Raw genomic sequence first — 55269 nt, 5'->3', positions numbered from 1 at the left:
CGGATAAACCTTTTAAAAATGAAAGTATATTTAATAGTTTTATAACTGTGGAAAAAGTGAAGAAGGAGGAACTAGGATACATTTTCCGTTTTGAAAGTAGAGGATTTATTACAGGAATGCAGACGTTTCTATTAGACCCTACGGATCCATTTCCGGCAGGTTTCTTATTAAAATAAAATGTGATAAGGAGAGATAAATATGCAAAAAATTAAAGGGGCATTTCCAGTATTAATAACACCGATGGATGAATTTCAGGAAATTAATTGGGATGGGGTAAAACAAAATGTAAATTACTTTATCGAACAAAAGGTTGCAGGTGTCATCATTAATGGAAGTACAGGAGAGTTTGTAAGTTTATCAAAAGAAGAACGATTTAAAATGGTAGAAACCGTGTTGAAAGAAATTGATGGCCGTATTCCAGTCATTGTTGGAACTGCAGCAGAGACGACGAAAGAAACAATTGAATATACGAAACATGCAGAAGCGCACGGAGCGGATTGTGCATTAATTATAAACTCTTACTATTGTAAACCGAAGGAAGAGGAGATTTATTTTCATTTTAAAGAAATCTCAAATTCTGTAAATATACCAATTATGCTATACAATAACCCATTTACTTCTGGTGTTGATATGAGTACAAAGCTAATGCTCCGTATTGGAAAAGAGTGTGAAAATGTTACACATATTAAAGAATCTAGCGGAGATATTCGAAAAGCGAGAGATTTAGTAAGACAAAGTGAAGGGGCTTTCCAAGTCTTCTGTGGTTCTGAAGATTTAGTTATGGAATCATATTTAGTTGGTGCTTCGGGATGGGTTTCAGTAGCAGGAAATATCGTTCCCGGTCTCGTTACAAAAATGTATGAGCATTTTCAAAATGGTGAATTAGAAAAGGCGTGGGAAATAAACGATGCTATTTTACCACTTTGCGAGTTTCTTGAAGGATCAGGGAAATATGTTCAAATCGTTAAACGTTCCATGGAATTACATGGGCAAGCGGGAGGACCTTCTCGCTATCCAAGACTAGGATTAACTGTTGACGAGGATCAAAAGCTTCAAACGATTTTATCAAATATTGCAGCTCATGTAGCTGTTTAAATAAGGAGGAGAACATAATGTTAAAGACAAATATTGAGCTGAAACCAAAAGTGGAAGCGTTTTTAAATGAAGAAATTAAAATGTTTATTAATGGCGAATTTGTTGCTGCTATTGGGGGAAAGACGTTTGAAACGTATAATCCAGCTACAGAAGATGTTCTAGCTGTCGTATGTGAAGCGCAAGAAGAGGATATTGATGCTGCAGTAAAAGCGGCAAGATCTGCATTTGAATCCGGTCCGTGGGCAGAAATGACTACTGCTGAAAGAGCGCATCTTATTTATAAATTAGCAGATTTAATTGAAGAACATAGAGAAGAATTAGCGCAACTAGAAGCTTTAGATAATGGAAAGCCATATCAAGTAGCACTTGATGATGATATTTCAGCAACTGTAGAAAATTATCGTTATTACGCAGGATGGGCTACAAAAATTATTGGGCAAACAATCCCAATTTCAAAAGATTACTTAAATTACACGAGACATGAACCTGTAGGTGTTGTAGGTCAGATTATTCCGTGGAATTTTCCGCTCGTTATGTCTTCTTGGAAAATGGGAGCTGCACTGGCGACAGGTTGTACGATCGTATTAAAGCCAGCAGAGCAAACGCCTTTATCTTTACTATATACAGCAAAACTTTTTAAAGAGGCTGGATTTCCAAACGGTGTTGTAAACTTTGTACCAGGCTTTGGTCCTGAAGCAGGAGCAGCAATTGTAAATCATCATGACATTGATAAAGTTGCTTTTACAGGATCTACTGTTACAGGAAAGTATATTATGCGTCAGTCTGCAGAAATGATTAAGCATGTAACGTTAGAGCTTGGCGGCAAATCACCAAATATCATTTTAGAAGATGCGGACTTGGAAGAAGCAATTAATGGTGCATTCCAAGGTATTATGTATAATCACGGTCAAAATTGTAGCGCAGGATCACGTGTATTTGTTCATCGTAAACATTATGAAACTGTAGTAGATGCACTTGTGAAAATGGCGAACAACGTAAAGCTTGGAGCAGGTATGGAGAAAGGAACGGAAATGGGTCCACTCGTATCTAAGAAACAACAAGAGCGTGTGTTACATTACATTGAGCAAGGGAAGAAAGAAGGTGCTACAGTTGCGGCTGGTGGCGAACGTGCGCTTGAAAAAGGTTATTTCGTTAAACCAACTGTATTCAAAGATGTTACAGACGATATGACAATCGTTAAGGAAGAAATATTTGGACCAGTTGTTGTTGTACTTCCATTTGATTCGACAGAAGAAGTAATTGAACGAGCGAACAACTCATCCTATGGCCTTGCTGCGGGTGTATGGACGCAAAATATCAAAACGGGTCATCAAGTGGCAAATAAATTAAAAGCAGGAACAGTGTGGATTAATGATTATAACTTAGAAAATGCAGCTGCACCATTTGGTGGATACAAACAATCTGGTATTGGCCGCGAATTAGGTTCATATGCGCTTGATAATTATACAGAAGTGAAAAGTGTTTGGGTAAATATAAAGTAATAGGGTGTTTTACTGACAAAAATTGAGGGATGAAATAATGAAAGATGCGGACAACTAGAAAGTTTGATAATAGTTGTCCGTTTTCTTATATACAAAATTGCTTTTCCAAAGAATGATAAGGGGGATTTGGATGGAGAATTTAGTAGAATGGTTAGTAGGGCAAGTGTGGAGTATCGGTTTAGTTGTTTTTGCATTAGGGGCAGGCGTATATTTCACGATTGCAACACGCTTTTTGCAAATTCGTTATTTTAAAGAGATGATTAAACTATTATTTGAAGGAAAGAGTTCAGAGACGGGAATATCATCTTTTCAGGCATTTTGTTTAGCCTTATCGGGAAGAGTGGGAATTGGTAATATTGCAGGGGTAGCGACAGCAATTGCTTTCGGCGGGCCTGGAGCTGTATTTTGGATGTGGGTAATGGCTTTGTTAGGGGCAGCGAGCGCGTTTGTAGAATCAACATTATCTCAAGTATACAAAAGTAAAGTAGGGAATGAATATCGCGGCGGTACTCCATATTTCATTGAGAGAGGTTTAAAAATGAAATGGTTTGCAGTCATTGTAGCGGTAGTTGTAACACTTTCATATGGCGTGTTATTACCAGGTATTCAATCTAGTAGTATCGCAGTTGGATTCGAAAACTCTAATGGTATTAGCAAATATATAACTGGTATATTTTTAGTCGTGTTACTAGCAGCAATTATTTTTGGTGGTGTAAAGAGAATTGCCGGTGTTTCTCAAATGCTTGTGCCATTTATGGCAATTGGTTATGTAATTGTTACATGTATCATATTAATTGCGAATGTAACGGAGATTCCAAGTATGTTTGCTTTAATTTTCTCTAGTGCATTTGGTGTAAATGAAATGTTTGGTGGAATTGTTGGTGCAGCTATTGCATGGGGCGTAAAACGCGCTGTATTTTCAAACGTTGCTGGTGTCGGAGAAGCGACGTATAGTTCGGCGGCTGCTGAAGTATCGCATCCTGCAAAACAAGGATTAGTTCAAGCGTTTTCCGTATATATCGATACAATTGTCGTATGTACAGCGACAGCTCTTATGATTTTAATAACAGGTATGTATAATGTTATACCTGAAGGGAAAACCGCTATTGTACAAAATATAGGAAATGTGGAAGCTGGTCCAATTTATACACAACAAGCAGTTGAAACTGTGATAACAGGGTTTGGTCCAATATTTATTTCAATTGCGATTTTCTTTTTTGCATTTACAACGTTACTCGCTTATTACTATATCGCTGAAACGACACTTACTTATTTAGATCGTCAATTGAAGTATGGCTGGTTAAAACCAGTTTTAAAATTTGGATTTTTAATTATGGTTTACATCGGTAGTGTTGAATCAGCGTCGCTTTTATGGAATCTCGGAGATTTAGGAATCGGTAGTATGGCATGGTTAAACTTAATCGCGATTCTATTATTAAGTAAAATCGCATTAAAAGTGTTAAAAGACTATGAAAGGCAGAAAAAAGAAGGGAAAGATCCAGTATTTAATCCTAAAAATGCGGGGATTGAAGGATTAACATTTTGGGAAGAAAGAAGTAAAGAGGTTGAAAGAAAAAGTTCTAGAGAAAAAGTTATTGTAGATGATAATTTAAAATTATAACGTAAATTAACTGAAAATTCTTAATTTAAAAGAAGGTATATTGCCTCCATTTCATCACATACTACAATAGGTATGGATAATATGACTGGAGGGAATAAGATGGAACATGAGCAACATAGTTCGATAAATGATATTCTACATCATTATAAAGAAGGTATAGGTAGTTTTACAAATCAAATTCCTGAAATCGCTGAGACATATAATGCGTTCACGCAAGCTTGTTTTCAAGAGGGTGCTTTAACAAAAAGAGAAAAGCAACTTATTGCATTAGGAATTAGTTTAGCAACGCAAGATGAGTATTGTACAATTTATCATACAAAAGGTTGTCTTGATCAAGGATGTTCAGATAAAGAGATTCTGGAAGCATGTGGTGTTTCAGCAGCATTTGCTGGCGGAGCTGCGATGAGTCAAGCGGTAACTTTAGTGCAAGAGTGTTTAACAGAACTGAAAAATCAAAAGCATTGAATAAAAAAACGTTTTAAACTTTATGTTTAAAACGTTTTTTATTTGAAATTAAATTTGTATTCAATTTAATATGCTATATCTTCATAAATAGATTTTTCTACATCAGGAAGAACTGTGTATATACTCTTACCCATTAAAGCTTCTAATTCTTTCTTAATCGCATAAAACCCTTTCCAATGTAAAGATGTATGAGATGTTGTACCATGACGCAAACCAACAGAAATTAATCTTCTTTCCAGCGTAGTAAAGCCACCCGCATCAGCAAGAGCGTCACAAAGAGTAATTACTTTATTGTATAAGTCGTAGTTACAATGTTCATTTAATATTTCAACTAACCGGCTTCTCATATGGTCAGGAACGAGACTCCATTCCGCTGCGATATCTATATGTTCATTTTTGCATGGGAATGAGTGTGTCACACAAATAACAGCGTTTCCTGTATACCCTAAATCATTCATATACATATAACCATCATAGGAATGAATGACCGATTTGGTAAAACCTTTGTATCTTCCGATATCATGCAAAAGGGCAGCGTTATATGCTATGTCAGCATCTAGGTTATACCCATTTTTAATAAGTTCTATAATTATGTTTTCAGTTGCATGAGCAACATGTAGTGAATGTTCAAACCAAGGGCCCGGGTTTTGTTCATATGCCCATTCGAGTAATTCTTTTGCGTACGTTCTATCTAATATATATTTCATATCGTTATCCTTTCACAAAAAATCATATCTTTCTATAAATTCATCTTATTATTTCATTATTCCTTCTTTAAAAATTGTTACAATGAAACAAAAGGGGGAAAAGTAATGCGAAATTTAGTAATTGAAGAAATAAAGCAACTAGAAAATGATATGGAAGAACTTTCGAAACTTTTGAAAATGGTTGTAAATGATGGGGCATCAATTGGTTTTTTGCCTCCACTGGAACAAAAAGACGCAACAAAGTATTGGCAAACAGTATTAGCGCCAGAAGTGATATTGTATGTGGCTAAAATAAACAACGAAGTAGCAGGGAGTATTCAATTACAATTAGTTACTAAGCCTAACGGAATTCATAGAGCCGAGATTTGCAAATTAATGACTCATCCAAACTTTAGACGTAACGGTATTGGACGATCGCTTATGCAAAAAGCAGAGGAACGAGCAAAGCAAGAAAACAGGTCTCTTTTAGTATTAGATACTAGAGAAGGAGATCCTTCCAATAAACTGTACAAATCACTAGACTACCAAGAAGTTGGAACAATACCAGGGTATGCAATTTCTCCGAATGGTAAGTTAGATGCTACGGTTATTTATTATAAAAACATTTAAGGTATAATCAAACGGGGAGAGTGCTTAATTATTAGTAAGTGAATAATAAACGACTATTTTTAACACCGTCTATATTTTTCTGGCGGTGTTAAAATAGTTAATTATAATCTAATTAACGCACTAAATGAATTTGAGAAAGTTTTTAGAGGGTTCTTTTAGTAATGATTCTCGTCTTATAATAAATGTAGAGAAGATGACTAGCCAACTATAGTTATTTTCGCTTTATTATCGGAAGGGGATGAAAGTATGAAAAAGAATAGTTTACAAAAGATGAAGAAAGTTATTTTAAGTGGTGGAGTATTACTTACGGGATTATTAACATTTGGATTTTCAGAAAAGGCTTCAGCTCATGGATATGTAGAATCACCAGCGAGCCGATCTTATTTATGTAAGCAAGGGGTAAATGTAAATTGTGGACCGATTCAATATGAACCACAAAGCGTAGAAGGGATAGGTGGATTTCCGCAACTAGGACCTTCTGATGGACAAATTGCAGGGGCTGGTCATTTTCCCGCTTTAGATGTTCAAACTGTAGATAGGTGGAAGAAAGTTACGTTAAATGGCGGGACGAATACATTCAAGTGGAAACTAACGGCTCCTCATAGTACAAAAGAGTGGAAATATTATATTACGAAAAAAGGTTGGAATCCAAATAAACCTTTAACGCGATCAGATTTAGATTTAGTGCCATTCTATGTGAAAAATGACGGTGGAGCTAGACCAGGGACAACAGTAACGCACGAAGCAAATGTACCAACTGACCGTAGTGGATACCATCTTATTTTAGCTGTTTGGGAAATTGCAGACACTGGAAATGCGTTTTATCAAGTTATAGATGTAAACCTTTTGAATAATGGCTTATCCTCAAATTTCGCTTTTAACAATGTAGTGCAAGCTCCTACACTATTTTAATTGAAACATACATTTCGATCATCTAATTCATTTTAGATGATTTTTTTTATGAAAATGATGAAAAATATAGAAGAAAGTGCAATTATTTATAAAAAAATATGCTTTAAATATTGTCATATTTGCTTCTTTAAGATATCCTTTTCATGAAGAGGTGGAAAACATGGAAAAAGTACTAGTTTTCGGGCATAAAAACCCAGATACAGATGCAATTTGTTCTGCAATTGCTTATGCAGAATTGAAAAAAGAATTAGGAATGAATGCTGAGCCTGTACGTTTAGGCGAAATCAGCGGTGAAACTCAATTTGCGTTAGACTATTTTAAAGTAGAAGGACCGCGTTTTGTTGAGACAGTAGCAAGCGAAGTGGACAACGTTATTTTAGTTGACCATAACGAGCGTCAACAAAGTGCTAACGATATCGAATCAGTTCGTGTGTTAGAAGTTATTGACCATCACCGTATTGCTAACTTTGAAACAAGCGATCCTATATACTATCGTTGTGAGCCAGTTGGCTGTACAGCTACAATCTTAAACAAAATGTACAAAGAAAATGGCGTAACAATTCGTAAAGAAGTTGCAGGTTTAATGTTATCTGCAATCATTTCAGATTCTTTACTATTCAAATCTCCAACTTGCACAGAACAAGACGTAGCAGCTGCTCGTGAATTAGCGCAAATCGCTGGTGTAGATGCAGATAACTACGGCTTAGAAATGTTAAAAGCTGGTGCTGACTTAAGCGGAAAAACAATGGAGCAATTAATCTCTCTTGACGCTAAAGAATTCCAAATGGGTAATGCGAAAGTTGAAATCGCACAAGTAAACGCTGTTGATACAAACGACGTTCTTGTACACCAAGCGGAACTTGAAAAAGTAATCTCTGCAGTAGTAGAAGAAAAAGGTTTAGACCTATTCTTATTCGTTGTAACTGATATCTTAACTAATGATTCTGTCGGTCTTGCGATCGGTAAAGCAGCAAACGTTGTTGAGAAAGCATACAACGTATCACTAGAAAACAACACAGCTACTTTAAAAGGTGTTGTATCTCGTAAAAAACAAATCGTACCAGTATTAACAGAAGCATTCCAAGCTTAATCGTATTGCGTACAGATGAACAGTAAGGACAAGTAGTCAGATTGGCTACTTGTCCTTTTTTATCTCTAAAAAACAGAAAATTAAAAACGGGAGGATTGTGTATGTTTAATGATTTGGAGAGTAAATTACAGTCATTTTTAGAACGAAATATTACGTCGGTTTCAGAATTAGAGAGCTGGCTCTCGGAGGAGCTACGTTTAAACGCTGAAATACAGAAGTTGCGTTTGACTTTTTAGAAGAAAGGATATAAAGTACTGCAAGGGTCATTCTAAATTTGATTAACGAATTAAAATAAGGATAGCGTTAGCTATCCTTATAATCGTTTATTCGTAAGATTTTTTCTTGTTTATATAAAATGTAATTATAGCAGTAATGAAGAAAATAGGTATCGCATACACTTGCCCAACAAATAACTTCCAGCCGACATAATTATAGCCTTCAGATGCTGGGATGATAACGGAAATAACGCAAACAATAAAATAGACTAATAGTGCAGGGATAATATTTTTCATTTTTATGGACCTCCTTCCTAATTTAATTTATAAATCATAATATTTAAATTTAATTATAAAAAATTTGAAGAAAAAAATGCAAAAATTTTTATGGTATTATAATATTTGCAATGAGAGTGATCCATAGTACATATATGGTAAAATGTGTAATTTAAACTTTTCAGAATTATTATATAGTATTTTGAGAGAAAAATGTACAAAATAATGAATTTTATTTACCAAAGTAAAGGGAGTAGAAATATATATGAAAAGGATATGTATAATTCCATGTGGAAAAAAGAAAATTTGGGATAAACATTCAGACTACGGACCGATGGAAGCAAAAGATGTGTATATTAGTCCGTTCGGAAAAGCATGTCAGGCGTACGCAACTATGTTTTTCGAAAACTGGGTTATATTATCGGCGAAACATGGATTTTTAAGACCAAATGATATTGTATTAGAAAACTATGATCTTGCATTTGATTCAAAAAGCGATGAGGTAATAAATATAGAGCAATTACAAAAACAGATGGTAGATAAAAGTTTATTACAGTTTGACGAAATCGTCTTACTAGCAGGGAAGAAGCATAAAAAAGTAGTGACAAAGTTATATCCAGAAGAAATGATTACATATCCGCTAGAGGGGTGTAAAGGGATTGGATATATGTTGCAGAGGTTGAAAGAAGCTGTGAAGGAAGGGGAGGAAATATAGGTGTAGTTTCAGTGATTTTAAACTCTATTTATTTAGAGAGCTGAAAAGTAAAATAGAGTTTTTAGGCATCGCCGAAAGGGTGATGCTTTTTTTTGTTCGTGTCGTCATTCATGTAAAAGTAATTTAGAGAATAAATCATTCGATTTATGAAGCGATAGCTTTTTTATATCGATAACAAATTGCTTCACTTCTAGGAAATGTAGGACATATGGGTACAGTTAAGATTGTAAGTGGGAATAGCAATAAGACAAGTTTTGAATAGGATATTAAGAAAGGAGATGTTGATAAATAATGGCCAGATATAGTTTGCACGGAGGACACAATAGTATTGTTCAAGGTGCTAATTTTGGGAATCGGAAAGAACACGTTTTAGATAGGCAAGTTAAAGATGCTGTGGCGGCTAAGTTAAGATCCCTAGGACACACGGTTTATGACGATACGGACGAGGTAGGGGCAACTCAATCACAAAATTTAAATAATATCATTCGGAATAGCAATTCCCATGCTGTGGATTTAGTTATTTCTTTTCATCTTAATGCAAGTGATGGAAATGGACAGGGTGTTGAGGTTTTGTATTATGATCAGAAAGATTTGGCGGCTAAAATCTCAGCTCAACTAGCAAAAGATATTGGATGGCGTGATCGAGGTGCGAAACAGCGTACAGATTTAGCGGTATTAAATGGGACGAAAGCACCTGCTATTCTTATAGAATTAGGATTTATTGACAATGAATCTGATATGGCAAAATGGAATGTTGATAAAATCGCTAATTCTGTTGTATTTGCTCTTACAGGACAAACTGGAGGAGGTGCAGCGGATTTGCTCAAAGTAAAAACTGGTGGTGTAGCATTTAGTAATTTACAAGCTTTGGCTCAAGCTATGGTAGATGCGGGTATTGATGGACAAATTGTCGTTCAGAAAGATGGCATTGGTTATGCTATAACGAATGGCTATCCGTCTGGAAATATCGATAAATTTACAGCTTGGTTAGATGCACGAAAATGGTACTATGAGTACGTGAGATAAAATGAAAATTAGTTTGATTAAAAACTAAAAATTGTCTTATATTTAGTTAACAAGTATATTAAGTAACTAATAATTATGTAACTATAAAAATATGGACAATGTATATGTAAATTAGTAAACAAAACCACCTGTCAGAAAGGTGGTTTTGTTTATCTAGCTATTTGTGGGCAGTAAAATTCTTATCTCAAAATTCGGATGAAGCTAAGAAATTAAGTGGGAATTTCACTGCTCGTAGCCTCCTACTAATTATAGTTTCACTTTATATAGTTTAGAGCTTTGTAAATCTTTACTTGTTAAACCTGTAATAATATTTTGTTTTCTCAATACATAAGCCGAATTTTAAATTATTACCCAATAATATACTACCTCTCATACTATTTATTAGTTGATAATAGCAAAAAAACAAGCTTTGAATATAATAATGAAAAAGGAGATGTTAAATAATGGGTTATATTGTAGATATTTCGAAATGGAATGGCGACATTAACTGGGATATCGCAGCACCACAATTAGATTTTGTAATTGCACGTGTGCAAGATGGTTCAAATTATGTAGATCCTTTATATAAAAATTATGTACAAGCAATGAAAGCAAGAAATATTCCGTTTGGTAATTATGCGTTCTGTCGTTTCGTTTCAGTAGAGGATGCACAGGTAGAAGCAAGAGACTTTTGGAACCGTGGTGATAAAAATGCAACAGTTTGGGTAGCTGACGTAGAAGTAAGAACAATGAACGATATGAGAGCAGGTACACAAGCTTTTATTGATGAATTACGCAGATTAGGAGCTAAGAAGGCTGGTTTATATATTGCTCATCATATGTATGCTCCATTTGGAATGGCAAATGTCAATTCTGATTTTGTATGGATTCCTCGTTATGGTGGTAACAAACCGGCATATCCATGTGATATTTGGCAATACACAGAAACAGGCAATGTGGCTGGTATCGGCAAATGTGATTTAAATAAGCTGATTGGAAATAAGCCGTTAGCTTGGTTTACAAATCAAATTGTTGAGCCGATAAAAAAACAAGAAGGGGTTGGAATTATAGTGAATAAATATAACAAAGTAGTTACTTATGAATTTGGTGTAAATTTAATTCCTGACATGATTCAAATGATGGATAAGCTTAGATATACTTCTAAAATAATATCTCGTGGAGATAATCAAGGGCTTGTGTATTTCGAAACAGATTATCGTCAAGGGAACGAACTGGACAAAGCAACTGCTTGGTTAGATACGAAAGGAATTAAATATTTTTATACAAAAGAGTAGTTTGCTAAATAAAAAGCCGTCATGTGACGGTTTTTTATTTTTATGTAATCTTTTAACTCTACTTATAATATGGAGAAAATAGACTAATAAACAAGCCTTTGTATACTTTCAAACATAGAATATGATGAATTCTATTAAGGAGGAAGCAGATTCATGGGGAATACTTGTCATTGTGGGCATTCCCAAAATTGTAATACATTTTGGGATAATTTAATGTTTGGGAGATGTAGATGTAAACGCAATGATTTTCACGAATGTTGTTGCAAAGAGAAACCGAAATGTGAATGTGAAAAATGTCATTGTAAAACAAAACCGAAATGCCATTGTATTCATGAAGAGGAAGGGTATTAATAATAAAAAAGAGTACGATACGTACTCTTTTTTTGGGTGATTATATTCCATCTTGAACAGATTTCTTTACAATTACCCATGTGTCTTTCTTTTTAACCGTTATAGCTACATTAGTTCCATTAGATTCCTTATAAAAGATATATCCATTGTTTGAGTTTACATATGTTACTGGTTCGCCTATGCAATCTCGCGAGCAGGATTTGTTGACCAGTTCAATTAGGGATAGTTCACTTGGATCGGTTTTGCTTGCTTCTATAACAGCATCAAGGCTTGTTTTTCGATAACCTTGCAAGTTTATATGAAAAAGCTGCTCTATTTCTCCTGTAATGCTAGTGTTCATTACTTCTACTGAATTCTTTTTTTCTTGAAGAAAGCCGTTTTCATAAAGTAATTTTGTATAGCCAATCCATGCTATTAACACTAGCATGAAAAACATACCCGTCATTTTAAGTATTCGAAGTCGTTTGCTTATAATTGTTTCTGAGTATTTCATTCACTCTAATCCTCCAATGTTTTTAATTTAAAATATGCTTGGATACATACTTTTAGAAGAGGATGAAAGTTAATGAGTTTTCAATAAAAAAGAAAACATCCAGAGTTAGATGCTTTCTTTTTTTGTATTTTTGGCTATCTGTTCGTTACTTGTTTCATAAGTGGTCTTATTTCTTTAACTGGTGGTTTCTTATCATAGGCATCAACGTAAGAAAAGTAGTAGTTTAAGTTTCTTAGAAGACCTTTTCCTATTTTTGCACTTAAGAAAGGAAATACTTGTCCGGTATAATCATCGAGAGATTTACAGTAATATTTTTCATCTAAATATATACTGTATTTACATGTTAGTTCTACTAAAGGATTCCCTTCATCATCAAATACTTCTTTAGAATCAATAATATCTATTAGTGCAAATTTTTCATTTAAGTAAACTTTCTTTTTTTTCTCGTGTTTATTTGTAAGTATAAAAACGAGACCAATTGCGTTAATCAAACTATTTCCTCCTATAAAAAACGGATATTAATAAAATATATCGATATAAGCTAAATGTAAAGAGGAGAGGTGAAATATCATGGAGAGAAAACTAAATAAGCCGATTTATGTTTGGAAACCGACTTATTTTTATCAAGTATTACTTAGTAGTAATACCTACTCTGATTAAAGTTTCACTTTATTGAAATACTTGCGGGAATTGTTTTACGATTGCGTTTGTTATCATGTCGGCCATTTCCAATGCTTCTTTTTCAATTTTATCGTAAAGTTTTACTCCTGCTTCATAATCTTTATTTAGGAAGGCAAGTGCTTCTGCTTTCGTTAGTGCTAAATGTTCATAAAACATTTTTCTAAATTCTTCTTTATCTATATATGGGTTGATACTGTTAAGAAATTCAATAATTTCATCACCATTAGCGTACCATTTTTTCTCTATAGCGGCCGCTGCATTTTGATTACCAGCTTTTGCGGCTTTAACAAGATCCGCTGCAATTACTAAGTGATCTTTAATTAATGCACTATATTTTTTCACTGCATCCTCACCGTAAAATGGTTCAAGTGATAGTCCCATATGTGTTGCGTTTTGTAGAAGTCGTCCAACAGTAACGTTAACATCTGGTAAATTAAAGACTATACTTATAATAGCCAATCTCGTCCAAGCGACGTGTTGTTCCCATAAAGAACGCATATACCCTTTTAAAAAATTCTCATTTTTACTAATTCGGTAGTTCCGTACGGATAAATCATAGTTTACATAAGGGTTATGGTAGGGGGAGTAATACGATTGCCAATAAGAATACATAAATAGTAACACTCCTTTGAACATGTATAACTCAAAGTATGATGAAGATTTATTTTTAGTTACGTGTCCTAGATTATTTTTAGGGAATTTGAAATGGAGAAATTCAATGAATGATGTTGTGGTATATATGAATAAATTGAATATAAAGTAAAAGAGGGTCTGCAAGGGAAGTTGCAGACCCTCAAAAGGGTATTGCCGAGATGTCGGACTCGACTACGTAATGTTATCATAAAATTCTTTTGAAAAAACCTGGTAAATGTGTCCAAATGAAATTAGGACCTTCATACAGTCAAAGGGACCTGCTTCCCGCGGCAGGCCCCAATAACTAGATAATGTCGATGAGCAAAAAACTCATCTGGAGTACTTTTATAGTAACAAGTAAAATGTCTTTTGTGTATTGAGAAAGAAGAATTGCATAATTATATGTGAACAATTTAACTCCCAACAATTCATGATTATCATGAATTGTTGGGAGTTAAATATGGTTATAAAATGGAGAAAAGACTTGGAAGTGAGATCGAGGTACACAGAAGTATGTAATCATGAAAAAGACCTGCTAATATAAGCAGGTCAACTTAAGGGGTTTATCCAACAGATTATTATATATGGTAACAACTGAATTGTAGTAAGTCTATACATTTAATATTGAGAAAAATTCTGTGAATGATATGTTTTTTGCGCATATATTAACGTCTAAAAAGTTGAGAAAGAAAATTAAAAAGCTTTTTATAAGAGAATAATGGCTGATACTTATAGTATGATTCATATTTCCACGCATCATTATTAGAGAATTGGAGTTTTTGTGTTTTCGTTTTCGCTGTGATGGAACTCATATTACGATGCTTCATATAGTAACCTCCTGAATTTATATGTATACGATTAGTAGTATTCAAGAAAGGGAAATAAAATGAACATTTAAATTGAAACTCTTTCTTCTTGTGTACTGGATTTACGTTATAAATGTTGTAAACATATAAAACACGGATGCTAATTCATATTAAATATAGAATAATGAAAAAACAATAAGCGTTTATCCATCCCTTTCAAGTCGCATAAGTGATTGATATAATAGAAGTAGATGAAAGATAAAGAAAAGCAGGTGACTCTTTTTTGTTTACTAAAGCACAAGAACTTTTAGCGTCCTACTTTGGTTATTCTTCGTTTCGAAGAGGACAAGATGAAACAATTAAAAATGTACTAGATGGGAAAGATACAGTTTGTATTATGCCAACGGGTGGCGGTAAGTCAATTTGTTATCAAATTCCGGCATTAGTATTTGAAGGCACGACGTTGGTTATATCTCCTTTAATATCACTTATGAAGGATCAAGTAGATACATTGGTACAGAATGGCATTTCAGCTACATATATTAATAGTTCTATTTCTATTGCTGAAGCAAATCAGCGAATTCAATTAGCGAAACAAGGACATTACAAATTACTTTATGTCGCGCCTGAGCGTCTTGATTCGATGGAGTTTGTTGACCAACTTATCGATATGAAAATCCCTATGATTGCGATTGATGAAGCACACTGTATTTCACAGTGGGGACATGATTTTCGTCCAAGTTATTTACATATACATCGCATATTAGATTATCTTCCAGAAAAGCCGCTCGTATTAGCATTAACAGCAACAGCAACACCGCAAGTACGTGATGATATTTGTAATACACTTGAAATTAATAAAGAAAATACAATTATGACAACGTTTGAGCGTGAGAACTTATCGTTTTCTGTTATTAAAGGGCAAGATCGAAATGCATATTTGGCGGATTATATTCGTCAAAATCAAAAGGAATCTGGGATTATATATGCAGCTACTAGAAAAGTAGTCGATCAGTTATATGAAGATTTAATGAAGGCAGGAGTTTCTGTATCAAAATATCACGCTGGTATGAGTGATATTGATCGAAATGAGCAACAAGAACTCTTTTTACGAGATGAAGTAAGTGTAATGGTAGCAACATCTGCATTCGGGATGGGTATTGATAAATCGAATATTCGTTACGTAATTCATTATCAGCTTCCAAAAAATATGGAAAGTTACTATCAAGAAGCAGGACGTGCTGGTCGTGACGGATTAGATAGTACATGTATATTGTTATATTCTTCTCAAGATGTACAAGTACAGCGTTTTTTAATTGATCAATCAACTGGAGAATCACGTTTTTCAAATGAACTTGAAAAATTGCAAAATATGACCGATTACTGTCATACAGAACAATGTTTACAATCATTCATTTTGCAATACTTTGGAGAAGAACCGAAAGAAGATTGTGGACGCTGTGGTAATTGTACAGACAATCGCGAGAGCATCGATGTGACAAGGGAATCACAAATGGTTTTATCATGCATGATTAGAACGAACCAACGCTTTGGAAAGCAAATGATAGCGCAAGTATTAACTGGGTCGAAGAATAAGAAAGTTATTGAATTTAATTTTCATACTTTACCAACGTATGGGCTTTTATCGAACCGTAGTGTAAAAGAGGTCAGTGAGTTTATTGAGTTTTTAATTTCAGACGAGTTAATTGCAGTTGAGCATGGCACTTATCCGACGTTAAAAGTAACTGAAAAAGGGAAAGAAGTATTACTTGGTAAAGAGAATGTTTTACGAAAAGAAAGAGTAGAGACAAGACAAATTGTTCAAGACCATCCTTTATTTGAAGTGCTTCGTGAAGTACGTAAAGAAATTGCACAAGGAGAAGGTGTACCTCCGTTCGTTATTTTCTCTGACCAAACATTAAAAGATATGTGTGTGAAAATGCCGCAAAGTGATTCCGAATTGTTGACGGTAAAAGGTATCGGAGAACACAAACTTGTGAAATATGGCTCGCACTTCTTACAAGCAGTTCAGCATTTTATTGAGGAAAATCCAAATTATGCTGAAACGATTAAGACAGAAGTAGTTTCAGAGCGTAAAAAGTCAGGAAAAGCGTCCGCAAATTCTCATTTAGAAACGTATGAAATGTATAAACAAGGTATTGATTTGAATGAGATTGCAAAAGAACGTAACTTATCAAGACAAACAATCGAAAACCATTTAATTCGCTGCTATGAGGATGGAATGGAAGTAGATTGGAAAAGCTTTGTTCCAGCAGAGTATGAATCTCTTATTGAAACTGCCGTTCAAAATGCAGATGGTGGTCTGAAATCTATTAAAGAACAGCTTCCGAATGAAGTGAGTTACTTTATGATTCGTGCTTATTTACAAATAAGAAAGTAGAGGCATATAAAGGGGATAAGAATTTATGTATCATGTTTTCGTTTATGGCACGTTAAGAAGAGGACAAACGAATGCTCATTATATGCTAGGTGCAACATGCATCGCAGACAGAGCTTGGACATATGGCAAATTATTTGATACGAACGAAGGATATCCGGCCATGACTTATTCGATTGAAGAACAGGTGTATGGAGAAATTTATGTAGTAAATGATGAGATATTGTGTAAGTTAGATGAACTAGAAGAATATACAGGTAATGCGGAGACTGATTTATATGATCGAATCACGCAAACAGTATATGTTGCTGATAGGGAAATTGAGGCATATGTGTATATCGCTCAAGATAAAAAGATGTTAAAGAAAGTGATAGACTCTGGTGACTGGCTTATGTATCAAAAAATATAATAAGGTAGTTTTAAAAATTGGAAAGCAGATAATGACGAATTCATTATCTGCTTTTTATTGTGTGAATAATTGTCGTTCTCTTTTTATTCTTATAGTTCTTAGTACGATTCCAATTCCGAGAAATAAAACAGTAGCAGCGACCCCGCTAATAGGATTTAACCAAAAATCACTACTGTTTGTAAGGGTAATAATCCCTGTTAGGGTAACTAAAACAGCAGGAACAGCATCCTCAATCGCATGCATGATAACGCATGGCCAGACGGATTTTGTAAGTCTATATATTTCAACATACATAATTGACCAACAAACCATAAGGATACAGCCAGATAGAAGCATATTTAATCTTGAGATAGATTCAAAATATTCATTTGAAGAGCCTCCTTTACTTTTATTTATCCTACTATTTATGGGCAGTAAAACGCCCATTGATTAAAGTCTTTAATTTTTACAATGTTTTTTAATAGATAAATTAAATAGGAGACAAATAGAAAGTAGTATCTTTTGCATGCATCATTATACTATATGTGTATTTGTGTGATTTAGATGTTGCATATTCTTTTTAAATTAGAAAGATGAAAAGTAAGTTTTTTCGGAAAATTTAAATGGAAACTATTGACTTTATGATTGAATTTTTAATACAATGATACTTCGACTGAAAAATTAGAACGGACAGGAGGGAATCGTCGAAATGAGCAACATATTTGAAGATGAGTTACAAAAAATGAAGGATACTTTACATACAATGGATGAGCAATTGGATAAGCTTGAAAAAATCCCAGTTTATTATGGAGAAGATTTTAAAGAGCAAATTCTTGAAAGTATGAGGGAGTCTAATAGACAAAACTTACGTATTGGTGTGCAAGAGCCGTACTTTGGAAGATTAGATTTTCAGGAAGATGGAAAAGAAGAAGTTATGCCGATTTATATCGGAAAAGTAGGGGTTTCGGATATGGACACGATGAAGCCAATCATTATCGATTGGCGGGCACCTGTCGCAAGTATGTTTTATTCATTTACCGGTGGAGACGAATTAGCATTTTATCAATCACCAGATGGATTAGTAGAAGGTGATGTGTATTTAAAACGAAACATTTCCATTCGAAAAAGAGAACTTGAACGTGTTGTTGATACATATGTAAAAGGAAATGAAGATGTATCGCATGCCGATGATTTTCTTCTATATCGATTAGGTGAGAATAAAGATAATAAGCTAAAGGATATTGTTTCAACGATTCAATCGGAACAAAATGATATTATTCGAGCGGAAAGAAATTTACCATTACTTATTCAAGGGGTTGCAGGGAGCGGAAAGACAACAATTGCTTTACATCGCCTTGCTTTTTTAATTTATGAATATCGTGAACAACTAGAAGCAGAAAGAATGATCGTATTTGCGCCGAATAGTCTGTTTTTAGACTATATTTCGAGTGTACTTCCTGAATTAGGTGTAGGGAATATTAATCAAACAACGTTTCCGGATTGGGCATTACGTACGTTAGATGATTCAGTGAAACTAAAGCAGACAGAAGAAAAATTGAAAGAAGCATTTTCAATTAATCGTGATGAAAAGAAGGTAATGCTAGGTAAATTAAAGGGTACGTTGGAATTTAAGACGTTTATTGAAGAGAGAATGATCCAATTTGAAAATGAGTTAGTTCCGACAAAAGATTTTGAGGCGTGGGATAGAGCGATTATTCCAGTAGAAGATATTAAAAAATGGATGCAAGTTGAATATAAACATTATCCTTTACAGAAAAGAAGAGAACGATTAGTAGGACGAATGAAGCGCTGGATTGAAATTGAGCTTAAAAAATTCGGGGAAACAAACGAGAAAAAATTACTAAAAAAAGAAGCGACTAAGAGACTGAACGCATATATGAAGTTTTGGCCGAAAATGAGTGCTCTTTCACTGTATAGTTCAATAGTAAAAAGTAAAGAAATACTTGAGGCATTACCTGAAGAACTTGTTAAAGAAACAGAAAAGAGTTGTCGTAAAAAAGAAGTGTATGTAGAAGATTTACCAGCTTTAATATACATACATCATCGTATAACAGGGATTGAAATCGGGCAGAAGTTTCATCACGTTGTTATTGATGAAGCGCAAGATTTTTCGCCTTTCCAAGTTTATGTATTAAAAGAAATTACATTAGGTAATTCTTTCACTATATTAGGTGATTTATCGCAAGCGATTTATGATTACCAAGGAATTGAAGATTGGAATGCTTTTAAGGAAGTATTCCAAGAAACCGGTTATTATGAATTGACAAGAAGTTATCGTTCTACAAAAGAAATTATTGAATTTGCAAATGAAATAATTAAAAATGCAGAAATCCCAGTAGGACTCGCAACACCAGTCTTCCGCAGTGGAGAAGATGTGAAAGTAATTCATGCAGAAAATCAATTTACTGAAATTGTGAAGACGGTAAAACATTTGCAAAATGCAGATGTGAAAACAATTGCGGTAATCGGAAGAACAGAAGATGAATGCCGTGATATATATGTGAAATTAACAAATGCAGGATTAACGGTCAACGTAATTGAAGCAAACCAAAGTAAATATGAAGGTGGTATATCAGTAGTACCTGTCTATTTAGCGAAAGGTTTAGAATTTGATGCGGTGCTTTTAATTGATGTGGATGAAGAACATTACAAAAACACAAAACATGATGCAAAGTTACTATATGTCGGATGTACGAGATCACTTCATGACTTATGGATTTTCCATAGTGGGGAAGCGTCACCTTTAATTAAAGGATTAAAATAAAGTAAAACTATAATCAGTGGGGAGTTTTACTGCAAGCTAATGTGGGATAAATATAAAAAGAGGATTTCTATTACTGTCTACTTAACAGGGAGATGACCATGAAGATCCTCTTTTTATATTGAAATTAATGTTCAATTTTAAACGAATAAAGCCATTAATATTAAATTTTGGTAGCTATCATCCAATTTTACACCCTTTGCTTTTCTACCCTCTTCAAAGAAGCCTAGATTCTTATATAACTGGATTGCACCTAGATTATCTTCCATTACCTCAAGACAAACTTTTTCAATCTTACTGTTATTTTTAGCCCAATTGATTAACGTTTCTAGAAGAGCTCTTCCGATACCATAATTTCGATATTCAGGTAGTATGGTCATCGCAAAAGCCCCTTGATGACTAATTTTTTCTTTGTTTCCGTTCTTAAAATCTATTGAGCCGACTAACTTACCATCAACTTCAGCAATAAACTGTACATAATTTGGATTTTCATGATAAGCTTTTAACGTTTTTTGAATAGCATCGATACGCACCTTTTTTACATCCTCAACCGTACTTAGCATGTATGGAGCGTTTATTAAAGCTTTTGAAGCAGAATCTAGTATTCTTTCTGCATCCTGTTCTTTAGCTTCTCTAATTAGTATTGTTTTTCCATCCTTAGATTTATAAGTAAAAACATTAGTTGATAAGATACTACACACACCCTTTCGGAATATAATTAGTTGAATTTTTTAACTATCGTACGATTATTAAGTAAGAAAAAGTCGTATCACCTTTTTCTTCAATCGCTCTGCTTCAACTTAATGACGATTATTTCAGATATTTTTAATTTTTACAAGAATTTATTCCGTTATATAGCCCGATTGTTTAATAATATGACTGGCGTTTTTTAAACAATTTTATTATGTTTTAAACAACTTTATTATCTCTGTACAAGATGAACTAACGACTTGAGCTGTTGTGTAAATAATATACAATGACCTTTTCTAATTCCTTAGTTTGTTCTTTTTTCCGTACACGAACAGCATCTACTGGAATTTGTGTATGTTTTAACCAATCTAGAATTAAGTGTAGTTGTTCTTGTATTTGACCAATGTTTTGCTCCTTTATGTTCTTATTCTGAATTCTATTAATTAATTGAAGCATATAGGGAAGTTTTTCTATACATTCGCTTAAATCTCCGCAATAACCTGAAGGGAATTCATGTGTACCAAATTCTAAAGTATGGATGTAATTAGAAACTAGGTATATCATAGCTTCTTGTTCGGTATCACCACCTAATTCAATCGCTTTTCGAAGGAATTTTTCTAAATCGTCATCTTTATTGCTAGAGTCCATATAAATTCCTATCCATCTAAAAGGTCTTGAATCAAATGGGTTGTTTTCTGTCCATCTATATAGAATGTCTATTAGAAAACTATTTAGTGCGAAAGTTAAGACCTCATCTTTTTCGTTTAATGCATCTAAAATAGTAAACAGTGAAATGGCAAACTCTTCTTGATCTTTTGATTCCCATTTCTTTGCATTTGAAATAAATGTCTCTAAATGTTTATAAGCTAATTTTCGAAGTCCCGCTTCGCGATGCTGACAGTAACAAATAAAATCATGCCAATGCTCATTTGTATTCATATGTATAATAATAGTTTGTAATGTAGTGAGAGGTTTATCCATTATAAGTCCCCAATCTATTAAGAACGTGTTGAAAATTTAGTGTTATTATATCATTACATAAATTAAAGTGGGAAGAATTTAAGATGGATTTTATTGGTCACGGGATCCAATCGATTGGTAATGAAGCAGTTCTAACAGGACTCATTATAGACTTTGAAGATGAAACGTAAAAAAAATTATTATGTTTATCTGAATGTTGAGGGAATACAAGAGTTTTATTTATCTAATTTTTAGAAAACATAGACTATAATATTGATAAATGGTATAATTTCCTTGTTATTGGAATTAAAATGAAAATATTAGAAGAAAAAGGATTGGGCTGGTTTTAATGGGGGATTCTGATCACAAAGAAACAAAGGCAATATTAAAGTTATGGTTTATTTATATACCACTTGCATTTGGAGAGTTTGTCTTTTCGAATATCATAGGTTATTTAAAAAAATAAAGATTTTGCATTTGAAAAACAATTAACCTAATTTAATTGTTTTTTTATTTTACTTTAATAAACCAAATAAAAATAGAGATTTTGAACAAGATGAAGTTTATGAAGGAAATAACGTTGATTAGGTGCTGAAAACAGTGTGAAATCAACAGTGCCTAAAGAATAAAACAGGAATCATTCAACCATGGTAATTTGCCGTTTTAATAGCTTCCTATAGTGAGATGTTATGTTCACATCATATGTATACGATATTTGTAACATAGCATTACTAGAACTTCAAAATTAGTAGTTAAGGTGCTACCTTTTAGAGTGCTATAGATATATAACTTAGCTAAAAAAGCAAAAATCATATAATTTGCGCTTTTTATTATCCGTTTTTTGGTAAATGATTATAGTTTTTGTCACATTAATACTGTACGATACATAGTATAAAACACATACTGTATGACATATAGTAATGGAAATGAGGTGAGTGAATGGATACTTTATTAAACTCGTTAATTACTGAGTTAAGAAGAGGGACATTAACGTTAGCTGTTTTAAGTCAATTAAGAACGCCGCAGTACGGATATTCACTTGTCCAGTTATTGGAGCAATCAGGGATTACAATTGATCAAAGTACTTTATATCCGCTACTTCGCCGATTAGAAAAGCAGGAGTTAGTGACGAGTAGTTGGGATAAAACAGAGAGTAGACCTCGTAAGTATTATGTTTTAAGTGAATATGGATTAGAGATATTTTTACAATTGAAAAAGCAGTGGGTAAAGGATTCGAAAGAACTTTATAACTTATTAAAGGAGGAGGACGAAAATGAGTTTGATTGATATGTATGTCCATGAAGTTGCGAAGAGATTGCCTGAACAAAATCGTGAAGATATTACACTTGAACTACGGTCAACAATAGAGGATATGTTACCAGACGATTATAATGAGGAAGATGTGAAGAGCGTACTCGAAAAATTGGGAAGTCCAGTTTCATTGGCTAATGGGTACTTGGATAGACCAATGCATTTAATTGGACCACGTTATTTTGATGTATATACGACGCTATTAAAAATGATTATACCAATTGCAGCTGTTATTGCGCTCATTTCAATGGTTGCAGAAAATTTTATAGGCTATAATGGTGATCAAGCGGTATTAAATGTTATTTTACAATTGATAGGTAAAGGTATAGGGGAAATTTTTGAAGTGGGTCTCCATGTATTTTTCTGGTTGACACTTGTGTTTGTTATTTTAGAAAGAACAGATAAAGACAAAGGTATCGAGCCGTTGACGACAAGTTTAAAAAAATGGACACCAGATGATTTGAAAAACATCTCGTATATCCCAAAGAAAAAAGCAATCTCGAAGTTTGAAGTTTTTGGAGGTTTAATGTGGACGGCAGTTTGGACTACACTTTACTTTTATGCGAATCATCTTGTAGGCGTATATCATGGTACAGAAAACGGATTGAAGTTTGTCGCGCCAACGTTTAATCAAGATGTTTTGCTTCAATACTGGCCCCTAATTTTGGTTATGATCGTTTTCGAAGTAGCTATATCACTTTATAAGTTAGTACAGGGACAATGGACGAAAAGGTTGGCAATTGGAAATGCTATTCTTCAAGTAGTCGGAACAATCATATTCATTGTAATTGTAGTAAATCCACATTTATTAAACGCAGGATTTATTACGTATTTGGCAAATGCATTTACTATTTCCCCAGAGGAGTTTAAAACGTGGCTCATTGGGGGAGGAATTTTCTTCTACATGTTATCTGCTGCAATAAATATACTTGATGGTTTCCGAAAAGCTAGTATTCGTATGTAGATAAAAATCGGAAATTTCGATAAAATAAAACTATTGAAAAGATAGTGAAATAAGATGAACATGATGAAAGGAAGAAAATAATGATAAGGGAAGCAACGAAAAGAGATTTAGCATACATTTTAGATATTTATAACGATGCGATACTTTATACAACAGCTGTATATGCGTATAAACCTGTAACCCTTGAAAATAGAATAGATTGGTATGAACAAAAAAAGGCTGAAGGGTATCCAATTTTCGTATATGAATTAGATAATAAAGTAGTAGGATTTGCGACATTCGGCCCATTTAGAGCGTGGCCTGCTTATAAATATTCAGTTGAACATTCTGTGTATGTAGATAAGGCATATAGAAAAAATGGCATTGGGTCTTCATTAATGAAAGAATTAATCAAAATTGCGAAGGAAAGAGAGTATATGACCTTAATTGCTGGAATTGATGCAGAGAATGAGAAAAGTATTGCCTTGCATCAAAACTATGGATTTATTCATGCAGGAACAATAAAAAAAGCTGGTTATAAGTTTAATAAATGGCTAGATTTAGCTTTTTATCAGCTGGAACTTAACGGTCCTGAAAATCCTATAGAAGAATAAATATTTTTCGGTAGCAAGAAAAAATTCATGCTACCTTTTTCTTATTTAAATAGCTGATATGAGCTGCCGAAAAGTTTTTTTATATTCGATATTGAATTTATTGGTATAATAGGAATGTTTAACGAATTTCCGCTTCTTTATGTGATGGGGGGAAAAGATTTACCGAATCGACGTGAAAATAAAGAGGTAGATGAAGCTTTTGCAGCAGTTTTAAAGTACATATACAAAGAATATAGTGAAAGCATGCTAGGAGTGAGCGATTGAAAAGAAACTTAAAGACTTCAACAATCATTATTTTAATTTTAACGATTATTGCTCTTGAAGTTGGAATCGCACTATATGATCACAATTTGTCATTAGATACAATTTACTTTGCAGCGATCCTTATTTGTATTGTATTGCTTTTTGGCACACGTGTTTCTGGAGAGAAAGAAAGTACATCGCAACGAGGAAGAAGAAAAACAGCTCTTATATTTTGGCCATCTATTTTATTGTCTATCGTTTGTTTTGCGGTTATAAGTTACATAAGGGTAGGATATGTCTCTGTACCAGGTATAATTGGCTTTTCATGCTTTGTTACATATGGTGGATTCGTATGTATTAGTATTTTAAAGAGAAAAAATAAAATGTAGATTACTAAGCTGAAAGGAAGCAATATAAATGAAACATATAAAGAACGGTACACGTACTGAAGGAGAATATATTAAAAATAAAGTTATTCAATATAATATGTCCATCTTAACAGATGAGGCAAGACAGACGATGGAAGAAGTACGCCTCGTAGTAAAAAATGAAGAAGGAAAAATTTTTGGTGGCGTAACAGGTACGATGTATTTTTATCACCTTCATATCGACTTTTTATGGGTTGATGAATCAGTTCGTCATGACGGTTATGGCAGCCAACTTTTACATGAAATTGAAGGGATTGCGAAGGAGAAAGGGTGTAGATTAATATTGCTAGATTCATTTAGTTTTCAAGCACCAGAATTTTATAAAAAGCACGGTTACAGGGAGTATGGTGTCGTTGAAGATCATCCGAAAGGTCATAGTCAGCACTTTTTTGAAAAGAGATTATAATAATATTATGTATACTGTTTGATAGGAGAAAGAATATGTACACGTATAAATTGCAACAAGAACAACCAATCTGTGCAGAAAAAATAAAAAAACTTTATGATTCTGTCGGTTGGTGGCCAGAAAGAAAAGAAGTCGATATTGAAAAAATGTTAAAGAATAGCATAGCCATTGGAGTATGGGAAGAAAATGAATTAGTTGGATTTGCTAGAGTCGTTTCTGATGGTATTTTTTGAGCATACATTGAAGATGTTGTCGTACATGAGAGTGTAAGAAATAAAGGTATTGGAGAGAAGATGCTTACAATGTTACTCGAGGAAATATCTCATATTCATATTGTTAGTCTATTTTGCGGAGAGAAGCTAATAAAGTTTTACGGTGAGCAGCAATTTCAAGCAACGAAGCAAATTGTGATGCATCGTAATCAAACAGGGAAAGAATAAGAGGTGCCAATTAAAATGAATGCAACAAGAGCGTACTGTTTATCGAAAAGAAAAGCGACAGAAGATTCTCCAGATGGTTGGAGTGCAACATGTATGAGGCTTAATAATAAAATATTTGCGATAGTAAATCATGAAGAAGGCGAAAAAGCTACGATTACATTGAAGTGTGATCCAGAAGTCGCATTAAGAATAAGAGAAGATTATCCAGAAACCATTATTCCAGGGTATCATATGAATAAAAAACATTGGAATACTGTTTATATTCATAAGGATATAGAGCAGGAGCAAATTAATAAAATGATTGATTGGTCGTATGATTTAGTACTACAATCATTTTCAAAGAAAAAGCAGCAGGAGTTAATAGATTAATATGTATTAGGAGTGTGTGTAATGAAAGATTCTATTAAAGATACGTATGATAAATTAGCGAGTACATATAAAGAAAATCTAGATTTCGCAAATCCATATAACAGTTATTATGAAAGACCGGCGATGATGGAGCTTATTCCAAAGGAACTAGAAGGAAAAAAGATACTAGATGCTGGATGTGCAGCTGGATGGTATACTTCTCAATTCATAAAAAGAGGAGCAAATGTTACAGCAATTGATGTAAGTCCTGAAATGGTAAAAGCAGCAAAAGAAAATATAGGAGAAGAAGCAACGTTCCTTTGTCATGATCTGCAAGAAACATTGCCATTTAAAGATAATACATATGATGTGATTGTAAGTTCATTAACTCTTCATTATATAGAAAATTGGAATCAAGTATTTCAAGAATTTCGTCGTGTATTGAATCCAGGTGGAGAACTTATATATTCTATTCATCATCCTTTTATGGATTTCACAAAGTTTCCATGTGAAAATTATTTTGAAAAACAGTTATTAATAGATACTTGGGTTAAACCGAATATTACTATTGAAGTCAAGTTTTTTAGAAGATCATTACAAGACATACTAAATGAAACTACAAATTATTTTGTATTAGAAGAGATAGTAGAACCGAAGGCAATTGAAAAAATGAAAGAAGTAGACGAAAAATCATATTATTATCTAAATACGAATCCACATTTTCTTATCATTAAAGCAACTAATAAATAGCTAGTAAAATAACTTTGTTTTACTAGCTATTTACAGTTTTACATTACATATTAGGGGACTTTAAAATGAATACGAAACGAAATAGAGTAGTATATGCACTATTTACTATAGTTATTATTATTTTAGGTCTTAGCTCAAGAAAGTTTTCTTTTGCACTACCACATCTATTAAATGATTACTTAGGCGATGCTTTATGGGCATTAATGATTTTCACTGGCTTTGGATTTTTGTTTCCTAAAACAGAGACGAAGAAGTTGGCTTTTATTAGTTTAATGTTTTGCTACGGGATTGAAGCGAGCCAATTGTATCATGCGGAATGGATAGATAGCATGCGTGCAACGACTTTGGGCGGACTCGTGTTGGGATACGGTTTTTTGTGGAGTGATTTAGTGGCCTATACAATTGGTGTTGGAGTGGGAGTACTGTGTGAGGTTATTTTTCGGAAGACATAAGAATTGTAAAAGGGGTATTTGTAAATGGAACAAGCACTGGAAATTGCAAAGTTTTGGTTTCAAAATGAACATGTCACAGCTACTGTAATGCAACAAAAAGTAGCGAAGGTTATATGCAAGAATAAAGAGTATATTTTAAAGAAAACAGGATCAATAAAGCAACTTCTAGTTGAATTCGATGTTTTGAAGCAACTGTATGAAAAGGGAATTAAAGTACAGAGAGTAGTAAAGACAGAAAATGATGAACAATATGTATTATATAAAGAAAAATATTATTGCTTATATGAGTATGTTGCCGGAAGTGTTTTAGAAATAAAAGATACGAATAAGCTGGAAAGGCTAGCAAGTACAATTGGAGAAGAAATAGCTAATCTGCACAAAGCATTACATTCGGTGAATAGTGACCATGAGTTAATAAAAAGAGATTTATATAGGATGGCATTTGAATGGGCTATACCGATTTTAGAAAAGAATGAGTATGTTCATCGAGAGGTAATTCAAAAGATGGAGCGAATGCACGCAGCTTTCAAGGAAACGGTCCATCCATTACCGAGACAAATTATTCATCGTGATATGCATCTATCAAATGTAATCTTTAAAGATGATAAACTGGAAGGGTTTATAGATTTTGAGATTTTAGAAAATAATGTAAAAATATTTGATTTATGTTATTGCTGTACAAGTATATTAAGCGAGCTATTTAGTGATGAAAGATTAAGAGGGAAATGGTTACATATCGTTAGCAAAGTCTTTGAAGGTTATTATAAACAAAATGATTTAACGAAAGAAGAACTAAAAGCTATTTGGTATGTTATGCTTTCAATTCAAATTATCTTTATTGCTTATTTTGTCCAGTTACCAGATTTATTAAAGTTAAATGAAGAAATGTTCTTCTGGATTTTCGCTAATAAGGAAACTATTGAAGAAGTTATAGAAGGTATCGTAAAGGTATGAAAAAAATAATATTAATTGGTTCTGGTGGTTCAGGAAAATCTACATTAGCAAGGCAGTTAGGAAATAAATTAAATATTAAGGTGCATCATCTTGATGCATTATTTTGGAAACCGAATTGGGAAGGTGTTCCGAGAGAAGAACAAATAACAGTTCAAAATAACTTAATTAAAGATGAGAAATGGATTATTGATGGGAATTATGGCGGGACGATGGGTATAAGACTGAATGCAGCTGATACAATTATCTTCCTTGATATTCATAGAACAATTTGTATTTATCGTGCTTTTAAAAGAATTGTAAAATACCAGAATAAAACAAGACCAGATATGGGCGCGGGATGTGAAGAAAGATTTGATTTGCAATTTTTTAAATGGATATGGGAATATCCTAATGCTAAACGACCTACAATTTTAAAAGGGTTAGAGCAATTGCCGGAAGAGAAAAAGGTTATTGTTTTAAAATCTCCAAATGAGGTTCGGAAATTTTTAGAGCACATATAATTATAGAATGTAACACAAAAATTCTTTGTGAATCTTACCGATTAGTTTAATAAAACTAATCGTTTTTTATTATGAAAAATTTAACGCTTTTTGAAAATTCTATTTTGTAATGAGTATATGACTTTAAGTTCATATAAAATGAACGTTTGGAGGAATAGAAAATGACTAACGATTTAATTCAACTAATCAATTCATTAATGGTCAATATTCCAGCTGGAGAGGTAGTATTAAGAGATGATCGAATAAAAAAAGAATGGCTAGTACAAATTCAACCATTTCTTCTTGCAAAGTATGCTGTAACAATGGAACTATATGATGCTATTACAAATAGTACATTAAATAATTTTGATGAAAATCATAAACCAGTTGTCAATATTTCATGGAACGATGCCATTTCGTTTTGTAATGTACTTTCAAAAAAAGCGGGATTAAAAGAATATTATTCTATTAGTGATGGTGGTCAAATTGTGAAATGTAATTTAGGTTCAAATGGCTACCGATTACCATCTGAGGCGGAGTGGCAATATGCATGTAAAGCAAGTACAACCGGATATACATACGGAAAACTTCATGATATAGCGTGGTATAATGAAAATTCAAATGGAGAGATTCATGACGTTGGCCAAAAAGAACCGAATGCATGGGGACTTTATGATATGCTAGGGAACGTTTGGGAATGGTGTTATGATTTGTATGATGAAACAGTGTACGGATCATACCGTATTTTTCGTGGTGGTAGTTGGGCTGAAACAGCGAGAGGGTGCGGAGCTACTTGTCGTCGTCGAAGCCATCCTACATTTCATATAGATGATCTCGGTTTTAGACTCGCTAGGTCAATTTAGTAGGAACATGATACGAACAGCTAGGAAAAGAGTATGGAGAGAATCCGTACTCTTGCCAACATAGAAATGATTTAACGTAAGGAGTGTTTATTATGGCGCGTGTTTTATTTATTAATGCTGGATCAGAAGGACATATAAATCCAACTTTACAAGTTGTAGATGAATTGATTTCTCGTGGTGAAGAGGTCGTTTATTTTTCAATAGAAGCTTTCAGGGAGCGGATTGAGAAGACGGGTGCTACTGTACGAACGATTGATGATCAAAAATTTATAAAAGCGTTTCTATCTGGAGGCAGAAATTATTTACAGGAAAGAATAAATGGCCTTCTACATACAGCGGATATTGTAATACCTAGCGTTTTAGAACAAATTGAAGGTGAACATTTTGATTACATAATTCATGATTCTATGTTTGGCTGTGGCCATTTAATTGCTCAAATCCTTAAACTTCCAGCCATAAATTCATGCACATCTTTTGCGCAGGATGAAAAATCCTTTGAGCAAATGTTAGGTCATCTATCAAAAAATATCCCAGTAGAAATTTATGATAAAATACAGAATGATTTTCAAAACTTAACGAAGGGAATTGCTGAAAAATATGGTGTTGAAATAAAATCATCGTATGAAGTTTTCTGTAATCCTGCACCCCTTACTATTGTATATACAATTAAGGAGTTCCAGCCTTTTGGTGATACGTTTGATGAAATATATAAATTTGTAGGACCATCTATCTCTGCACAAATGAAAAACAGAGACGTTGATTTTACTTCAATTGAAGAAAAAAGTCCGATTTATATTTCATTAGGTACTGTTTTTAATGAAGCGATTGACTTTTATAAACTGTGTATGAAGGCCTTTGAGAATAGTGAGCATACAATTGTTATGTCTATTGGTAGTAAAACAAAAATAAGTGATCTAGGCGAAATTCCTAAAAACTTCATTGTGAAAAACTATGTACCCCAAACTGAGCTGCTTACATATACGAAACTATTTATTACACACGGCGGGATGAACAGTGCGCATGAAGGACTGTATAACGGGGTTCCGCTCGTTGTAATACCGCAAAGTGCAGATCAGCCAGTAGTCGCAAAGCAAGTGGAGAGTCTTGGAGCAGGAATAAAATTACAAATGCAAGGATTAACTGCGGATCAACTAAGTGAAAGTGTAGAAATGGTATTAAATAATCCGTCATTTAAAGAAGTTGCTTTGAATTTGAAGAAATCTTTCCAAAAATCAGGTGGATATAAGGAAGCTGTTGATGAAATTTTTATATTTGTAGGTCAGTGAAAAAATGAAATTATACATTAGAAAAGCATCTAAATAGGATGCTTTTTATTTAACTTTATAATTCTTATTTTTAATATCTAGTATGGTTAAAACTAAGGCACTGAGAGATATAAGTATAAGAATAAAAGTTAACCAGTTAAATGTATTGTCAATTATGAAGTAAAGATGATAGATAAATATATTCAAATTTTATTTTAAAATGTTAGGACTTAGTTTTACATGTTAGTAATAATTTCACTGTTTCTGCACAACTTCTGCACATACTCAGGTAATTTCTATGTCATGATATATTCATAAAGTGAAATATTACACAAGAAAAATATAATTTCACTGCGGTGTATGCATAATTAACACATACATCGGTACAAGTTTGTCTCTTGTTATTCTTTTACATCAAAGCCCACATTCCACTACAAAGTATAACAAGAAGGAGACATGAACATGAATAATCGATTTTTAAAACAACTACAAAATATGAAAATGAACAAAAAAAGTTTAGGAGCTGTAGCATTAACAGCTGGAATTATTAGTACGACACTTATTCCTCAAAATGCTTATGCGCACGGTTTTGTTGAAAAGCCTGGTAGCCGATCTGCTTTATGTAGTCCAACTTATGGTGCGCTAAATGTAAACTGTGGAAGTGTTATGTATGAACCACAAAGTTTAGAAGCTCCAAAAGGGTTCCCACAAGGTGGTCCAGTAGATGGACAAATTGCTTCAGCAGGCGGAAAATTTGGTAGTATTTTAGATCAACAAACAGCAAATCGTTGGTTTAAAAATACAATCACTGGTGGGGAAAATACATTTACTTGGAAGTATACTGCGCCTCACTTAACGAGTAAGTGGCATTACTATATTACTAAAAAAGGATGGAATCCAAATAAAGCGCTAACAAGAGCAGATTTTGAACCAATTGGAACAGTACAACATGATGGTTCTGCAGCTTCAAATAATTTAACTCATAAAATCAATGTACCTACTGATCGTAGTGGATATCATGTGATTTTAGCAGTATGGGATGTAGCTGATACAGCAAATGCATTCTATAATGTAATTGATGTTAATCTTATTAATGATGTGAAACCAGACATAGAAGCGCCAAGTATTCCAAATGGACTTCAGACGCAAAAAGTAACAGCGAATAGTGTAGAACTAACATGGAACGCTTCTACGGATAATGTAGGGGTAAAAGGATATCAAATCTTCCGTAACGGAGAGATGATTGATACAGTACTAGGCACTCATTTTATTGATAAGAAATTACAACCAAGTACAGAATACTCTTATACTGTAAAAGCAATTGACGCAGCTGGAAATGTATCGAAAGAAAGTGCAGCGCTTACAGTAAAAACGACAGTTGAGACTCCTGATACAGAAGCACCAACACAACCAAAAGGATTACATAGTATGGGAACGACAGCGTCAAGTGTGGATTTAATGTGGAGTCCATCTGACGATAATATTGGTGTAGACCATTATGATATTTATAGAGAAACAGAAGGGGCAATGAAAAAGATTGCAACATCCAATACAACTTCTTATTTGGATAAAAATCTGCTCGCTAATACTACTTATAAATATGTAGTGAAAGCTGTTGATGTAGCTGGAAATGAATCCGTACAGAGTGATATATTCACAATTACTACAAAAACTGAAAACGCTTCATATGAAGCGTGGGATGCAAAAAAAGCATATAAAAAGGGAGATAGAGTTCTGCACGAAGGAAAAGTATATGAAGCAGTCCAGAGTTATCAAGGAAATGGTGATCCAAACTGGATTTATGCATTATCATTATGGAAAACAGTGTAAGCTTTACTTAGGTATGAACTAAGAGATGATGGGCTTTGATGCAAAAGGGAATCTTGAGAATTCACTTTTCTATTAATAAAAAAAGGTAGTGTATGAATACATAAGATTCATACACTACCTTTTTATTATGATAATACTTTCGTCATAAGTATATGTGGAATGCCATCTTCCATAAATATATCAGAAGAAGTTTGATAACCTAGTTTTGTATAAAATCCTTCAGCTTGTGTTTGACCGTGTAGTTTCACTTTTGTAACTTGTTTGTTACGAGCAAGTTCTTCTAACGTTTGAATGATGACTTTACCTAATCCGTATGTACGATAATCTTTTAAAATACAAATACGTTCTAATTTTCCGACACCATCAACAAATCGTATACGCCCTGTGCCTACAGGAAGCTCATGATAATAAACTAAAATATGTTTACATTGCTCTCCGATTTCATCGAATGTATCAAATTCATCTGCAAGAGGGACACCTTGTTCTTTTACAAATACTTCTTTTCGAATATGAAAGGCAGTTTCTAAATCAGCAAGTTCTGTTATAAGTTTGGATTGCAAAATGTTCAGTCCTTTCTAATGTAATCAGCTTGTGTTTTCATAGTATATCATAATAAAGCGCTATAAAGAGAAGAACATACTAAAAAGCCAACTTTAAAAAGTTAGCTTTTATTACAATTCCTTTATCCCATTTTTAGCGCCGATAATTACTTTACTCGTCATACTTATAAATAACCCTGTTTCAACTACACCAGTAATCATTTTTAATTGAGTGTGTAAATGGGCAGGATTAGAAATATGATTAGGGAATATACAATCGATAATCATGTTATTGTTATCGGTTATATAGGTTTCATTATTTTTCAAACGTAATGTTGTTTGACATCCTAAAGACTGAATTTTATTTTCGGTTTGTTTCCATGAAAAAGGGATGATTTCAATAGGTAATGGAAAAGTACCTAAATGTGTTACAAGTTTCGATTCATCAGCAATGATAATTAGTTCTTTAGAGGAAGAGGCAACGATTTTTTCACGAAGTAATGCACCGCCACCGCCTTTTATAAGTTGTAAATTTGAATCAATTTCATCCGCTCCATCAATTGTAAGATCAAGACTTTGTACGTCGTTTAACGAAATTAGGGGGATATTTAGTTGATGTGCTAATGCTTCAGTTTCCTTTGATGTCGGTACAGCTTGAAATGATAATCCTTCTTTTACACGCTCACCTAATTTTTGTATTGTCCAATATACAGTAGAACCTGTACCAAGCCCAATCTTCATGCCATCATTTACAAAGTTAGCGGCATATTCGCCAGCGAGCTGTTTTAAATTCATCGCTTTACTCCGCTGGACGCGGTCCAGCATCAAGACCTGAATTTTCAACTGTAAGTACCGGACGAACGACTATATCTTTATGTACACGCATTTGACAAGATAATCGTAAATGATCTTCAATCCCTTTTTCCGTCATTGCATGTTTCTCATTCGCACTCGCTTCACAGAAATCACCTGCTAGTATTTCTACTCTACAAGTTGTGCAACGTGCATTCCCGCCGCAACGATGAAGAATGTTGACACCGCTATCTTCAATTGCTAATACTAACTTTGTTCCTTCTTTCACATCAAAAGTTCCCGCACCTTCAATTGTTAATTTTGGCAAATTTGTTCCTCCTCACGTAAAATTGTACATAACATATTTATGACCGCGAATTATTGAACATAAACATTATTTTTTTATATCCCCGTAACTTTTTTTAATGTTGAATCGTTTATTAAGTAAGCGCTGAAAAGGAGTGGTTATTTTGTGCACAAAAGTAACTCATGTTTTAAAGAACCATATCGATATGAATCATTCAAATATAAACTTTTTAATTGAACAATATGGAGAGTTAAAAAGATACTGTACTTTTTTAACGAAAAACAAATGGGATGGGGAAGATCTCGCCCAAGAAACAGTGTGTAAAGTGCTTCAAAAATATAGAAATAAAGATATTTGTATGACACTCGTCTATAAAATAGCAAGAAATCGTTGGTTAGATCAGATAAAGTCTAAGTCTGTTCATGAAAAAATAAGAGAACAAATCACTTTTGAAGAACCACATGAGAACATTGCAGATTTGCATGAAATGGTAGGGAAAGTATTGTCTTCATTAAATGTACAGCAATCCGCAATTTTATTATTAAAAGATGTTTTTCAATATAGTATCGCTGATATTGCTAAAGTGTGTTCTGTATCAGAAGGTGCAGTAAAGGCTTCTTTATTTCGGAGTAGAAATAGGCTGAAAACTGTAAGTGAAGAAGGGATTGAGATAGTCGAATTCACAGAGGATATTGAAGTTGTTGTAACATCTATTCGTGAGGAAAGACCAGAATTGTTAACGAAACTTCTTCCGACAATAGATTTTACTAAGTTACCATCTAAACAGCCAGTGTTATTATTTAATGTGAAAAACCCTTCTTCCTACAGTTGTATGCTTTGCGCAGCATAACAATTATTGGAGGAATTTAAAATGAATACAATTCCATATGTAGTAGAACAAACAAAATTAGGAGAACGTTCCTATGATATATATTCAAGGTTATTAAAAGACCGCATTATTATTATCGGCTCAGAAATTAACGATCAAGTAGCGAGTAGTGTCGTAGCGCAATTATTATTTTTAGAAGCAGAAGATGCAGAGAAAGATATATATTTATACATTAATAGCCCAGGAGGTTCAACGACAGCAGGTTTTGCAATATTAGATACGATGAATTTAATTAAACCAGATGTGCAAACGCTATGCATGGGCTTTGCGGCATCATTCGGTGCATTGTTATTATTATCAGGAGCAAAAGGAAAACGGTTTGCGCTTCCTAACAGTGAAATTATGATTCATCAGCCGCTTGGTGGTGCACAAGGGCAAGCAACAGAAATTGAAATAACTGCGAAAAGAATATTAAAGTTAAAGCATGATATTAATAAAATGATTGCAGAAAAAACAGGCCAACCGATTGAAAGAGTAGCACATGATACAGAAAGAGATTATTTTATGACTGCAGAAGAAGCGAAGGCATATGGGATTGTAGATGACGTTGTTACGAAAAAATAAGATGAAAAAGGCTAGAGGATATGTTAATTCTCTAGCCTTTTTATTAATCCTTTACCCATTCATCAACTAATGCTTGATTTTTTTTAATCCATTTTCGCGCAGCCTCTTCAGGATCTTTTGTTTTATTTAACATGACCATTAACGTACCGAGCTGTTCATCGTTCATTTTCCATTTATCAAAGTATTTTATAACATCTGGGTGATCTTTTTCGAAACCTTTACGAACGGAGTAATAAATGTCATCTTTTTCACCATATACTTTCTTAGGGTCTTTTAAATATTTTAAGTCAAATTCTGAAAAACCCCAATGCGGATTCCAAAGCGTAACAGCGATTGGTTTCTTTTTTGTATATGCTTTCTTTAGTTCACTCATCATCGCAGCTTCAGAAGATTGGACAAGTTTTAGTTTTATATCATATTCTTTCATTGCTTTATTCGTTAAATTCATAAGACTACTACCGGGTTCGATACCGACAATTTTATTATCTAGTTCATCTTTATGAGCATTTAAATCTTCGATACTGTTTATGTTTTTCATATAAGAAGGGACGACTAAACCTAGTCCAGTACCTTCGTACCATTTTGATTTTAAGACAATATCATCTTTATAACGATCGTTTAGCGGTTTATCTGTAACTGGTAGCCATACTTCTAAATTCGCATCAACATCGCCACGAGCGACACCAGTCCAAATTGCGGCTTTTTCTAAATACATGAGCTCAACTTTGTAGCCTTTTTCTTCTAATAAAACTTTCCACATGTTTGCAGTTGCAATATTTTCTTTCCAACTTGTTACACCAAGTTTAATTTTTCCTTTCGAATTTGCATTTGTTGCATTACATGAAGTGAAAATCATAGTAATAAATAATGCAAGGCATATAAACCAAATTTTCTTTCGCATCGAAAACCTCCTAAGTAACGTTTGCCTTATAAAATAAATGTATAAGTAAGCATTCTTATTATGAACGGAAACGAGAATTTTAAAGAAATCTTATGAATGTCATTTTTATGTAATATTTCTTTGTAAAATCGCAACACTATGTGAATAGATGGGTAGAAAAGGAGTAGTGACATGGATAATACAAAGGTGCGTGTTGAAAACGTAACAAAAGTATTCGGGAAACATCCGCAAAGAGCCCTTTCCTTATTAAAAGAAGGAAAAAGTAAATCGGAAATTTTAAAAGAGACAGGAATGAACGTTGGGGTGAAAAAAGCAACGTTTGAAGTTTACTCTGGAGAGATTTTCGTTATTATGGGTTTGTCTGGTAGCGGGAAATCTACGCTAGTTCGTATGTTAAATCAATTGATTAAACCAACTGCAGGTCATATATACATAGATGGTGAAGACATCGCAACGATGGGAAAAGAAGAGTTACGGAGAGTAAGAAGAACGAAAATGAGTATGGTATTTCAGAAATTTGCTCTATTTCCGCATCGTACAGTTATACAAAATGTTGCATATGGTTTAGAAATACAAGGAGTTCCGGTTGAAGAGCGAGAGAAAAAAGCGTTAGAATCGCTACAGTTAGTAGGACTCGATCATCATAAAGATAATTATCCAAGTCAACTTAGTGGTGGTATGCAGCAGCGCGTTGGAATCGCAAGGGCACTAACGAATAATCCAGATGTATTACTAATGGACGAGTCATTTAGTGCATTAGATCCACTTATTCGAAAAGAAATGCAAGATGAATTGTTAGAGTTACAAGATAAAATGGAAAAAACGATTATATTTATTACGCATGATTTAGATGAAGCGCTTCGAATTGGAGATCGTATCGCATTAATGAAAGATGGAGAAATCGTCCAAATTGGAACGCCAGAAGAAATTATGATGAGCCCCGCAAATGAATTTGTAGAAAAGTTTGTTGCGGACGTGAATTTAGGAAAAGTAATTACGGCTGAGTCTATTTTAAAACGACCAGAAACTTTATTAATTGATCGTGGACCTCGTGTGGCTCTTCAAATTATGAGGAATGCAGGCGTCTCAACTGTATATGTTGTAAACAAAAAGTATGAGTTTTTAGGTATATTAACTGCGGATGATGCGAGTAAAGCAGTACAAAAACAGTGGCCGATTGCTGATTTATTACTTAATGATATTCCGCATGTGTATTTGGATACTTTACTGGAAGAGACATATGCAAAAATGGCAGAGATGAAATATCCCTTACCAGTAATCGATGAGAAGAAAAGGCTAAGAGGAATTATTAAACGTGAAAGTGTCATTCAAGCTCTTGCAGGAAACATTGAGGAAGAGGTGAAAGACGATGAATAGTATACCACGTATTCCATTAGGGGAATGGGTCGACTCATTTGTTGCAAGTTTATATGAGCACTTTGAAGGCTTATTCCGAGGATTCTCTTATATTATTGGTGGATTCGTTGATTTACTCACTAATTTTTTAACAATAATACCTGCCATATTGATGATTATTATCTTGTGTTTCTTCATTTGGTACACAACGAGGAAATTATCTTTAGTCATTTTTACGCTTATTGGATTATTATTCATTTTGAATATTAACTACTGGGCACAAACGATGCAAACATTAGCACTCGTACTTACGTCTGTTATTATTTCAATTATTGTCGGAATTCCAATTGGTATATTAGCATCTCAAAATGAGCGTTTCTCAAAATTTTTAAAGCCAACATTAGATTTTATGCAAACAATGCCGGCATTCGTATACCTCATTCCAGCGATTACATTTTTCGGAGTTGGTGTAGTACCTGGAATTATTGCATCGGTAATCTTTGCAATGCCACCGACAATTCGTTTTACTGACTTAGGGATTAGACAAGTTCCAGAAGATTTAATTGAAGCAGCGAATGCGTTTGGATCCACAGCATCACAAAAACTATTTAAAGTACAATTACCACTTGCAACCGGAACGATTATGGCTGGTGTGAACCAAAGCATTATGCTTTCGTTATCGATGGTTGTAACAGCATCACTTGTAGGAGCTCCAGGGCTTGGAGTTGATGTATATCGCTCTGTAACACAAGTTAATATCGGAATGGGATTTGAAGCTGGATTAGCTATCGTAGTAATCGCAATTATATTAGACCGAATTACACAAGGGTTCCATACGAAAAGAAAATAATGACCAAAAGACACACTTTTATAATACAAAGTGTGTTTTTTATTGCATCCAAATCACATACGAACGATAACAGAACCTCCAGCTGGTGCGCAAACTTGGTTTTGTTGTTGTTCCATTGATTTGATGAATTGATTATTTTCCTCGATTAATGAGATTAATTTAGTTAATTGATTTTCAAGACTTGCGATACATTGCATCATATATTGTGAATCATGATGCAATGTATTCCTTGCGGGATGGGGGGAATAAACATACTGTTGATTTATATTTGGATTCCAATGAGGATACATTTGAATCGTTCCTCCTTCAATAAATTACGAAGCTTTCTTATAGTAAATGCCTATGTATAATTAATGGTTACTTGAAAATTTTTTAATATAAAAGGAGTATGTACAGAAAATGGAAAATATTATATGTGAAGTTACAGTACATTTTTTAGAAATATTTAAGCGAGATAGTGCGTATATTAATACATTCAAGTAAATGTATGTTATTTAGCGAGAAATGGTAGGAGGAGATGCAATATTGGCTAAAAATAAAAAAAGAAATGATGCTTTGGCAATAGGTGTCGGTATAGGGGTTGTAATTGGTGTATTTCAAGGGCACTTTACAAATAATTTAGTAATCGGAATTGTGATTGGGATTATAATTGGGATTGCGTTTTTGAAGAAATAATGAGGTGTAAATTCATTTCAAAAATTGCTGTATCAAAAGAATGAAAATTCGGAATACAAAACCTGTTTTTCCTTTTTTTGTGATATTATATATGAAAAGGAAGGTGATGAATATGTCAACAAACAATCAAGTAGAACAAAACTGCTTCATTTGCAAAAAGCATAAAGGAAATATTATAGTTCCAGGTGGAGCTATTTACGAAGATGAACTCGTTTACGTTGGACATGTCCACTGGGATAGTGAAGAAACATACCTGGGTTATGTAATGATAGATATAAAAAGACATGTACCTGGACTTGCTGAACTAACAGATGAAGAAGCGAAAGCGTTCGGACTTATAACAAGTAGAGTAAGTAAAGCGCTAAAAGAAAGCGAAGGTGCAGAGCATATTTACACTTTTGTTTCAGGAAATGGTGTACCACATATGCATATGCATATTATTCCGCGTTATCCGAATACACCAAAAGAGTTTTGGTCACCAAGCGAGATAGCGAAATGGACTGGCGCACCATATGGTGACGCAGCGAAAATCAAAAAACTATGCGAAAGAATACGAGAGTATATGGTGAGTGAATATGCATACAAAAAATAATAGACAACATTCATGGGTTGGAAGTAGAGAAATGTGTTTAGACGAAATTTCGGTAAAGCAATATGGTGATATCGTGCTCGGTGCATATGGTGGGAATATTAGTGCCGGAGCAAAAAAGAACGAAGATGGTGCATTAGTTTGGTCAAATGGTGAATGGGAATTTGCAGCTATATTAGATGGACATAATAGTGCAGAAAGTGTTGATTTAGTAGTAAATACAATCAAAAAAGAATATGAAAATATAAGCGTAATTTTGAATGAACCAATTGATACAGTATTTCAGTATGTTGAAAATCATATACTTACAATTTTTCAGTCATCTTCATTTAAGGAAAAGTGCAAAAGAATACAAGGTGAAACAGCTTGCTTACTATGTGTAAGAAAAGAAAATTATATATGGTGGATTTCTATTGGTGATTGTTTAGTGTATGTATTTCATGAAGAGTTACATAAGTTAGGACAATATGCATTAAATCAACGTCATTTTTACGAATGGATTGGAAATGTAAACACATTTGATTTACCTGTTCCTTGTTATTCATCAGGTATTCGTGAATTACGTACTGGAAAGAACCGAATTGTAATGGTGACAGATGGAGTATTAGAATGCGGGGAACGCCGATATGAAACACCTGTAAATTTGTATAATGCTATGAACAGAAATGATAAAACACTTAAAGAAAATATTCACAATGTTTTAGAACACGTGCATCATCAGTTGGGACGTGATAGTGCGACAATTATTAGTTGGGACGTAGAAAATAAAAGGAATGCCACGTATCCGAGTGATCAGCTGGAGAAAAGGTAAAGGAGGAAACATCACTGTTTTGGGTTAAAGGAATTTTATTAATAGTATGGATTATATCCTTAGTTGTTTTTGAAAAAGTAGTGAGGAAAAAACTAAATATACCGAAACAAACAGACTGGAATAGTAAATATGTAAACAACTTTCATAAATGGGGCACTAGGGCTCTTATTATTTCTTATATAATTGTTACGATGATATGTGCTACTTTAAATCCCGTTTATATTAGTAATTTACCCATTTTATTTTTAATAACTTTATACTGCTTTCAATCATTTATGGAGTGGAAATTTGATAAAGAATCGAGGGAATATGTCATTTCTTTAGGAACGGTTCCGCTATTAGTAATAACAGGAATTATGCTTAATCTTTTCTTTTATACCTATTGGATTTAATCCTATGTGGAATGAATGGGGAGACAAAATGAAAAATCCTAAATTACGGGCTAAAGTAATGATTGTAAACGACGAACATTCAAAAGTACTAGTACAATGTGATGAGAATGAATCATTTTATCGTTTTCCAGGTGGCTCTATTGAATTTGGTGAAACGTCAAAAGAAGCAATAATTCGAGAGTTAATAGAAGAATACGATTTGAAAGTTGATGTTCAAGAGTTAGCAATTGTAAATGAACATATTTTTGAGTGGGGCAACGAAAATGGTCATCATTGTACATTGATACATTGGGGGACTGTTGAAAAAATCATTACAAACGAAATAAGGCATAAAGAGCATGAGGATATTATATTAATTTGGAAAAGTCTAGAGGAATTACAGGAGAAGCCGACATATCCTGAAGGCATCATAAGTTATTTAGAAGGGGATAACCGTAATGTAGTCCAATTTATTTCAAGTAATTAAATGAAATAATAGGAGGGGTGAAAATGGGAGCTTCTACTTTTGGGATTATAACTATTGTTTTTTGTATAGCTGTCTACTTTCTCGATAAGTTTTTAAGAAAAAAATTGAATATGCCCAAGGGTGGTTTTTGGGGATATAAAAAACATGTAAATAGTTTACATAAAAAATTGGAAATAGGACTACTTTTTATTTATTTAATAACTAGCTTTATATTTATCTTTAAATTTGAAAGTGTTAATATCGCTTATGTCATTTTTACTTATTTAGGTGGGACGTTAATCTTAAGAGCATTGATGGAATGGAAGTATGATAAAGAATCGCAAGAATATATATTTTCGGTAATTGGGGTATTCACGTTTATTTTTATGACTTCGATACTATTTTACTTCTTTCCACCTGCTTTATAATAAAAATTTGATAGTACAAATAATGAAATAACTAATAAGCAAGAAACCATTTACTACTAAATGGTTTCTTGTTTATTTAAGCATTTATTTTAGTTAATATAGATGTAATGAAATTAGTTTTATCCTCTGCATACTTATGTTTATCAGTAGGATTAGCTTTTGAAAGTTGAATCTTTAACTGTTCATACTGCATGCGTGCAGTTTTATTGTCTATTAAGTAATCACGAAATTGTAATTGTTCTATTAAATATGTATTCCCTTGTTCATACATATGAATTTGATGAGTTCTTGGTTCACCTTTATTAAAATAGTATCTTTCGGGTAATACTTCTTTTCTATATTTATAGTTTAGTAGTTCTAACTTTTTAATACAATGTATACCGTCCGTATAATTTTCTAATTCAATTGCTATATCAATAATTGGCTTTGCACTTAAATATGGAATAGAAGTACTACCAATATGGTGTATCGCTAAAATATGTTCGCCAATTTGTTCCTCAATGATTTGTTTCTCTTTCATAAACTCAATTTCCCATTCTTCAGTCCACGGCACTAAAAACACTTTCCCATACGGTAAACCTAACATTTAATTAGCACCTCTTTCAAAATAGTTTTCAAAAAGTTTATTACATCTTCTTAAAGCTTCTCAAAACAAGGTATTCCCACAATCTCCAAGGAAGAATCTTCTTCGTAAAGATCATAAATTTTACACCTTTTCCAATAGGATATCGTAAAGTAGTACGCTTTGTTTCAGCAATTTCAACGATTTTATTAGCAACATCTATCGGATTACCAAATGTATCACTACCGCTATTAATATGTTTTTGTATTTTATCCATATATTCTTTGTAAGGAGATGTTGTATCAGATTGGTTTTCAGCTAGTTGTTTACCAACCTCCCCTATATTTGTGTTGTAAGAACCAGGTTCAATTAAAGCGACATCTATTCCGAAAGGTTTTAATTCTAAGCGAAGCGATTCACTCCAGCCTTCTAATGCATATTTTGAAGATACATAAGGAGATAAACCAGGGAATCCAACTTGGCCGCTAATGCTGCTTATATTAATGATTTTTCCACTTCTTTGTTTTCTCATATATGGTAAAACAAGCTGGGTAATTGATATAGCTCCAAAAAGGTTCGTTTCAAATTGCTTTCGATATTCGTCTACTTGGATTTCTTCTACAAAGCCCCCATTTGCATATCCTGCATTATTTATAAGGAGATCTATTCTATTAATTTCTTTTAAAAATAATTGGAAATTATGTATAGAATTTTGATCTGTTACATCTAATTGTTGAACTTTTATATTTTGCTGTAAGTTAAGTTGAGTAACTTGGGATAGTAAGGTTCCTTGTTTTTCAAGGTTTCGCATTGTAGCGATAACTAAATAATCTTTTTTTGCGAGTTCGAGTGTAGTTAATAGTCCAAATCCACTTGAGGCTCCAGTAATTATTGCGATTTTTTTATTCATTTTTCGCCAGCTTTCTTTTTCTTTTATCATAACGAGTTATGATAAGAAAATCTATTATTCTTACATTTAGTATGAAATCAATTTGTATGTAAAAAAAGGGGATTATAGGGAATCAGCGTATATAGAGTAGTGTATATTAATATGATAATGAAATGAGGGAAGAAAAATGGTCCATGTAAAAGCTGTATTAGCAGATCAGCTATTAGCGAATGCAAATGATCCCAGTTGGTATATGCCATTTTCAGATGCAGTTAAGGATTTATCCGAGAGGGAAGCTTTCTGGAAACCGAATGAAGAGAGTAATAGTATAGCTGAAATCGTACAACATTTACTGTATTGGAACTCTACGTGGCAAACTAGGTATAAAGAATCAAATGTGAATGCAGTACCCGCTATAGGAGATAATAACAAAAGTTTTATGCTCTCAGATAATCAAACTTTCGATGAATTACGGGAAAAACTACTAGAAAAACTGTTACAATGGCAAAATCTCATAAATGAAGAAAAGGTTGAAAGTGATGTAGTGGGATTTCCTGTTTCTGCAAAGTGGTGGGAAGTGCTAGCGAATGTAACAACTCATAATGCATATCATATTGGTCAAATTATTTACATCCGAAAATTACAGAAGAGCTTTGATAATGAATAAAGTAACAATTCTCTTATTAAGGGAACAAAAGTGGACAAAACGAGACAAACGTCTCATTTTGTCCACTTTTTTATTGTTTAAAGATAGAGAAAACCTATTAAAACAAGGATTCGAAATTGGTACAATACTTGCAATATAAAAGACGAACAAGAAAATAGGAGGGCTGGACATGTTAAAAACAACTGAAAGTAAAGGGAATGAAATTACGAAAGAACAAGCTCGTTGGATGTACGAAAAAATGTTAGAAATTCGTAAGTTTGAAGATAAGGTGCATGAATTGTTCGCGCAAGGCTTTTTGCCAGGTTTCGTTCATTTATACGCAGGTGAAGAAGCGGTAGCAGTTGGTGTATGTGCCCACTTAACGGATAGTGACAATATTACAAGTACACATAGAGGTCATGGACATTGTATCGCAAAAGGTTGTGATTTAAATGGTATGATGGCTGAACTTTTCGGGAAAGCGACAGGATTATGTAAAGGAAAAGGCGGTTCCATGCATATTGCCGATTTAGATAAAGGAATGCTAGGTGCGAATGGCATTGTAGGCGGCGGTTTCCCACTTGCTTGCGGTTCAGCATTAACAGCTAAATATAAAGGAACAAAAGATGTAAGTGTTTGCTTCTTCGGTGACGGAGCAAATAATGAAGGGACATTTCATGAAGGGGTTAATTTAGCGGCGATTTGGAAGTTACCAGTTATTTTTATCGCAGAAAATAACGGTTACGGTGAAGCAACTACATTTGAATATGCTTCAAGTTGTGATTCTATTGCTGATCGTGCAAAAGCTTATAATATTCCAGGTGTTCAAGTAGATGGAAAAGATCTTCTAGCTGTATATAAAGCTGCTGCAGAAGCAGTGGAACGTGCACGTAATGGTGATGGTCCAACAATTATTGAATGTATGACATATCGTAATTATGGTCATTTCGAAGGTGAAGCACAAACATATAAAACATCAGAAGAAAAAGAAGAACATTTAAACGAAAGAGATGCAATTGTGAATTTCCGTAAGCATTTAATTCATGAAGGTTTATTAACGGAATCTGAACTTGTTGATATGGAAAAAGCAGTAGATGATGCAGTACAAAGATCCATTGAATTTAGTGAAAATAGTCCATACCCAGACGATGAAGAATTATTAAAAGATGTATACGTTTCTTACAAATAAGAGGAGGGTGAAAAATTATGACTAGAACAGTAAGTATGTCAACTGCAATTAATGAAGCGATGAAAATCTCAATGCGTCGTGATGAAAATGTAATTTTAATAGGTGAAGATGTTGCAGGCGGTGCACAAGTTGATCACCTGCAAGATGATGAAGCTTGGGGCGGTGTGCTTGGTGTTACGAAAGGACTTGTACAAGAGTTTGGCCGAAATCGTATATTGGATACACCAATTTCTGAAGCGGGTTATATGGGAGCTGCGATGGCCGCTGCTGCAACTGGGTTACGTCCGATAGCTGAGTTAATGTTTAATGATTTTATCGGTAGTTGTCTTGACCAAGTATTAAACCAAGGTGCGAAATTCCGTTATATGTTTGGAGGTAAAGCAAAAGTACCCGTTACAGTACGTACGATGCATGGAGCTGGTTTTAGTGCAGCAGCTCAACATTCACAAAGTTTGTACGCATTATTTACGAGCATACCAGGTATTAAAGTTGTTGTTCCTTCCACACCGTATGATGCAAAAGGCTTATTATTAGCGGCAATTGAAGATGATGATCCAGTAATCTTCTTTGAGGATAAAACACTTTACAATATGAAAGGTGAAGTGCCAGAAGGATACTATACAATTCCATTAGGAAAAGCAGATATTAAACGGGAAGGTTCTGATGTAACAATTGTCGCAATCGGAAAGCAAGTTCATACAGCGCTTGCAGCTGCAAAGCAATTATCGAAAAAGGGGCTTGAAGTAGAAGTAATTGATCCACGATCTTTATCACCACTTGATGAAGATACTATTTTATCATCTGTTGAAAAAACAAATCGTCTTATCGTCATTGACGAAGCGAATCCTAGATGTAGTATTGCAACAGATATTGCGGCAATTGTAGCGGATAAAGGTTTTGATTTGTTAGATGCACCTATTAAACGAATTACAGCACCACATACACCTGTTCCGTTCTCACCACCACTTGAAAAGTTGTATTTGCCAACACCAGAAAAAGTAATTGAAACTGTATCAGAAATGATCGGAGACCAATCTTTATTACATGTGTAATAAAACGATGAGAAGGGAGAGAGAGACATGGCTGTAGAAGTTGTAATGCCGAAGTTAGGTATGGCGATGAAAGAAGGTATTATTACGAGCTGGAATATTAAAGCAGGCGATAATGTAGCAAAAGGAGAACTAATTGCTAGTATTAATTCAGAAAAAATTGAAACGGAAATTGAAGCGCCAGCTGATGGTACGGTACTTGATATAGCTGTAAGTGAAGATGAAGGAGTGCCGCCTGGTACTGTAATTTGCTACATCGGTAAACCGAATGAAAAGGTAGAAATGCAGGAAAGCACACATGTTGTAGAAGAAAAAACATCTAATATAGAAGTACAAAATGTACAAAATCAAGAAGCAAATGGGAAAGAAGTATCGAAGCAAAGAATTAAAATTTCACCTGTAGCCAAGAAAATTGCAAAGTCTGAAAATCTGGATATCAAGGCATTAGTTGGTACAGGTCCTGGCGGAAGGATTACAAAGGCAGATGTATTAAAAGCACTTGAGGTAAGAGGAATCGTTCCGGAAATATCTGAACAAGAAGAAAGTAACGTGATTCCTGTTACTGGTATGCGTAAAGCGATCGCAAATCGTATGCACGCAAGCTTAAAAAATAGCGCACAATTAACGTTAACGATGAAAGTAGATGTAACAGATTTAGTTGCTTTACATAAAGAAATAGCGAAAGTTGTACAAAAAAGATATGATAATAAATTAACCATTACGGATTTTGTCTCGCGTGCTGCTGTATTAGCACTTGGAGAGCATAAAGAAATGAACAGCGCTTATATAGATGATGCAATTCATCAATTTGAACATGTGCATTTAGGCATGGCAGTCGCATTAGAAAAAGGGTTAATCGTTCCAGCTATTCGCTTTGCAAATAATTTATCTTTAGTAGAATTGTCTAAAGAGATTAAGAATGTGGCACAAAAGGCGCGAGCAGGTAGCTTAAGTAGTGATGATATGCACGGAACGACATTTACAATTAGTAATTTAGGTAGCTTTGGTATTGAATATTTCACACCTGTATTAAATACACCTGAGACTGGCATTTTAGGTATTGGCGCAATTGAACATGTTCCTGTATATAAAGGGAAAAAATTAAAAAAAGGTAGTATGTTACCTTTAAGTTTAACATTCGATCATCGTGTACTAGACGGTGCACCAGCAGCTGCATTTTTACGCACAATTAAACATTATTTAGAAGAACCTATAACAATTCTTTTATAAAGAGAAGGTGAGAGAATGAGTAAACTAGTTGTAATTGGAGGCGGACCAGCTGGATATGTAGCGGCAATTACCGCGGCTCAAAATGGCAAAGGTGTCACTCTTATTGATGAAGCTGAACTTGGCGGAACGTGTTTAAATGTTGGTTGTATGCCTACGAAATCACTGTTAGAAAGTGCTGAAATACATGACATTGTGAGAAAAGCGAATGATTATGGAGTTACGCTTAATACAGGAAGTATATCAATTGATTGGGATCAAATACAGGCGAGAAAATCACAAATCGTAATGCAACTCGTCCAAGGAATACAATATTTAATGAAGAAAAATAAAATTAAAGTTGTAAAAGGAAAAGCGAAATTCGAAACGGATCATCGTGTGCGAGTTGTACAAGGAAATAAAGAAGAAGTAGTTGATGGAGAGAGCTTTATTATCGCATCTGGTTCCGAACCTACAGAATTACCATTCGCTCCGTTCGATGGAAAATGGATTTTAAATAGTAGCCATGCCATGTCTCTTGAGAGTGTACCATCTTCATTGTTAATCGTTGGCGGTGGTGTAATAGGATGTGAGTTTGCAAGTATTTATAGTAGACTTGGCACAAAAGTATCGATAGTTGAAATGGCACCGCAATTACTACCTGGTGAAGATGAAGATATCGCGAATATTTTAAGAGAGAAATTAGAAAAAGATGGTGTGAAAATTTTTACAGGAGCAGTTTTAAAAGGATTAAATAACTATAAGAAGCAAGCTTCATTTGAGTACGAGGGAATTACTCACGAAGTAACTCCAGAATTTGTTCTTGTTTCTGTAGGAAGAAAACCACGAGTGCAACAATTAGGATTAGAAAAGGCAGGGGTTCAGTTTTCAAATAAAGGGATTTCTGTGAATGAACATATGCAAACGAACGTATCGCATATTTACGCAGCTGGTGATGTAATCGGTGGAATTCAGCTTGCTCACGTTGCCTTCCATGAAGGAACGACAGCAGCATTACACGCAAGTGGAGAAGACGTGAAAGTAAATTATCACGCTGTGCCTCGATGTATATACACAGCTCCAGAAATAGCTAGTGTCGGGTTAAGTGAAAAAGGTGCAAGAGAACAATATGGTGATATTCTCATCGGAGAATTTCCTTTTACAGCGAACGGAAAAGCTCTTATTTTAGGAGAACAAGTAGGGAAAGTAAAAGTCATTGTGGAACCTAAATACCAAGAAATTGTAGGGATTTCTATTATCGGTCCTTATGCAACTGAACTTATTGGTCAAGGAACCGTAATGATTCATACAGAAGTTACCGCTGATATAATGAGAGATTATATTGCAGCACATCCAACTTTATCTGAGGCGATTCATGAAGCGTTAATGCAAGCGGTAGGACATGCTGTACATGCTTAAATGGAAATATGATAAACCACTATTCTCTAAACGAAAGAGAGAATAGTGGTTTGAATTTTTATAGAAGAAATTAAATATCTTATTACTATTTAATTTCAATCGCTGAAGTAATATCGTTCCAATCAGCAGCTAAATTAGCAGTTTTACCGTACCAATCAGCATGTTTAAATAAAACGCCTTTTCCATATCCTTGTGTTGAAGTGTGCTCCCAAAGTGTCGTTGAATAACTTGCAGAAGGTGACGCTGTACTTACAGAAGAAATTCTGTCATTCCAGCTAGATGGTAAGTTTTTAAAGCCGCTACTCCAGTAAATATATTGGCCACCTTTATCTTTATGTTCATAAAAATCAGTACTACCAGCACCGCTACCTAAAGGATTAATTTTATTTGTAATTGCTTTTTTATCCTTTTCAATATACGCATCTAATGTTTCACGGCTAGTAAAACCATAAGCTAGCCAATCTCCATTTTCATTTTGCTTAGGTAATACCATAGTAATTTGGATATCTTTCTTATCCTGATCACTTAATTTTGCAAATGAATTAACATTTTGTTCATCCACTTTTAAATAATCAAATGACTTAATTGTGTTACTTTTTTCTTCAGCACTTACCGCACCTAGTCCTCCAGTTAGTGCAAAACCCGCTACTAATGTCCCTGCTACTAATTTCTTCAACATATAACCATCCCTTTTTGTTTGAATTTTTGTACAGGTGAATCTTGTACAGCTAAAATGTATTCTAATTTTATACTTTTGTAAATATTCTGAAGTTTTAGAAATAATAGGCGGAATATTTACATTTTTACATTATTTCTTTAGAAAAAATGGTTATTAGAATGATATAATAAGTGGATGTATTGCTTTTACTGGATGTAAAGATATTTTAGGAGAGGTGTCATTGAAATATTTTACAAGAGAATGGTATAAAAAAATGCAAGTTTTAGAATTTGTAAGTTTTATAGAGTCTATAAAAGAATGGTCGGAAATGGATATACAAAGTTTAAAGGAAGAAATAGAGGAAAGGAAAATAGATTTATTAAAATTCCTTCCTGAATCGATATACTCAATTATACAAAACATCACAATTAATTCAGAATATCCATCAGGTGAACTGAAAAAACGTATGCAAGAGTGGACAACAGATTATGAGAAAAGAATGGCACAATTAGATCAATCATACGTAGAATATTTTAATTCCATTGAGAAAAAACTTCCGTCAAATGTCGCTCAGTTACACAAGACATCACTACACGATAGTGTAATTAAAGTAATAAAGAGAGAATCAGAAGATACTTTGTCTATCGTATTAGATTGCAGTGGTACTTTTAGTGAATTTGATAAACTTGAAGTAACCTTTATAGGAGTAACAAATTGTTCTATGCCGGAAAACTTTGAAAATGCTTGGTGGTTATATCATGAAATAGCTCTTACTGAAGATGGTTTTGAACTAGGTGTTTTATTTGACTGTCCATTTAGAGAAGTGACGATTTGTGCGACAGATGTATTACTTGTGAATAAATAATTTTTTATGGAGCATTACAAACGTTTGACATAATAAAAAAATAAAGTTATTGTAGATACATGAAGTCTACAATAGGGGCTGTACTATGAAATATTCTAAAGCTACAAATTATGCTCTTCATACAATACTTTTTCTGGCAAAGGCTACACCAAATAAGTTAGTTAGTGTTCACCAATTAGCAGAAATGCAAAATGTTTCACCAACGTACTTGTCTAAAATACTAACTAAGTTGACGAAGGAAGGGATGATACATTCATCATCTGGTCCAAAGGGCGGTTACTCGCTTAGTAAGAATTGGGAAGATATTTCATTTTTAGATATTATACATGCAATTGAAGGTAAAACATCATTGTTTGAATGTTGTTTACATGACAAACCGGGATGTTTAATTAATGAAGTAATGCTTGCAGCAGAAGAGAAAATGGAAGAAGAGTTACGAAATCAAAAAATCGTAGCTCTTGCGAAAAAAATAAAAGTGGATTTTTAATCTGCTTTTATTTTTAAATTAATTAAGGATAAAAAGACTCTTTGATATCTTTAATTGTAGTTAGAAAATGATATGAAGAAGGAGAGAAGATGATGACTAAATTTTGGAATGATCGATATAAATCAGATGAATATTTTTACGGGGAAGAACCTAATACATTTATTAAAGAACAAGCATTTCGTTTAGCAAATCACAATAAAGTAATAGCTTTCGCGGAGGGAGAAGGTAGAAATGCTGTATTTCTAGCAAGACAAGGGAACGAAGTAACAGCTATTGATTATTCGGAAGATGGATTAGAGAAGACAAAAAAATTGGCAGAGAAGCATAACGTAAACGTGCATACAAAAAAAGTAGATTTATTAGCTGATAGTTTGCCAGAAAATGAATATGATGCAGCAATTATGGTATTTGGACATTTTCATGATGATTATAAAAAAATGATATTAGGTAAAATGATACAAACGATAAAGCCTGGTGGTTTAATTATGTTTGAAGTTTACTCAAAAAAACAAATAAACTATGGTACTGGTGGACCAAAAGATGTTGATATGCTGTATGATCCAATTGATATCCTTACTTGGTGTGAAGAACATAAGGTAATTCATTTCTTTAATGGCGAACAAGAGCGAATTGAAGGGAAAGGGCACACTGGTTTAGCTGATGTTATTCAAGTTGTTATTAGAAAATGAATATAAGTGTTAATGAAAGTTAAATGTATGAATGTAAAAGACCAGTCATGTAAGACTGGTCTTTCTATTTAGATACTAAATTATCAAGCTTCCAATATGTATCTGTTAACGGCGCTGCTTTGCTATCTATGTATAAATACATATTATTTAAATCTTTTGGTGAAGTTTTCAGTTCAAATACAACGTCAGTAGTTAAAGAGAACTCGTGTGGAACATTTTTATAGTGCTCGTCATCTATCGGATGAGCTTCACTTTCATATTTCTCACCAGTTTTTTCATCTTGTATGAAATATTTTATTTCCGAAAGATCAATAGTTTGTCCATCGTCTCGAACATTATTAATCATAACACGAGTAGTAAGGCGCCGCTCTTTGTCTATTTTTTCAAACTTTGCATTCTCAACTGTCGCTCTATAGTATTCGTTTTTAACTATTTCTCCATAGTGCATTGCATTCTTTTCGAGAGCGCTCTTTTCTTGTTTTGATGTAGTATTGCTATTACATCCTGTTAATATTCCAGTAAATAATAATGCTGTACATGTCGTTTTGATTAATGATTTCATAGTAATCCCTTTCTGTATTAAAAAGTAAAACATAGGAATAATTTTACATCAATAGGAAGGTAAATAGAAGTGTTTTTGCGTAATATACAGATATACATTTATTTGGTTGTCAAGTTAACAGGATAGAAAGAGGGAGAAGACTGTATAAAACGGAATAAATAAGAATTGAAAATATTGTAAAACGGAAGAGGCATGCATATAATTAAAATAAAGTTTAAGTTTCTGAACCTTCAATAACGGTGGTGATAACATGTTTACTGAAGAACGTCGAGAGAAAATTTTAGAACGACTTAATACAGATGGAAGAGTAATAGCAAAGGATCTTGCGGAAAGATTTGATATGTCTATTGATTCTATAAGAAGAGATTTGTCTATTATGGAAAAGGATGGTTTATTAAAAAGAACGCACGGAGGTGCAATTGAACTTACGCGAGTGAGAAACTTAGCTGCGGAACCAACTAAACGTTATAGTGATAGCTCAATATATGAGGACACAATTGCAAGAGTTGCGGTATCTTATATACAAGAAGGTGATTCAATTTTTATTGGCGGGGCTCCCGTTCATAATGCGATGCTGAAATATTTACCGGAAGTATCATTTACGGTTATTACGAATTCTATAGAAATAGCTGGTTATCTACGAGAATATAAGAATATTGATACGTATTTAATTGGCGGAAAAGTAAAACCTTCAGGGAATATTACTGATACACTTGCCTCTGAATTGATAAGTAGATTTTCTATTGATCTTTATTTCTCCACAGGTGGAGGCATTTCATTACAAGGTATTAGTACTGCAACACCTGAAGTTGCTTATTTTAGTAAAAGAGTAAGTGAAATTGCTAGAAGAAATATTTGTTTAGTTCCGCATAATAAACTTGGAATAGATTGTTTTATAAGAGGAGAGTCTCTAAAAGAAATTGACATTATTATAACTGACGAAGAGGCTAGTAAAGAAACTGTTCAGGACTTTGAGAAACAAGGTAAACAAGTTGTAATAGCACCATTATATTCATTTGAAAGGAGTTTGACATGATTGTAAAAGAGCAAGAGTTTTATATAAATGGATTAACTTATACAATTCGTTCTGCAGCTGAGAAAGATGCTGAGCAGTTATCGAAAATTAGAGTTCAGATTGATGGAGAAACTGAAAATATGGATAGAGATGCTGGAGAGGGATTTATAGATGACCTAGGGTTTCAAAAAATAATAAAAACAGATAGTGAAGAGACTAAGAATCTCTTTTTAGTTGCAGAAGTGCACAATCGAATCGTTGGATTTTCAAGATGTGAAGGATCAAATTTTAAGAGATTATCTCATAAAGTGGAGTTTGGCGTTTGCATTTTAAAAGAGTTTTGGGGATATAGAATGGGGAAGAGCCTATTACAACAATCTATTAAATGGGCTGACGAAAATGCAGTAAATAAAATATCTTTACAAGTATTAGAGACAAACGAGAAAGCTATTCATCTTTATAAAAAATTAGGTTTTGAAGTAGAAGGCATTTTGAAAAATGACAAAAGACTATCGGATGGAAAGTATTATAATACGGTATTGATGGGAAGATTTACTAATACTTTTCATGAAAGAGGTGAAGAAGTATGTTTTACAGAAGGAAGTACTATGTAGTGAAAAATGAATTTATAGAAGTATTTAATGATCATTTCAATAATACGAACTTACCTAATCAATTAAAGCATGGTTCTAGGCTAATAGGACGCTGGATGAAAGATAATAAGAATGGTACGTCTGAAGTATTTGCCATATGGGAATATGATAGTTATGAACAGTATAATGAAATAGAATCGAAAATTAGAAGTGACGAGAGGCATATTAAAGGAATACATGAATGGTATGAAAACCATGGCGGGAAAGAATATGTTTTACAGGAGTACATAGTAGAGATGAAAAATGAAGAGTTAGTATGTACTGTAAAGTAACAGAGGGGTGAGGGATAATAGAAATTAAAACAAAATTATATTTTAGTTTAGCATCCGCTATTTTATTTGCAATAGCCGTGATTGTTTTCTTTATAAATGGTAATCCACAAAAGTGGTTTTGGTTATGTATTTTGTTTGCGTCCATTATACAAAATATAGTGCTACTAAAAAAGAATAAAGAAGTGCATTAGGATATTCAAATTATTAACATATTTGTGTCGTATTGCTAGTTGTATTGAAAACGCTTTTATTCAGTTTTATAATAAAAGTATGTTTTATAAATCTCCAAAACAATTAAAAGGGAGATGATACAATGTTAGCTTCACCGTTTTACTTACATACATGGAAAAAGTTTGTTAATGAAGGTGTTCTTGATTCGAACCGTATAAATGAAAGAATTTCAGAGTCATGGCATCGATGTAAACAGGCTAATGTTAATCCTCACATGAATAAAGGTCAGAAAGTTTTGTCTTCTAATATTTTTCGAGAACAAAAGAAAAAGAGTGAAATTTTCCTTGATATAGCATTACCCCAAATACAAAATATGAGAAAAAC

69 protein-coding genes and 3 pseudogenes (2 of these 72 only partly in view) are annotated in these 55269 nt (G+C 33.6%); 54 read left to right on the top strand and 18 right to left on the bottom strand.

Going from position 1 to position 55269, the window contains the following annotated elements; translation table 11 throughout:
- The 5 genes from ACTL4X_RS13990 to ACTL4X_RS13970 form a co-directional block, all read left to right on the top strand.
- Positions 1-176, top strand: the 3' end of a protein-coding gene (locus ACTL4X_RS13990) for a proline racemase family protein (RefSeq protein ID WP_001025560.1). It extends 766 nt beyond the left edge of the window; only the last 176 of its 942 coding nucleotides appear in the window; its start codon lies off the left edge, out of view; the stop codon is at positions 174-176.
- 22 nt (positions 177-198) lie between these two features.
- Positions 199-1095, top strand: coding sequence for a 4-hydroxy-tetrahydrodipicolinate synthase (dapA, locus tag ACTL4X_RS13985; protein WP_001169456.1), 897 nt, complete (start codon positions 199-201; stop codon positions 1093-1095).
- Between the two features lie 17 nt (positions 1096-1112).
- Complete coding sequence (locus tag ACTL4X_RS13980; protein WP_000920972.1) at positions 1113-2597, top strand: aldehyde dehydrogenase family protein; 1485 nt, start codon at positions 1113-1115, stop codon at positions 2595-2597.
- Positions 2598-2727: 130 nt separating this feature from the next.
- On the top strand, positions 2728-4218 hold the full coding sequence (locus ACTL4X_RS13975; RefSeq protein ID WP_000429525.1) for an alanine/glycine:cation symporter family protein: 1491 nt from the start codon (positions 2728-2730) through the stop codon (positions 4216-4218).
- A gap of 72 nt (positions 4219-4290) precedes the next feature.
- Positions 4291-4683: a carboxymuconolactone decarboxylase family protein gene (locus tag ACTL4X_RS13970; protein ID WP_001999958.1), complete on the top strand. Its 393-nt coding sequence runs from the start codon at positions 4291-4293 to the stop codon at positions 4681-4683.
- Between the two features lie 65 nt (positions 4684-4748).
- Here the strand turns inward: ACTL4X_RS13970 and ACTL4X_RS13965 are convergent, their stop codons facing one another.
- On the bottom strand, positions 4749-5390 hold the full coding sequence (locus ACTL4X_RS13965) for an HD domain-containing protein (protein WP_000875113.1): 642 nt from the start codon (positions 5388-5390) through the stop codon (positions 4749-4751).
- A gap of 105 nt (positions 5391-5495) precedes the next feature.
- On the opposite strand from ACTL4X_RS13965, the gene ACTL4X_RS13960 reads away from it, so the two are divergent.
- The 4 genes from ACTL4X_RS13960 (at position 5496) to ACTL4X_RS13945 (ending at position 8237) form a co-directional block, all read left to right on the top strand.
- Positions 5496-5999, top strand: a complete 504-nt coding sequence (locus tag ACTL4X_RS13960) for a GNAT family N-acetyltransferase (RefSeq protein ID WP_001245258.1) — start codon at positions 5496-5498, stop codon at positions 5997-5999.
- Between the two features lie 246 nt (positions 6000-6245).
- On the top strand, positions 6246-6911 hold the full coding sequence (locus tag ACTL4X_RS13955) for a lytic polysaccharide monooxygenase (RefSeq protein WP_000742279.1): 666 nt from the start codon (positions 6246-6248) through the stop codon (positions 6909-6911).
- Between the two features lie 160 nt (positions 6912-7071).
- Positions 7072-8001 carry a manganese-dependent inorganic pyrophosphatase gene (gene ppaC / locus ACTL4X_RS13950; protein WP_000416873.1) on the top strand — a complete coding sequence of 310 codons (930 nt, stop codon included), beginning with the start codon at positions 7072-7074 and terminating at the stop codon, positions 7999-8001.
- A gap of 101 nt (positions 8002-8102) precedes the next feature.
- Entirely contained in the window at positions 8103-8237 is a 135-nt protein-coding gene (locus tag ACTL4X_RS13945) for a hypothetical protein (protein WP_000481336.1), read from the top strand.
- An 87-nt stretch (positions 8238-8324) separates the two neighbouring features.
- Here the strand turns inward: ACTL4X_RS13945 and ACTL4X_RS13940 are convergent, their stop codons facing one another.
- Positions 8325-8513, bottom strand: a complete 189-nt coding sequence (locus ACTL4X_RS13940; RefSeq protein WP_000789485.1) for a DUF4017 family protein — start codon at positions 8511-8513, stop codon at positions 8325-8327.
- Positions 8514-8757: 244 nt separating this feature from the next.
- Between ACTL4X_RS13940 and ACTL4X_RS13935 the strand changes: the two genes are divergently transcribed.
- The 4 genes from ACTL4X_RS13935 to ACTL4X_RS13920 all read left to right on the top strand — a co-directional run bounded on the left by ACTL4X_RS13935 (position 8758) and on the right by ACTL4X_RS13920 (position 11898).
- Positions 8758-9207, top strand: coding sequence for a DUF6884 domain-containing protein (locus tag ACTL4X_RS13935; protein WP_000820903.1), 450 nt, complete (start codon positions 8758-8760; stop codon positions 9205-9207).
- Between the two features lie 291 nt (positions 9208-9498).
- Positions 9499-10233, top strand: coding sequence for an N-acetylmuramoyl-L-alanine amidase (locus ACTL4X_RS13930; protein WP_000135290.1), 735 nt, complete (start codon positions 9499-9501; stop codon positions 10231-10233).
- Between the two features lie 443 nt (positions 10234-10676).
- Complete coding sequence (locus ACTL4X_RS13925) at positions 10677-11507, top strand: GH25 family lysozyme (RefSeq protein WP_000540605.1); 831 nt, start codon at positions 10677-10679, stop codon at positions 11505-11507.
- A gap of 217 nt (positions 11508-11724) precedes the next feature.
- Positions 11725-11898 (top strand): hypothetical protein, encoded by a 174-nt coding sequence (locus ACTL4X_RS13920; protein ID WP_000503000.1) that lies wholly within the window; start codon positions 11725-11727, stop codon positions 11896-11898.
- Here ACTL4X_RS13920 and ACTL4X_RS13915 read toward each other — a convergent pair whose 3' ends face one another.
- The 4 genes from ACTL4X_RS13915 to ACTL4X_RS13900 form a co-directional block, all read right to left on the bottom strand.
- Entirely contained in the window at positions 11899-12351 is a 453-nt protein-coding gene (locus ACTL4X_RS13915) for a hypothetical protein (RefSeq protein ID WP_000877572.1), read from the bottom strand.
- 134 nt (positions 12352-12485) lie between these two features.
- A complete protein-coding gene (locus ACTL4X_RS13910; protein WP_000606231.1) occupies positions 12486-12842 on the bottom strand; it encodes a hypothetical protein in 357 nt (118 codons plus the stop codon).
- Between the two features lie 178 nt (positions 12843-13020).
- Entirely contained in the window at positions 13021-13644 is a 624-nt protein-coding gene (locus ACTL4X_RS13905; RefSeq protein WP_000287728.1) for a hypothetical protein, read from the bottom strand.
- 686 nt (positions 13645-14330) lie between these two features.
- Entirely contained in the window at positions 14331-14492 is a 162-nt protein-coding gene (locus tag ACTL4X_RS13900; protein WP_000682743.1) for a hypothetical protein, read from the bottom strand.
- Between the two features lie 262 nt (positions 14493-14754).
- Between ACTL4X_RS13900 and recQ the strand changes: the two genes are divergently transcribed.
- Both recQ and ACTL4X_RS13890 read left to right on the top strand, forming a co-directional pair.
- Positions 14755-16872, top strand: a complete 2118-nt coding sequence (gene recQ, locus ACTL4X_RS13895; protein ID WP_000494261.1) for a DNA helicase RecQ — start codon at positions 14755-14757, stop codon at positions 16870-16872.
- A 25-nt stretch (positions 16873-16897) separates the two neighbouring features.
- Positions 16898-17278 (top strand): gamma-glutamylcyclotransferase family protein, encoded by a 381-nt coding sequence (locus tag ACTL4X_RS13890; RefSeq protein ID WP_000274904.1) that lies wholly within the window; start codon positions 16898-16900, stop codon positions 17276-17278.
- A 54-nt stretch (positions 17279-17332) separates the two neighbouring features.
- Here the strand turns inward: ACTL4X_RS13890 and ACTL4X_RS13885 are convergent.
- A pseudogene (locus ACTL4X_RS13885) lies at positions 17333-17647 on the bottom strand (CPBP family intramembrane glutamate endopeptidase); the annotation flags it as partial.
- 319 nt (positions 17648-17966) lie between these two features.
- On the opposite strand from ACTL4X_RS13885, the gene ACTL4X_RS13880 reads away from it, so the two are divergent.
- A complete protein-coding gene (locus ACTL4X_RS13880) occupies positions 17967-20042 on the top strand; it encodes a HelD family protein (RefSeq protein WP_000065170.1) in 2076 nt (691 codons plus the stop codon).
- 137 nt (positions 20043-20179) lie between these two features.
- Here ACTL4X_RS13880 and ACTL4X_RS13875 read toward each other — a convergent pair whose 3' ends face one another.
- Entirely contained in the window at positions 20180-20740 is a 561-nt protein-coding gene (locus ACTL4X_RS13875) for a GNAT family N-acetyltransferase (RefSeq protein WP_000337115.1), read from the bottom strand.
- A gap of 241 nt (positions 20741-20981) precedes the next feature.
- Positions 20982-21710, bottom strand: coding sequence for a hypothetical protein (locus ACTL4X_RS13870; RefSeq protein ID WP_000360503.1), 729 nt, complete (start codon positions 21708-21710; stop codon positions 20982-20984).
- A 918-nt stretch (positions 21711-22628) separates the two neighbouring features.
- Between ACTL4X_RS13870 and ACTL4X_RS13865 the strand changes: the two genes are divergently transcribed.
- From ACTL4X_RS13865 to ACTL4X_RS13795, 15 genes and pseudogenes are all read left to right on the top strand, one after another.
- Complete coding sequence (locus tag ACTL4X_RS13865; RefSeq protein ID WP_000380296.1) at positions 22629-22976, top strand: PadR family transcriptional regulator; 348 nt, start codon at positions 22629-22631, stop codon at positions 22974-22976.
- Positions 22963-23964 (top strand): HAAS signaling domain-containing protein, encoded by a 1002-nt coding sequence (locus tag ACTL4X_RS13860; RefSeq protein WP_000052354.1) that lies wholly within the window; start codon positions 22963-22965, stop codon positions 23962-23964. Before ACTL4X_RS13865 ends, ACTL4X_RS13860 begins: the two co-directional genes overlap by 14 nt.
- Before the next feature lie 80 nt (positions 23965-24044).
- Positions 24045-24557 (top strand): GNAT family N-acetyltransferase, encoded by a 513-nt coding sequence (locus ACTL4X_RS13855; protein WP_000617522.1) that lies wholly within the window; start codon positions 24045-24047, stop codon positions 24555-24557.
- Positions 24558-24656: 99 nt separating this feature from the next.
- Positions 24657-24821, top strand: a pseudogene (locus ACTL4X_RS13850) (serine hydrolase); the annotation flags it as partial.
- Positions 24818-25189 (top strand): hypothetical protein, encoded by a 372-nt coding sequence (locus tag ACTL4X_RS13845; protein ID WP_000827997.1) that lies wholly within the window; start codon positions 24818-24820, stop codon positions 25187-25189. The pseudogene ACTL4X_RS13850 and the gene ACTL4X_RS13845, both read left to right, overlap by 4 nt.
- A 28-nt stretch (positions 25190-25217) precedes the next feature.
- The gene (locus tag ACTL4X_RS13840) at positions 25218-25634 is read left to right on the top strand and encodes a GNAT family N-acetyltransferase (RefSeq protein WP_000680537.1); all 417 of its coding nucleotides are present in this window, start codon (positions 25218-25220) and stop codon (positions 25632-25634) included.
- A 35-nt stretch (positions 25635-25669) separates the two neighbouring features.
- Positions 25670-26074 (top strand): annotated as a pseudogene (locus ACTL4X_RS13835) (GNAT family N-acetyltransferase).
- A 15-nt stretch (positions 26075-26089) separates the two neighbouring features.
- Complete coding sequence (locus ACTL4X_RS13830; RefSeq protein WP_000994627.1) at positions 26090-26443, top strand: MmcQ/YjbR family DNA-binding protein; 354 nt, start codon at positions 26090-26092, stop codon at positions 26441-26443.
- A 21-nt stretch (positions 26444-26464) separates the two neighbouring features.
- Complete coding sequence (locus ACTL4X_RS13825; RefSeq protein WP_000655264.1) at positions 26465-27172, top strand: class I SAM-dependent methyltransferase; 708 nt, start codon at positions 26465-26467, stop codon at positions 27170-27172.
- Between the two features lie 65 nt (positions 27173-27237).
- Positions 27238-27624 (top strand): ribosomal maturation YjgA family protein, encoded by a 387-nt coding sequence (locus ACTL4X_RS13820; RefSeq protein ID WP_001093456.1) that lies wholly within the window; start codon positions 27238-27240, stop codon positions 27622-27624.
- 24 nt (positions 27625-27648) lie between these two features.
- The gene (locus ACTL4X_RS13815) at positions 27649-28578 is read left to right on the top strand and encodes a phosphotransferase enzyme family protein (RefSeq protein ID WP_000434088.1); all 930 of its coding nucleotides are present in this window, start codon (positions 27649-27651) and stop codon (positions 28576-28578) included.
- On the top strand, positions 28575-29078 hold the full coding sequence (locus ACTL4X_RS13810) for a DNA topology modulation protein (protein ID WP_000720558.1): 504 nt from the start codon (positions 28575-28577) through the stop codon (positions 29076-29078). Before ACTL4X_RS13815 ends, ACTL4X_RS13810 begins: the two co-directional genes overlap by 4 nt.
- A gap of 161 nt (positions 29079-29239) precedes the next feature.
- Positions 29240-29920: a formylglycine-generating enzyme family protein gene (locus ACTL4X_RS13805; RefSeq protein ID WP_000180354.1), complete on the top strand. Its 681-nt coding sequence runs from the start codon at positions 29240-29242 to the stop codon at positions 29918-29920.
- A 92-nt stretch (positions 29921-30012) separates the two neighbouring features.
- The gene (locus tag ACTL4X_RS13800) at positions 30013-31206 is read left to right on the top strand and encodes a macrolide family glycosyltransferase (protein WP_000124880.1); all 1194 of its coding nucleotides are present in this window, start codon (positions 30013-30015) and stop codon (positions 31204-31206) included.
- A 441-nt stretch (positions 31207-31647) separates the two neighbouring features.
- Complete coding sequence (locus tag ACTL4X_RS13795) at positions 31648-33015, top strand: lytic polysaccharide monooxygenase (RefSeq protein ID WP_001065152.1); 1368 nt, start codon at positions 31648-31650, stop codon at positions 33013-33015.
- A 125-nt stretch (positions 33016-33140) separates the two neighbouring features.
- Here ACTL4X_RS13795 and ACTL4X_RS13790 read toward each other — a convergent pair whose 3' ends face one another.
- From ACTL4X_RS13790 to ACTL4X_RS13780, 3 genes are all read right to left on the bottom strand, one after another.
- Positions 33141-33575 carry a GNAT family N-acetyltransferase gene (locus tag ACTL4X_RS13790; RefSeq protein WP_001190865.1) on the bottom strand — a complete coding sequence of 145 codons (435 nt, stop codon included), beginning with the start codon at positions 33573-33575 and terminating at the stop codon, positions 33141-33143.
- A 111-nt stretch (positions 33576-33686) separates the two neighbouring features.
- Positions 33687-34349, bottom strand: a complete 663-nt coding sequence (rpiA, locus tag ACTL4X_RS13785) for a ribose 5-phosphate isomerase A (RefSeq protein WP_001049982.1) — start codon at positions 34347-34349, stop codon at positions 33687-33689.
- A gap of 4 nt (positions 34350-34353) precedes the next feature.
- Complete coding sequence (locus ACTL4X_RS13780; protein WP_001125388.1) at positions 34354-34674, bottom strand: 2Fe-2S iron-sulfur cluster-binding protein; 321 nt, start codon at positions 34672-34674, stop codon at positions 34354-34356.
- Between the two features lie 142 nt (positions 34675-34816).
- Here ACTL4X_RS13780 and ACTL4X_RS13775 point away from each other — a divergent pair, with 142 nt between their 5' ends.
- Both ACTL4X_RS13775 and clpP read left to right on the top strand, forming a co-directional pair.
- Complete coding sequence (locus ACTL4X_RS13775) at positions 34817-35503, top strand: RNA polymerase subunit sigma-70 (RefSeq protein ID WP_000337509.1); 687 nt, start codon at positions 34817-34819, stop codon at positions 35501-35503.
- A 21-nt stretch (positions 35504-35524) separates the two neighbouring features.
- A complete protein-coding gene (gene clpP / locus ACTL4X_RS13770; protein ID WP_001092372.1) occupies positions 35525-36106 on the top strand; it encodes an ATP-dependent Clp endopeptidase proteolytic subunit ClpP in 582 nt (193 codons plus the stop codon).
- Positions 36107-36149: 43 nt separating this feature from the next.
- On the opposite strand, the gene ACTL4X_RS13765 is transcribed toward clpP, so the two are convergent.
- Positions 36150-37007, bottom strand: a complete 858-nt coding sequence (locus ACTL4X_RS13765; RefSeq protein ID WP_001227615.1) for a glycine betaine ABC transporter substrate-binding protein — start codon at positions 37005-37007, stop codon at positions 36150-36152.
- Positions 37008-37178: 171 nt separating this feature from the next.
- Here ACTL4X_RS13765 and ACTL4X_RS13760 point away from each other — a divergent pair, with 171 nt between their 5' ends.
- Positions 37179-38384, top strand: coding sequence for a quaternary amine ABC transporter ATP-binding protein (locus ACTL4X_RS13760; protein WP_000370606.1), 1206 nt, complete (start codon positions 37179-37181; stop codon positions 38382-38384).
- Entirely contained in the window at positions 38377-39213 is an 837-nt protein-coding gene (locus tag ACTL4X_RS13755) for an ABC transporter permease (RefSeq protein ID WP_001084759.1), read from the top strand. Before ACTL4X_RS13760 ends, ACTL4X_RS13755 begins: the two co-directional genes overlap by 8 nt.
- A 53-nt stretch (positions 39214-39266) precedes the next feature.
- On the opposite strand, the gene ACTL4X_RS13750 is transcribed toward ACTL4X_RS13755, so the two are convergent.
- Positions 39267-39503: a hypothetical protein gene (locus tag ACTL4X_RS13750; RefSeq protein WP_000283220.1), complete on the bottom strand. Its 237-nt coding sequence runs from the start codon at positions 39501-39503 to the stop codon at positions 39267-39269.
- Positions 39504-39717: 214 nt separating this feature from the next.
- Here ACTL4X_RS13750 and ACTL4X_RS13745 point away from each other — a divergent pair, with 214 nt between their 5' ends.
- The 6 genes from ACTL4X_RS13745 (at position 39718) to ACTL4X_RS13720 (ending at position 42553) form a co-directional block, all read left to right on the top strand.
- The gene (locus ACTL4X_RS13745; RefSeq protein WP_033689096.1) at positions 39718-39888 is read left to right on the top strand and encodes a hypothetical protein; all 171 of its coding nucleotides are present in this window, start codon (positions 39718-39720) and stop codon (positions 39886-39888) included.
- A 91-nt stretch (positions 39889-39979) separates the two neighbouring features.
- Positions 39980-40480 (top strand): HIT family protein, encoded by a 501-nt coding sequence (locus ACTL4X_RS13740; RefSeq protein WP_071739455.1) that lies wholly within the window; start codon positions 39980-39982, stop codon positions 40478-40480.
- Positions 40464-41288, top strand: coding sequence for a PP2C family serine/threonine-protein phosphatase (locus tag ACTL4X_RS13735; RefSeq protein ID WP_000556969.1), 825 nt, complete (start codon positions 40464-40466; stop codon positions 41286-41288). The genes ACTL4X_RS13740 and ACTL4X_RS13735 overlap by 17 nt, the downstream gene beginning before the upstream one ends.
- A gap of 53 nt (positions 41289-41341) precedes the next feature.
- Positions 41342-41680 (top strand): DUF4181 domain-containing protein, encoded by a 339-nt coding sequence (locus ACTL4X_RS13730; protein WP_074553907.1) that lies wholly within the window; start codon positions 41342-41344, stop codon positions 41678-41680.
- 28 nt (positions 41681-41708) lie between these two features.
- Positions 41709-42146, top strand: coding sequence for an NUDIX domain-containing protein (locus tag ACTL4X_RS13725; protein WP_074553905.1), 438 nt, complete (start codon positions 41709-41711; stop codon positions 42144-42146).
- Between the two features lie 23 nt (positions 42147-42169).
- Positions 42170-42553 (top strand): DUF4181 domain-containing protein, encoded by a 384-nt coding sequence (locus ACTL4X_RS13720; protein WP_000501283.1) that lies wholly within the window; start codon positions 42170-42172, stop codon positions 42551-42553.
- Between the two features lie 76 nt (positions 42554-42629).
- Here the strand turns inward: ACTL4X_RS13720 and ACTL4X_RS13715 are convergent, their stop codons facing one another.
- Entirely contained in the window at positions 42630-43139 is a 510-nt protein-coding gene (locus tag ACTL4X_RS13715) for a GrpB family protein (RefSeq protein ID WP_000901207.1), read from the bottom strand.
- 40 nt (positions 43140-43179) lie between these two features.
- On the bottom strand, positions 43180-44025 hold the full coding sequence (locus ACTL4X_RS13710) for an oxidoreductase (protein ID WP_441395068.1): 846 nt from the start codon (positions 44023-44025) through the stop codon (positions 43180-43182).
- A gap of 166 nt (positions 44026-44191) precedes the next feature.
- On the opposite strand from ACTL4X_RS13710, the gene ACTL4X_RS13705 reads away from it, so the two are divergent.
- Genes ACTL4X_RS13705 through lpdA form a run of 6 tightly spaced genes read left to right on the top strand, consistent with a single transcriptional unit; the run spans position 44192 to position 49513 of the window.
- The gene (locus ACTL4X_RS13705; RefSeq protein WP_000233778.1) at positions 44192-44671 is read left to right on the top strand and encodes a DinB family protein; all 480 of its coding nucleotides are present in this window, start codon (positions 44192-44194) and stop codon (positions 44669-44671) included.
- Positions 44664-44810, top strand: coding sequence for a hypothetical protein (locus tag ACTL4X_RS13700; RefSeq protein ID WP_001045412.1), 147 nt, complete (start codon positions 44664-44666; stop codon positions 44808-44810). The genes ACTL4X_RS13705 and ACTL4X_RS13700 overlap by 8 nt, the downstream gene beginning before the upstream one ends.
- A gap of 30 nt (positions 44811-44840) precedes the next feature.
- On the top strand, positions 44841-45839 hold the full coding sequence (gene acoA, locus ACTL4X_RS13695) for an acetoin:2,6-dichlorophenolindophenol oxidoreductase subunit alpha (RefSeq protein WP_000921265.1): 999 nt from the start codon (positions 44841-44843) through the stop codon (positions 45837-45839).
- Between the two features lie 17 nt (positions 45840-45856).
- Complete coding sequence (gene acoB / locus ACTL4X_RS13690; protein ID WP_000198898.1) at positions 45857-46891, top strand: acetoin:2,6-dichlorophenolindophenol oxidoreductase subunit beta; 1035 nt, start codon at positions 45857-45859, stop codon at positions 46889-46891.
- A 27-nt stretch (positions 46892-46918) separates the two neighbouring features.
- Positions 46919-48118 carry a dihydrolipoamide acetyltransferase family protein gene (locus ACTL4X_RS13685; protein ID WP_000257773.1) on the top strand — a complete coding sequence of 400 codons (1200 nt, stop codon included), beginning with the start codon at positions 46919-46921 and terminating at the stop codon, positions 48116-48118.
- Positions 48119-48133: 15 nt separating this feature from the next.
- Positions 48134-49513 carry a dihydrolipoyl dehydrogenase gene (gene lpdA, locus ACTL4X_RS13680; protein WP_000041216.1) on the top strand — a complete coding sequence of 460 codons (1380 nt, stop codon included), beginning with the start codon at positions 48134-48136 and terminating at the stop codon, positions 49511-49513.
- 85 nt (positions 49514-49598) lie between these two features.
- Here lpdA and ACTL4X_RS13675 read toward each other — a convergent pair whose 3' ends face one another.
- Positions 49599-50192 (bottom strand): hypothetical protein, encoded by a 594-nt coding sequence (locus tag ACTL4X_RS13675; protein ID WP_000914440.1) that lies wholly within the window; start codon positions 50190-50192, stop codon positions 49599-49601.
- A 220-nt stretch (positions 50193-50412) separates the two neighbouring features.
- Between ACTL4X_RS13675 and ACTL4X_RS13670 the strand changes: the two genes are divergently transcribed.
- From ACTL4X_RS13670 to ACTL4X_RS13660, 3 genes are all read left to right on the top strand, one after another.
- Entirely contained in the window at positions 50413-51036 is a 624-nt protein-coding gene (locus ACTL4X_RS13670; protein ID WP_000873453.1) for a DUF4085 domain-containing protein, read from the top strand.
- Positions 51037-51121: 85 nt separating this feature from the next.
- A complete protein-coding gene (locus ACTL4X_RS13665) occupies positions 51122-51523 on the top strand; it encodes an Rrf2 family transcriptional regulator (RefSeq protein ID WP_000877641.1) in 402 nt (133 codons plus the stop codon).
- 89 nt (positions 51524-51612) lie between these two features.
- Positions 51613-52212, top strand: a complete 600-nt coding sequence (locus ACTL4X_RS13660) for a class I SAM-dependent methyltransferase (protein ID WP_002041261.1) — start codon at positions 51613-51615, stop codon at positions 52210-52212.
- Positions 52213-52276: 64 nt separating this feature from the next.
- Here ACTL4X_RS13660 and ACTL4X_RS13655 read toward each other — a convergent pair whose 3' ends face one another.
- On the bottom strand, positions 52277-52774 hold the full coding sequence (locus ACTL4X_RS13655; protein ID WP_174767013.1) for a hypothetical protein: 498 nt from the start codon (positions 52772-52774) through the stop codon (positions 52277-52279).
- A gap of 250 nt (positions 52775-53024) precedes the next feature.
- Here ACTL4X_RS13655 and ACTL4X_RS13650 point away from each other — a divergent pair, with 250 nt between their 5' ends.
- The 4 genes from ACTL4X_RS13650 to ACTL4X_RS13635 form a co-directional block, all read left to right on the top strand.
- Complete coding sequence (locus ACTL4X_RS13650; RefSeq protein ID WP_000493652.1) at positions 53025-53810, top strand: DeoR/GlpR family DNA-binding transcription regulator; 786 nt, start codon at positions 53025-53027, stop codon at positions 53808-53810.
- Positions 53807-54403 carry a GNAT family N-acetyltransferase gene (locus ACTL4X_RS13645; RefSeq protein ID WP_000635680.1) on the top strand — a complete coding sequence of 199 codons (597 nt, stop codon included), beginning with the start codon at positions 53807-53809 and terminating at the stop codon, positions 54401-54403. The genes ACTL4X_RS13650 and ACTL4X_RS13645 overlap by 4 nt, the downstream gene beginning before the upstream one ends.
- Entirely contained in the window at positions 54376-54714 is a 339-nt protein-coding gene (locus ACTL4X_RS13640; RefSeq protein ID WP_000499992.1) for an NIPSNAP family protein, read from the top strand. Before ACTL4X_RS13645 ends, ACTL4X_RS13640 begins: the two co-directional genes overlap by 28 nt.
- 313 nt (positions 54715-55027) lie before the next feature.
- Positions 55028-55269, top strand: partial view of a sigma-54-dependent Fis family transcriptional regulator gene (locus ACTL4X_RS13635; protein WP_000881429.1) — the start only. 1609 nt of this gene lie beyond the right edge of the window; 242 of the gene's 1851 nt are visible here — the first part of the coding sequence; it begins with the start codon at positions 55028-55030; the stop codon falls past the right edge of the window.

Origin of the sequence: Bacillus sp. RE35, assembly GCF_052146655.1 — a bacterium.
GTDB classification, from domain to species: Bacteria; Bacillota; Bacilli; order Bacillales; family Bacillaceae_G; genus Bacillus_A; species Bacillus_A cereus.
Note: the sequence above shows the minus strand (reverse complement) of the source record. Positions and strands in the feature narration are given on the sequence as shown.

Bases quoted from the DNA above. Each gene is read 5' to 3' on its own strand.
- ACTL4X_RS13905 (WP_000287728.1), bottom strand. From the start codon at position 13,644: ATGTATTCTTATTGGCAATCGTATTACTCCCCCTACCATAACCCTTAT.
- ACTL4X_RS13745 (WP_033689096.1), top strand. From the start codon at position 39,718: ATGGTAGGAGGAGATGCAATATTGGCTAAAAATAAAAAAAGAAATGAT.
- ACTL4X_RS13725 (WP_074553905.1), top strand. From the start codon at position 41,709: ATGAAAAATCCTAAATTACGGGCTAAAGTAATGATTGTAAACGACGAA.
- ACTL4X_RS13740 (WP_071739455.1), top strand. From the start codon at position 39,980: ATGAAAAGGAAGGTGATGAATATGTCAACAAACAATCAAGTAGAACAA.
- ACTL4X_RS13795 (WP_001065152.1), top strand. From the start codon at position 31,648: ATGAATAATCGATTTTTAAAACAACTACAAAATATGAAAATGAACAAA.
- ACTL4X_RS13705 (WP_000233778.1), top strand. From the start codon at position 44,192: ATGGTCCATGTAAAAGCTGTATTAGCAGATCAGCTATTAGCGAATGCA.
- ACTL4X_RS13915 (WP_000877572.1), bottom strand. From the start codon at position 12,351: ATGAAATACTCAGAAACAATTATAAGCAAACGACTTCGAATACTTAAA.
- ACTL4X_RS13805 (WP_000180354.1), top strand. From the start codon at position 29,240: ATGACTAACGATTTAATTCAACTAATCAATTCATTAATGGTCAATATT.
- ACTL4X_RS13935 (WP_000820903.1), top strand. From the start codon at position 8,758: ATGAAAAGGATATGTATAATTCCATGTGGAAAAAAGAAAATTTGGGAT.
- clpP (WP_001092372.1), top strand. From the start codon at position 35,525: ATGAATACAATTCCATATGTAGTAGAACAAACAAAATTAGGAGAACGT.
- ACTL4X_RS13890 (WP_000274904.1), top strand. From the start codon at position 16,898: ATGTATCATGTTTTCGTTTATGGCACGTTAAGAAGAGGACAAACGAAT.
- ACTL4X_RS13645 (WP_000635680.1), top strand. From the start codon at position 53,807: ATGATTGTAAAAGAGCAAGAGTTTTATATAAATGGATTAACTTATACA.
- ACTL4X_RS13825 (WP_000655264.1), top strand. From the start codon at position 26,465: ATGAAAGATTCTATTAAAGATACGTATGATAAATTAGCGAGTACATAT.
- ACTL4X_RS13855 (WP_000617522.1), top strand. From the start codon at position 24,045: ATGATAAGGGAAGCAACGAAAAGAGATTTAGCATACATTTTAGATATT.
- ACTL4X_RS13940 (WP_000789485.1), bottom strand. From the start codon at position 8,513: ATGAAAAATATTATCCCTGCACTATTAGTCTATTTTATTGTTTGCGTT.
- ACTL4X_RS13980 (WP_000920972.1), top strand. From the start codon at position 1,113: ATGTTAAAGACAAATATTGAGCTGAAACCAAAAGTGGAAGCGTTTTTA.
- ACTL4X_RS13735 (WP_000556969.1), top strand. From the start codon at position 40,464: ATGCATACAAAAAATAATAGACAACATTCATGGGTTGGAAGTAGAGAA.
- dapA (WP_001169456.1), top strand. From the start codon at position 199: ATGCAAAAAATTAAAGGGGCATTTCCAGTATTAATAACACCGATGGAT.
- ACTL4X_RS13800 (WP_000124880.1), top strand. From the start codon at position 30,013: ATGGCGCGTGTTTTATTTATTAATGCTGGATCAGAAGGACATATAAAT.
- ACTL4X_RS13655 (WP_174767013.1), bottom strand. From the start codon at position 52,774: ATGAAATCATTAATCAAAACGACATGTACAGCATTATTATTTACTGGA.
- ACTL4X_RS13675 (WP_000914440.1), bottom strand. From the start codon at position 50,192: ATGTTGAAGAAATTAGTAGCAGGGACATTAGTAGCGGGTTTTGCACTA.
- acoA (WP_000921265.1), top strand. From the start codon at position 44,841: ATGTTAAAAACAACTGAAAGTAAAGGGAATGAAATTACGAAAGAACAA.
- ACTL4X_RS13880 (WP_000065170.1), top strand. From the start codon at position 17,967: ATGAGCAACATATTTGAAGATGAGTTACAAAAAATGAAGGATACTTTA.
- ACTL4X_RS13865 (WP_000380296.1), top strand. From the start codon at position 22,629: ATGGATACTTTATTAAACTCGTTAATTACTGAGTTAAGAAGAGGGACA.
- ACTL4X_RS13900 (WP_000682743.1), bottom strand. From the start codon at position 14,492: ATGAAGCATCGTAATATGAGTTCCATCACAGCGAAAACGAAAACACAA.
- ACTL4X_RS13970 (WP_001999958.1), top strand. From the start codon at position 4,291: ATGGATAATATGACTGGAGGGAATAAGATGGAACATGAGCAACATAGT.
- ACTL4X_RS13930 (WP_000135290.1), top strand. From the start codon at position 9,499: ATGGCCAGATATAGTTTGCACGGAGGACACAATAGTATTGTTCAAGGT.
- ACTL4X_RS13765 (WP_001227615.1), bottom strand. From the start codon at position 37,007: ATGCGAAAGAAAATTTGGTTTATATGCCTTGCATTATTTATTACTATG.
- ACTL4X_RS13640 (WP_000499992.1), top strand. From the start codon at position 54,376: ATGTTTTACAGAAGGAAGTACTATGTAGTGAAAAATGAATTTATAGAA.
- ACTL4X_RS13960 (WP_001245258.1), top strand. From the start codon at position 5,496: ATGCGAAATTTAGTAATTGAAGAAATAAAGCAACTAGAAAATGATATG.
- ACTL4X_RS13965 (WP_000875113.1), bottom strand. From the start codon at position 5,390: ATGAAATATATATTAGATAGAACGTACGCAAAAGAATTACTCGAATGG.
- lpdA (WP_000041216.1), top strand. From the start codon at position 48,134: ATGAGTAAACTAGTTGTAATTGGAGGCGGACCAGCTGGATATGTAGCG.
- ACTL4X_RS13660 (WP_002041261.1), top strand. From the start codon at position 51,613: ATGATGACTAAATTTTGGAATGATCGATATAAATCAGATGAATATTTT.
- ACTL4X_RS13870 (WP_000360503.1), bottom strand. From the start codon at position 21,710: ATGGATAAACCTCTCACTACATTACAAACTATTATTATACATATGAAT.
- ACTL4X_RS13755 (WP_001084759.1), top strand. From the start codon at position 38,377: ATGAATAGTATACCACGTATTCCATTAGGGGAATGGGTCGACTCATTT.
- ACTL4X_RS13860 (WP_000052354.1), top strand. From the start codon at position 22,963: ATGAGTTTGATTGATATGTATGTCCATGAAGTTGCGAAGAGATTGCCT.
- ACTL4X_RS13710 (WP_441395068.1), bottom strand. From the start codon at position 44,025: ATGAATAAAAAAATCGCAATAATTACTGGAGCCTCAAGTGGATTTGGA.
- ACTL4X_RS13925 (WP_000540605.1), top strand. From the start codon at position 10,677: ATGGGTTATATTGTAGATATTTCGAAATGGAATGGCGACATTAACTGG.
- ACTL4X_RS13815 (WP_000434088.1), top strand. From the start codon at position 27,649: ATGGAACAAGCACTGGAAATTGCAAAGTTTTGGTTTCAAAATGAACAT.
- ACTL4X_RS13665 (WP_000877641.1), top strand. From the start codon at position 51,122: ATGAAATATTCTAAAGCTACAAATTATGCTCTTCATACAATACTTTTT.
- acoB (WP_000198898.1), top strand. From the start codon at position 45,857: ATGACTAGAACAGTAAGTATGTCAACTGCAATTAATGAAGCGATGAAA.
- ACTL4X_RS13810 (WP_000720558.1), top strand. From the start codon at position 28,575: ATGAAAAAAATAATATTAATTGGTTCTGGTGGTTCAGGAAAATCTACA.
- ACTL4X_RS13975 (WP_000429525.1), top strand. From the start codon at position 2,728: ATGGAGAATTTAGTAGAATGGTTAGTAGGGCAAGTGTGGAGTATCGGT.
- ppaC (WP_000416873.1), top strand. From the start codon at position 7,072: ATGGAAAAAGTACTAGTTTTCGGGCATAAAAACCCAGATACAGATGCA.
- rpiA (WP_001049982.1), bottom strand. From the start codon at position 34,349: ATGAATTTAAAACAGCTCGCTGGCGAATATGCCGCTAACTTTGTAAAT.
- ACTL4X_RS13945 (WP_000481336.1), top strand. From the start codon at position 8,103: ATGTTTAATGATTTGGAGAGTAAATTACAGTCATTTTTAGAACGAAAT.
- ACTL4X_RS13750 (WP_000283220.1), bottom strand. From the start codon at position 39,503: ATGTATCCTCATTGGAATCCAAATATAAATCAACAGTATGTTTATTCC.
- ACTL4X_RS13685 (WP_000257773.1), top strand. From the start codon at position 46,919: ATGGCTGTAGAAGTTGTAATGCCGAAGTTAGGTATGGCGATGAAAGAA.
- ACTL4X_RS13830 (WP_000994627.1), top strand. From the start codon at position 26,090: ATGAATGCAACAAGAGCGTACTGTTTATCGAAAAGAAAAGCGACAGAA.
- ACTL4X_RS13760 (WP_000370606.1), top strand. From the start codon at position 37,179: ATGGATAATACAAAGGTGCGTGTTGAAAACGTAACAAAAGTATTCGGG.
- ACTL4X_RS13650 (WP_000493652.1), top strand. From the start codon at position 53,025: ATGTTTACTGAAGAACGTCGAGAGAAAATTTTAGAACGACTTAATACA.
- ACTL4X_RS13720 (WP_000501283.1), top strand. From the start codon at position 42,170: ATGGGAGCTTCTACTTTTGGGATTATAACTATTGTTTTTTGTATAGCT.
- ACTL4X_RS13820 (WP_001093456.1), top strand. From the start codon at position 27,238: ATGAATACGAAACGAAATAGAGTAGTATATGCACTATTTACTATAGTT.
- ACTL4X_RS13955 (WP_000742279.1), top strand. From the start codon at position 6,246: ATGAAAAAGAATAGTTTACAAAAGATGAAGAAAGTTATTTTAAGTGGT.
- ACTL4X_RS13700 (WP_001045412.1), top strand. From the start codon at position 44,664: ATGAATAAAGTAACAATTCTCTTATTAAGGGAACAAAAGTGGACAAAA.
- ACTL4X_RS13840 (WP_000680537.1), top strand. From the start codon at position 25,218: ATGAAACATATAAAGAACGGTACACGTACTGAAGGAGAATATATTAAA.
- ACTL4X_RS13715 (WP_000901207.1), bottom strand. From the start codon at position 43,139: ATGTTAGGTTTACCGTATGGGAAAGTGTTTTTAGTGCCGTGGACTGAA.